Source organism: Pseudomonas sp. TH39(2020) (assembly GCF_016650715.1).
Classification (GTDB): Bacteria; Pseudomonadota; Gammaproteobacteria; order Pseudomonadales; family Pseudomonadaceae; genus Aquipseudomonas; species Aquipseudomonas mandelii_C.
The window spans coordinates 402,254-456,831 of the sequence record NZ_JAEKFF010000005.1 but is presented as its reverse complement, the minus strand read 5'-3'; the positions used below and the strand labels follow the sequence as shown (position 1 = coordinate 456,831).

Below are 54,578 nucleotides of genomic sequence, written 5' to 3'. Positions count from 1 at the left end.
CATCAATTGCTGGATCGAATCCCGTTCGCTGCGTTTTCCGCAGTCCAGGCACAACACCCGGTGCAGGCTGCCGTGAAGTTCGATGACGTCATGGCTGCCGGCCTGGTCGTGCAGGGTGTCGACGTTTTGAGTGATCAGCCCGCTGATCTGCTGCGAACGTTGCAAACTGGCCAAAGCCTCATGGGCCACGTTCGGCTGGGCCTGGCGCACCCGCGGCCAACCGAGCATCGCCCGCGCCCAATAGCGTCGCCGGGATTCGGGAGCGGAGAGGAATTCCTGATACATCATCGGTTGCCGGCCACGCCGCACGCCCTGATTATCGCGGTAGTCCGGAATGCCCGACGGAGTGCTGATGCCGGCACCGGTCAGGACCACAAACGGCTGGTCGGTCATTAACTGCTGAAGGTGGTCGAGTTGTTCGCGGATGAGGCTGCCTGGCATGTTCAACACTCCGGTGGGCCAGTAGGAGCTGCCGCAGGCTGCGATCTTTTGATCTTCAGCGATTTCAGCATCGCCAAGTCAAGATCAAAAGATCGCAGCCTGCGGCAGCTCCTACAGTAGACCGTCAGCCGTCAGCCGTCAGCAGTGTTTACTTACGCGCCTCCAGAATCAGGTTGAACGGCGTTTCCGTGGCCCGCCGGAACGTCTTGAACCCGGCCTCAGTGAAGACCTTGCGCAGCCGCGCCTCGCCAGCCTGGGCGCCGAGCCCGAGGCCGACTTCCTGGGACAGCGAGTTCGGGGTGCAGATGAAGGTCGAGGCGGCGTAGAACAAGCGGCCAACCGGGGTGACGTTGTCGTCGAGCGAGTCGTTGGCGAACGGTTCCACCAGCAGCACCGTGCCGTCTGGTTTCAGTGCGTCATAAGCGTGCCGCGCCGCACCCACCGGGTCGCCCATGTCGTGCAGGCAGTCGAAGTAGCAAACCAGATCATAGTCATCGCCGGGGAAGCTTTTTGCCGTGCCCTGGAAGAACCGCGCACGCCCGGACACACCGCCTTCTTCGGCGCGCTGGGTGGCGACGGTGACGGAGGGCGCGTGGTAGTCGAAACCGACGAACCGCGAATCCGGAAACGACTGGGCCATGATCACGGTGGAGGCGCCGTGGCCGCAGCCGATATCCGCCACCTTGGCGCCAGTCTCCAGTTTGGCGACCACGCCTTCGAGCGCCGGTAGCCATTCGGCGACCAGATGCGCTTTATAACCTGGCCGGAAGAACCGCTCCGTGCCGCTGAACATGCACGGATGGTGATCGCCCCAGGCGAGGGCACCGTCGCCGCGCATGGCGTTGACCAGTTTGTCCTTGTCATGGAAAAACGATGCGACCACCCCGATGCCACCCGCCACATAGACCGGTGAGTCTTCGATTGCCAATGCCAGGGCCTGCTCTTCGGGCAGGCGGAACTGGCCGTCGCGGTGTTCCATGTAACCGGAAGCGGCGTGGGCGCTGAGCCATTCGCGCAGCAGGCGGGGGTTGCAGCCGGTTTTGTCGGCGAGGGCTTCAGGGGTTATTGGCTGGCTGTCGGCCATGGCCCGATACAGCCCGAGCTCTTCGCCGAGGATGACGTTGGCGAGCATCGCCGCGCCGCCCATGTCGTTCACCAGTTTGCCCATGAAATCATTGAGTCTGGCCTCGTCCATCACGTGTGCTCCTTCAGCAGGATCACAGTCCAGAGGCCTTGTTTTTCGAGGTGTTCACCTCTGAACGGTGGTCGTGGGAATGAACAGGACGATAAGCACGTCCTGCGTGCACTAAGTTTAGTCCGGGGGCTGTGCACTGCTGCCTGGAGCGACGAAAGCCTTCCCACATCCCCTGGTTCACACCGTACCTCCTGTGGGAGCGAGCCTGCTCGCGAAAGCGGTCTGATATTCAACATGGGTGTCGACTGGCAGAGCCTCTTCGCGAGCAGGCTCGCTCCCACAAGGGATTTGTGGTGTGTATCCCACTGTATCTAACCGGCTTCTCGATACAGTGCCCGCTAACTCAGGGCTACTGCCGAACACAGGCGAGATACAAACCTGCGATGAACTGCGTAGGCCATTTGGCACCCTATACACCGTGAAGGGGACAACAATGACTACGCTCCTGCCTGAAACCGACCTGAAATCGACACCCGTCAATCGCCTGCGCGTCGACCAATACACCAGCGGCATCATCGGCCCAAGCCAGCCGATGCTCGGGCCGCTGGCCGACGGCGGCACCCTGATCACAGGCACACCGCCGGGCTGTTGGGGGCCGATGATCACGCCGGCCTTCGAGGGTGGCCATGAAGTGACGCAACCGGTGGCCATCGCCGGTGCGGAAATCGGCGACGCGGTGGCGATCAAAATCAAAAGCATGCGTGTCACTTCGCTGGCCACTTCGTCCGGGGTGATGAGCTTCGTTGAAGGTCGCTACCACGGCGATCCGTTCGTCTCCAAATTCTGCGCCAAGTGCGGCACCGAACATCCGGCCAGCCATGTCGAAGGCATCGGTGAGGATTCGATTCGCTGTAACACCTGTGGTGCCGAAGTCAGCGCGTTTCGCTTCAGCCATGGTTACGTGATCGTGTTCGATGCGCAGAATCAGGTCAGCCTGACCGTCAATCAGGACGTCGCCAATCAACTCGCCGGTAACGCATCCGAGATGTCGGCACTGCCGGAATTCGCCGCGCAACATTCGATCCTGTCCCTGGCGCGCGCCGACATTCCCGGTGTGGCGGCGCATATGCGGCCGTTCCTCGGCAACATCGGCACCACGCCGTCCCGTGATTTGCCCGACTCTCATAACTGCGCCGATTTCGGCCAATACCTGATCGGCGCGCCGCACCGTTTCGGCATGACCCGCGAAGAACTGCACGCGGCCAAGACCGACGGTCACATGGACACCAACTCGATCCGCGAGGGCTGCGTGTTGATCTGCCCGGTCAAGGTGCCAGGCGCCGGCGTGTACATGGGCGACATGCACGCCCAACAGGGCAACGGCGAGATCGCCGGGCATGCCACCGACTGCTCCGGGGAAACCGAAGTGGTGGTGGAAGTAGTGAAAAACCTGACGCTGGAAGGGCCGATCCTCCTGCAAAACCTCGACGACTTGCCGCCCATGGCCCGGCCGATGAATGCCCGGCAGCGGCAGAAAGTCCGCGAGCTGGGCGAGCGCTGGGGTCAGCACGACATCGAGCAGAGCGGGCCGATCACCTTTATCGGCAGCGGCGAGAACCTCAACGTCGCGGTAGAGAACGGCTTGAAACGCGCCGCCTCGGTCACCGGTCTGCCGTACGACGAAGTGCTCAACCGCGCGACCATCACCGGTTCGATCGACATCAGCCGCTTGCCGGGCACCGTGCGCGTGACGTTCCTGTGCCCGATGACCGTGCTGGATCGCATCGGCATTGGCCATCTGGTGCGCGAGAAGTACGACCTGGCGTAACGCGCAACGGCGAGTCTGTACCACAGTGTGTACAGACCCGCTGGCGATACAACCGCCGCGATTTTCTGCCGCAGCGAAACACAGACCCGATACACCCTTTCGGTTAACTGTGATTCCGCTCTGACAATCATTGAGATCGACATCATGCAGACCCCCATCACATCAGCGAAGGCGACCGTCGGGCTCGGTTTGCGTCGCGGTTTAATGAAGGACCTTCAGACAGCCCGTGTGGGTGATTTCGATTTTCTGGAAGTCGCACCGGAAAACTGGATCGGTATCGGTGGTGCTCATGGTCATGCGCTGCGTGCCCTGGCTGAGCGCTATCCGTTGTCCTGTCATGGCTTGTCACTGTCATTGGGCGGCCCGGCGCCGTTGGACGTCGGGTTTCTGCAGGAAGTCCGGGTGTTCCTCGATCACTACAACGTGCCGCTGTACAGCGAGCATTTAAGCTACTGCAGCGATGACGGTCACCTTTACGACCTGCTGCCGCTGCCCTTTACCGAAGAAGCGGTGCACCACGTCGCCGCGCGAATTCGCCAGGCCCAGGACATTCTTGGTCGGCGCCTGGCGGTGGAAAACGTCTCCTACTACGCCGCGCCACAGCAAGACATGGACGAGCTGACCTTCACCAATGCGGTGCTGCGCGAAGCCGATTGCGACCTGTTGCTGGACGTCAACAACGTCTACGTCAACTCGATTAATCACGGTTTCGATCCGCAGACCTTCCTGGCCGGCATCGATTCGGGCCGGGTGGTGGCCATGCACGTGGCCGGGCATTTCGACGAGTCCGACACCTTGAAAATCGACACCCATGGCGCCTCGGTGAAACCGGTGGTCTGGTCGTTGCTGGCGGAGGCTTACGCTCGATTCGGCGCGCAGCCGACGCTGCTGGAACGGGATTTCAACTTCCCGGCATTTTCTGAACTGGTGGCGGAGTTACAGACCATTCGCCGCCTGCAAACCGAGGGGGTGAACCGTGGATAAGCCGAGCCTGTTTCAGCAGCAGAACACCCTGGGCCTTTACCTGCGCGATCCCGATCATTGCGCGTCACCGGCCGGGATGGAGGTGACGCGGGCGCAGGTTTACCGTGACCTGATTTTCGCGAACCTGTCGTCGTTGCTCAGCGGGACTTTTCCGGTGCTGATCAAGATTCTCGGTGATGAACACTGGCGTTCACTGGTACGGATTTTCCTGCGGGACTACCGCGCGCGCACGCCGAAATTCGGCGAGATCGCCAAGGAGTTTGTCGAGTTCCTGGCCTCGGAACCGCAAGCGTTAGTCGAAGGGGCGTGGCCGCCGTTCATGGTGGAACTGGCGCATTACGAGTGGATCGAGATGGCGTTGCAACAATCCGAAGCCGAGCCGTTGCCACTGAGCGATGCCGGATTGTTGCTGGACCGACCGTTGCAGGTTTCGCCGCTGGCCTGGCCGTTGGCGTATGCCTGGCCGGTGCAGTTGTTGGGGCCGGATTATCAACCGGAGACAGCGCCGGCTCAGCCAACGTTGCTGCTGGTGCGTCGGGCTGAGGACTGGAGTGTGAAGTTTTCTGCACTGAGCCCGTTGGCCTGGCGATTGTTGCAGCGGATTGAGGAGTTTCCTCAACTGGACGGGCGTGAGCAGCTGAAAGGATTGGCGGTGGAGGCGGGGATGGCTGGGGCGCCGGAGTTTATGGACAGTGGGGCGGTGTTGTTGCGGCAGATGCATGAAGAAGGGGTGGTGGGCTACTGAAAACACCACCAATCCCCTGTGGGAGCGAGCCTGCTCGCGAAGAGGCCGGCACATTCGACATTGATGTCGCATGATACCGAGCATTCGCGAGCAGGCTCACTCCCACAAGGATCTACTTTGTTCTTGAGTTAGCGTCAGGTCTGGGGAATCAAGCTTTGCCGGCAGTCGAGCACCAACCGCGCACCGCCGAGTTCACTAGTACCGACTTCAAGCGTAAACCCATGCAGGCTGACAATCGCCGCAACGATCGACAGCCCCAGCCCGAACCCGCTTTTCTGGTTGCCGCCGTCGGCACGATAGAAACGCTGGAACACCGCCTCTCGTTCAGCCATCGGAATGCCAGGACCCGAATCGAGCACTTCGATCCGCGTGCGCCCACCCTCATTGACCCCCCGCAAAATCACCTCGCCGCCCGGCGGCGTGAACTTGATCGAGTTGCTCAGCAGGTTCGCCACCGCTTCGAATAGCAACGCGCGATCGCCATTCAGTGGCGGCAAGACGTCAGGCAGTTGCAGCTTGAAAACCAGTTCGCCTTCTTCCGCCAACGGCAGATAAAAGTCGTGCAGCTCTTGCAGCAACGGCACCGGATCCAGCTGCACAAACCCCGAACGCCGCTGACGATCTTCCAGCTCGGAAATCCGCAGCAACCCTCGAAAGCGCGCCATCAAGGTGTCCGCTTCACCGAGCACTGAGTCCAGTTGCACCGCCAGCGTCGAGCCCTCATCAGCCTGTTGCTGAATCCGGTACAGCTGCGCCCGCAGGCGCGTCAGCGGTGTGCGCAGGTCGTGGGCAATGTTGTCGCAGACGCCCTTGACCTCGTTCATCAAGCGTTCAATACGTTCGAGCATGGCGTTGACGATGGCCGCGAGCATATCCAGCTCATCGCGGCGATTGGACAATGGCAGACGACGGGTCAGGTCGCCGGCGACGATGGCCTCGGCGCTGGCCTGAATCGCACGAATCCGCCGCAACGGACGCCGCCGCAACAGGTGCCAACCCGCGATACCGGGCAAGATGGTCAGCGTCACACCCCAGAACAATGCGTGAAGAATGATCCGGGTCACTGCAAACAACGAACCGTTATCCCGCACCAGCACGAGCCAGCGACCGTCCTTTGTCTGGGTCGCTACCGCGTCGCAGCTGTCGGCGGGCAGGCTTGGGTCGTCGGAATCTGTGCAGTCGCCGAGCATGTGAATCTTGCCGTCCAGCGGCAGGCCTTCGGGAATGTGCCGCAGGGCGCCGTTGAGGTAGCGATGCTGAGCATCGAACAAGCCATAGGCATCGATGCCGCGAATGTCGAAGGTCATGCTGACGGCGAGGGCGTCCATCAGTTGTTCGCCTTGAAAGCGCGAGAACAAATGCTGGCGCTGCATCAGCGAGTGTTTGGCCAGGTTGTCCAGGTAATCGGACACCTCGTAGTACATCACCCCCATGAGAATCCCGCTCCAGAGCACGAACAGCGAACTGTAGAGCGCCAGCAAACGGCTGCTGGATGAACGCCAGCCGTTAGAGGGGTTCGGCAATGACATAACCCGAGCCTCGCACGGTCCGAATCAGTGGGACATTGCCTGGCGGGTCGATCTTCTTGCGCAGACGGCCGATGTGTACGTCGATCAGGTTGGTGCCGGGGTCGAAGTGGTAACCCCAGACTTCTTCGAAAATCATCATCCGCGACAGAATCTGCCCGGTGTTGCGCATCAGGAATTCCAGCAACTTGTACTCGGTGGGCAACAGCGTCAGCAGCTGACCGTCGCGGCTGGCTTCATGGCTGATCAGGTTCAGCTCCAGATCCGCCACCCGCAACGTGGTGGCCTGGGCGGTCACGGTGTTCTGCCGGCGCAGCAGGACTTCGACCCGGGCGGCCATTTCATCGGTGGCGAACGGTTTGGTCAGGTAATCGTCACCGCCCGCGCGCAAGCCGCGCACACGCTCATCGACGTCGGAAAGGGCGCTGATCATCAGAATCGGCGTGGCCACGCCCATGGTCCGCAGCGTGGTGACAATCGCCAGACCATCGAGCTCGGGCAGCATGCGGTCGAGGGTAATCAAGTCGTAGTTGCCGCTGACTGCGCGTGCCAGACCTTCGCGGCCGTTGTCGACCCAATCCACGTCGAGGCCGTGGCTGCTCAATTCGGCGACGATTTCCCGGGCGGTCACGGCGTCGTCTTCGATGGTCAAGATGCGGGTCATAGGGCGGGCCTGATTAGGAGTACTCAACGTTGAGCGGCATTTTGCCAAGAAATGACCGCAGGCTTTCTAAATAAAACTTCATGCAGGTGCCTATTTGATCAATGCATAAAACCCGCCGCTACAGGCAGGTTCCTTGCAATTTGCAAGGCCATAGGAAGTTCAAACTTTCTAAATCACTGAAATCCCGAAATTTATTCAAAGTGGGCGACTGGCACGGTGACTGCACTTACTTTGTTGAAGAGTTGTAACACCATCTTTCCTGCCAGGAGCGATATAACAATGAATAGATCCTCTGATGGTTTCTATCCTGCCCTCGAAGAAACGAGCACGCTCTCTGGCGTGTCCTGGGGCGCGATCTTCGCGGGGGCCGCTGCGGCGGCGGCGTTGTCGTTGATTCTCGTGCTGCTCGGCTTTGGCCTGGGTTTTTCGGCGGTGTCGCCGTGGGCCAATGAAGGGGTGAGCGCCAAGGGCCTGGGCATTTCAACGATTGTCTGGCTGGCGGCTACGCAAATCGTGGCTTCCGGGCTTGGCGGTTACATCGCCGGTCGGCTGCGGGTGAAGTGGGCGTACATGCACGGTGATGAGGTTTACTTCCGTGACACTGCCCATGGCTTTCTGGCCTGGTGCGTGGCCACGCTGGTGACGGCGACGCTGGTGGTCGGCTCGGTCAGCAGTATTGTCAGCGGTGGCGTGCAGGCCGGGGCGAGCATGGTTGGTGGCGCTGCGAGTGCCGCGACTCAAGCAGCGGGCACGGCTGTCGGCAACACTGACAGTGATAAGTACGGTTACTTCGTCGACAGTCTGTTCCGCGATGATCGTCCGGCGGCGGTCAGTGATGATGCCGTTCGTGGCACCGTGACGCGCATCTTTGTGCGCAGCCTGAGCAACGGCGGTCAACTGGCTGCCGAAGACCGCACCTACCTGGCGCAACTGGTTGCCCAACGGACCAACCTCACTCAAGCGGACGCGGAACGTCGTGTTGATGAAGTCTATGCCCGCACGCAAAAAGCCGTGGCCGACGCCAAACTCGCCGCCCAACAAGCCGCCGACACCGCCGCCAAAGTCGCTGCCTGGACTTCGCTGTGGATGTTCATTGCGCTGCTGATCGGTGCGTTTTTCGCCAGCCTCGCTGCAACCTTTGGCGGCCGTCGTCGGGATGCCGTGGTGTATCTGGAATCCGACGCTTACGTGACCCCCACTTCACTGCCTGTTCGCTAACCCAGGAGAACTACCATGCGCTCATTACTGCTGTTCTTTCTCGGCGTACCGATCCCGATCATCATCCTGATCGCCCTGTTCATGCACTGACTTACGCTGGGGCACATGCCTCTGCCGCTTCTGCCTCTGGTGGAAGCGGCGTTTTTATGTGAGCGCCGAGATTTACATTGATGTTGACTGTCAGTCCGCAATTCGCGAGCAGGCTCGCTCCCACAGTAGATCTTCAGCGAACCCAAAGTGAGCGACACAGATCAAATGTGGGAGCGAGCCTGCTCGCGAAGGGGCAGATCAGCCACAACAAATCCATCTACTCGATCGGCGTACTGACAAAATCCTCAAGCCCTTCGGCATACGCCGTAAACGCACTGATCTGTGGAAACCGATTCACATCCACCTGATCCGGAACCACCAGATGGGTGAAGCTCCACGCCACCGCCAACGTAATCCCGTCTTGAGCAATCGTCCCGTCAGTCTTCAGAGGCTGCATTTCCAGCTCCCGCTCCAGCGCCGAATAGGCGGCCGCCAATTGTCCTTCGACCCGCTCCACCCACGGCTCAAACTGAATATGCGCGGGCCGCAGGTTGCGTTCGTAGTAAAGCTGCACCGACTTTTCGCACGCCGCCAACGCCAGACCGATCAGGCGCAGCGAGCGCAAGCGTTGAGCGAGATCGCTGGGCATCAGGCTTTTGCCAGGACCGGCCAAGGCTTCCAGGTAGTCGATGATCAGCGTCGAGTCGATCAACACCTCGCCGTCGTCGAGCACCAGGGTGGGCGCCTTGACCACCGGGTTGATCTGCTGGAATTGCTCGAAATGCCGAAACACCGAAACCGACTGGTGTTCCAGTGGGATGCCAAGGCGTTTGGCGGAGATGGCGACGCGCCGCACATAGGGCGAATCCAGCATGCCGATCAGCTTCATTGAACCGCTCCTTCAGATATCCGTTTCAGGACGGACTACCTTGGCTGAGGTTCAGCGACCTGCAACTGGCGCCGGGCTAATCCTCGAAGCCGACCTGTTCGTGAATCTCATCGACCTTCAATTCCAGCCGATAGGCCACGGCAATAAACAGCGCCTGGCACAAGCACAGTGTGGCACTCAGCGAACGGAAGGCAAACGAGCTGCCTTCGTTGACCAGCAGCACAGTGTTGGCGCGCTTGGCCAGGGGCGAGAGGTTGCTGTCAGTGATGATCAGGGTTTTCGCTTGATGGTGCTGGGCAATGCGCAGGCAGTGCTGGGTTTCCTTGCCGTAGGGCGTGAAGCTGATGGCGATCACCAGATCATTGGCGCGCACGCTGCGCATCTGCTCGCGGTAGCTGCCACCTAGCCCCGAGACCAGATGGATGCGCTTGTTGGTGTGTTGCAGGTTGTAGACCAGGTAATCAGCCACCGCGAACGAACGGCGCACCCCGACCACGTAGATATTGTCGGCATTCACCACCAGGTCGACGGCCTTGTCGAAGGCTTGATCATCGAGTTCCAGCCCCAGCCGCTCGATGCCTGACAGGGTTGCGTCGATGCACTCGCGGGCCAGATCGCCGCCGCTGGCCTTCTGCGACTTGTTGGCAATCATGCTGCGAATGCGCTGCTGGTAGTTCTGAACCGGCGTGGTCTTGTGGGTATAAGCCTCGCGGAACAGCGCCTGCATTTCGCTGAAGCCGCTGAAGCCGAAGCGCTGGGAAAACCGCACGATCGCCGACGGGTGCACTTCGCACTCGCGGGCGATGTCGCTGATGCGGTCGACCATGATCCGGTCGCTCTGCTGGCTCATGTAACTGGCGATGCGTTTGAGCTGGCGCGGCAGGCTTTCGTATTCGTTGGTGATCAGCTGCAGCAGACGCTCGGCATTGATCGGGGGGCTGGCGAGATCGCTGTCGGGCGTGCTCTCGGTCGTCGCCGGCTGATCGGTGCGGGTCATAAGGAATCCTTCTGGCTTGTTCTTATAGAGACGACAGAGAGCGTCATCCCCTGACAATAGGTTGGCTGTGCGCAGTCTACAGGGTAGGCCGGAATAAAATCTTGAGCTTGCGGTCAGTACGAGGGGTGCTGAAACGATGCACTGCCTCTGAAACGCCTGTGCCAAAGTTTATTGGAAAAAATATTCCATGTAAAAAATATTTGGAATAATTATTGATTGTTCGGTCCCGGACGTTTTAGTCTGCATCCACCAAGAGTGTTCGGCGCGGCCATCGCCCCGAACGCAGGCTGATAAAAATAACAGGAGCCAGCATGGGCCAGACTCGTTTTGCCAGTGGGCGTCAATTGGATCTGATTTGCCTGGGGCGCCTTGGCGTCGACCTCTATGCGCAGCAAGTCGGAGCGCGGTTGGAAGATGTTTCAAGCTTCGCCAAATACCTCGGCGGGTCGTCCGCCAACATCGCTTTCGGCACGGCTCGGCTGGGCCTGAAATCGGCGATGCTGAGCCGGGTAGGGGACGACCACATGGGCCGCTTCCTGGTGGAATCCCTGACCCGCGAAGGGTGCGACGTCAGCGGCATCAAGGTCGATTCGGAACGTCTGACCGCCATGGTCCTGCTGGGCCTCAAGGATCGCGAAACCTTTCCTTTGGTCTTCTACCGCGAAAACTGCGCCGACATGGCACTGCGGGCCGAAGACATCAGCGAAGCCTTCATCGCTTCCAGCAAAGCCTTGCTGATCACCGGCACCCATTTCTCCGCCGACGGCGTCTACAAGGCGAGTATCCAGGCGCTGGATTACGCCGAGAAGCACAACGTCAAACGGGTGCTGGACATCGACTATCGCCCGGTACTCTGGGGCCTGGCCGGCAAGGCCGACGGTGAAACCCGTTTCGTCGCCGACCAGAACGTCAGCCAGCATGTGCAGAAGATCCTCCCGCGTTTCGACCTGATTGTCGGCACGGAAGAAGAATTCCTGATTGCCGGCGGCTCCGAGGATTTGCTCACCGCGCTGCGTAATGTGCGGCGCCTGAGCGCGGCGACCCTGGTGGTCAAGCTCGGCCCGCAGGGCTGCACGGTGATTCACGGGGTGATCCCGGCACGTCTTGAAGACGGCGCCATTTATCCCGGCGTTCGGGTGGAAGTGCTGAATGTACTGGGCGCCGGCGATGCCTTCATGTCGGGCTTCCTCGCCGGTTGGCTGGAGGACGCGAGCGACGAGCGCTGCTGCCAGTTGGCCAATGCCTGTGGCGGTCTGGTGGTGTCGCGCCATGCCTGTGCACCGGCCATGCCGACCCGTGCCGAACTCGACTATCTGTTTAATAGCCCGGTGCCGATTACCCGGCCGGATCAGGACGCGGTGTTGCAGCGTCTGCATCAGGTCAGCGTGCCGCGCAAACAGTGGAAGCAGCTGTTCATTTTTGCCTTCGACCATCGCGGGCAACTGGTGGAACTGGCGCACAAGGGCGGTCGCGACCTGAACGCCATCGGCGAACTCAAGCAACTGTTTATCAAGGCTGTGGAGCGGGTCGAAGCCGATTTGCGCGAGCAGGGCATCGAGGCCGATGTCGGGCTGCTGGCCGATCAACGCTTCGGCCAGGACTCGCTGAACGCCGCCACCGGTCGCGGCTGGTGGGTGGCGCGTCCGGTGGAAGTGCAGGGTTCGCGGCCATTGGCCTTCGAACATGGTCGCTCCATCGGCAGCAACCTGATCGCCTGGCCGCAGGAACAAATCATCAAGTGCCTGGTGCAATTCCACCCCGACGACGAGCCACTGCTGCGACTGGAACAGGAAGCGCAGATCAAGGGTTTGTACCAGGCATCCCAGGTCAGCGGTCATGAGCTGCTGCTGGAAATCATCCCGCCCAAGGATCATCCGTCGACCCATCCGGACGTGTTGTATCGCGCGCTGAAACGCCTCTACAACCTGGGCATTTACCCGGCGTGGTGGAAGATCGAAGCGCAGAGCGCCGAGGAGTGGAAACAACTCGACGAACTGATTCAGGAGCGTGATCCGTACTGCCGAGGCGTGGTGTTGCTGGGGCTGAATGCACCGGCAGCGGCACTGGCCGAAGGGTTTCAACAGGCCAGCCAGAGCCAGACTTGCCGTGGTTTCGCCGTGGGCCGGACGATTTTCCAGGAGCCAAGCCGCGCGTGGATGGCCGGTGAAATCGACGATGAAACGCTGATCCGTCAGGTGCAGGGCACGTTCGTTGAACTGATCGATGCCTGGCGCGCGGCCCGCGCATGACGCAACACCGCTGGACCCTGTGGGAGCGAGCCGGCTCCGGGCGGCGCTCCGACGATAGCGGACTGACAGTCAATATTAAAGTCGTCTGACACACCGCTATCGCGAGCAGGCTCGCTCCCACAGGGGTTCAGCGTCGTTCTTACTGATTTATGTAAAAACAATAAAAGGTGCAGCCATGCCCGCTATTCGAATTGGCATCAACCCGATCTCCTGGAGCAACGACGACCTGCCGTCCCTCGGTGGCGAGACGCCGCTGAGCACCGCCCTGAGCGAAGGCAAGGAGATCGGCTACGAAGGTTTCGAACTCAACGGTAAATTCCCCAAAGACGCCAAAGGTGTCGGCGATGTACTGCGTCCCTATGACCTGGCGCTGGTGTCCGGCTGGTATTCCAGTCGTCTGGCCCGCCGCTCGGTGGCCGAAGAAATCGACGCCATCGGCAGCCATGTCGAGCTGTTGGCCAAAAACGGCGCCAAGGTGCTGGTGTACGGTGAAGTCGCCGACTCCATTCAAGGCCAGCGCATTCCGCTGGTTGAACGCCCACGTTTCCACACCGAACACGCCTGGCAGGAATACGCCGACAAGCTCACCGAACTGGCGCGCTTCACCTTGTCCCAAGGCGTGCGCCTCGCGTATCACCACCACATGGGCGCCTACGTCGAATCCCCGGCGGACATCGACAAGTTGATGGCGCTGACCGGGAGTGAAGTCGGCCTGCTGTTCGATTCGGGCCATTGCTACATGGGTGGCGGCGAGCCGTTGCAGGTGCTGCGCAAACACATCGAACGCATCTGCCACGTGCATTTCAAGGACGTGCGCAAACCGGTGGTGCAACTGGCGCGCAACAATCTGTGGAGTTTCCCGGATTGCATCATTAACGGCACCTTCACCGTGCCCGGCGATGGCGACATCGACTTCGGCGCCTTGCTCGACGTGCTGCTGGCGGCTGATTACCACGGCTGGCTGGTGGTCGAAGCCGAACAGGACCCGGCGGTGGCGCCAAGTTATGTCTACGCCAAAAAAGGCTACGACACCTTGCGTGCGCTGCTCGACGAGAGGATTGCATTATGAGCCTGCTGGTCAAAAGCAACGCCCGTGGCCGGACCATGGTCGAGCTGGGCAAAGGTGAGCTGGAATACGTCGGCTTCGCCGCTTACCGCCTGAGTCTGGGCGAAACCCTGCCGGTGTCGGCCGGTGATAAAGAACTGTGCCTGGTGCTGCTCAGCGGTCGGGTCAGCATCAAGGGTGAAGCGCCGGGGCAGGGCGCGTTCGACTGGGACAACATCGGCGATCGTCAGTCGGTGTTCGAAGACAAATCACCCTTCGCCGCGTACTTGCCACCCGGCAGTCAGGCGCAAGTGGTCGCGCTCAGCGATGTGCAAATCGCCGTGTGCGCGGCCCCCGGTTCAACGAGCAACGGCCTCGGCCCACGGCTGATCAAACCCGACACCATGAAGCGCAGCGTGCGCGGCAAAGGCGCCAACACCCGTTACGTTTGCGACATTTTGCCGGACACCGAACCGGCCCATTCGCTGCTGGTGGTGGAAGTGCGCACGCCGTCGGGTCACTCGTCGAGCTACCCGCCGCACAAGCACGACACCGACGACCTACCGCACCAGAGTTTTCTCGAAGAAACCTATTACCACCAGATCAACCCGCCCCAGGGTTTCGTGTTCCAGCGGGTGTACACCGACGATCGCAGCATCGATCAGGCCATGGCCGTGGAAAACAGCGACCTGGTCGTAGTGCCCAAGGGTTACCACCCGGTCAGTGTGCCGTATGGCTACGAGTCGTATTACCTGAACGTCATGGCCGGGCCGAAACGCGTCTGGCAGTTCCATAACGATCCGCAGCACAGTTGGCTGCTTGATCTCTGAACTAAAAAGCCTGAATTCCAACCTCTGCACGGAGAACACGATCAATGAGCGACGCCCCGATCATCGGCCATTACATCCACGGTCAAGTGCAAGACAGCAGCAGCGAACGCTTCAGCAACGTGTTCAACCCGGCCACCGGCAGCGTCCAGGCGCGCGTCGGGCTGGCCAGCCAGAAGACCGTCGACGAAGCCGTCGCCTCGGCCCTGAAAGCCTTTCCGGCCTGGTCCGAACAATCGTCCTTGCGCCGTTCGCGGGTGATGTTCAAGTTCAAGGAATTACTCGACCAACATCACGATGAACTGGCAGAAATCATCAGCCGCGAACACGGCAAGGTGTTTTCGGACGCCAAGGGCGAAGTCACCCGGGGCATCGAAATCGTCGAGTACGCCTGCGGTGCGCCGAACCTGCTGAAAACCGAGTTCAGCGACAACATCGGCGGCGGCATCGATAACTGGAACCTGCGTCAGCCGCTGGGCGTGTGTGCTGGCGTCACGCCGTTCAACTTCCCGGTGATGGTGCCGCTGTGGATGATCCCGCTGGCGCTGATCACCGGTAACTGCTTCATCCTCAAGCCATCCGAACGCGACCCGTCGGCCAGTTTGCTCATGGCCCGTTTACTGACCGAAGCCGGGTTGCCGGACGGTGTGTTCAACGTGGTCCAGGGCGACAAAGTGGCGGTGGACGCCTTGCTGCAACACCCGGACATCGAGGCGATTTCCTTTGTCGGCTCGACGCCGATTGCCGAATACATCCACCAGCAAGGCACCGCTCGCGGCAAGCGCGTGCAAGCGCTGGGCGGGGCGAAGAACCACATGATCGTCATGCCCGACGCGGACCTGGATCAAGCCGCTGACGCCTTGATCGGCGCCGCTTACGGCTCGGCTGGCGAACGTTGCATGGCGATCTCGATTGCGGTGGCGGTGGGTGATGTCGGCGACCAGTTGATTGCCAAGTTGCTGCCGCGCATCGACCAACTGAAAGTCGGCAACGGCATGCAGGGCGACAGCGACATGGGGCCGCTGGTGACAGCCGAGCACAAGGCCAAAGTCGAAGGTTTCATCGACGAAGGCGTGGCCCAGGGCGCGCAGTTGATCGTCGATGGCCGCAACTTCAATGTGCCGGGGGCCGAGAATGGCTTCTTCGTTGGCGCGACGCTGTTCGACAACGTCACGACCGAAATGAGCATCTACCAGCAAGAAATCTTCGGCCCGGTGCTGGGCATCGTTCGCGTCCCGGATTTCGCCAGCGCCGTGGCGCTGATCAACGCCCATGAATTCGGCAATGGCGTGTCGTGTTTCACCAGTGACGGCGGCATTGCTCGCTCGTTTGCCCGCACCATCAAGGTCGGCATGGTTGGCATCAACGTGCCGATTCCGGTGCCGATGGCCTGGCACTCGTTCGGCGGCTGGAAACGTTCGCTGTTCGGCGACCACCACGCTTATGGCGAAGAAGGCATTCGTTTCTACAGTCGCTACAAAAGCGTGATGCAGCGTTGGCCCGACAGCATCGCCAAGGGTCCTGAATTCAGCATGCCAACCGCCAAATAATTTACCTGCGGAGAACAACAATAATGAGCAAGCCCCTGCGTTTCGCCCTGAACCGTATGGTCGCCCCACGTTTGTCCCTGCCGGCGTTCATCGAGTTGGCGGTGACCCTCAAGGCCGATGCCATCGAGATCCGCAACGACCTTAAAGGCGTCGAGATCGAAGACGGCACTGCACCTGAGCGCGTGCGTGAGTTGTGCGCGGCCAAAGGCATCACCGTGCTGTCGATCAACGCGCTGTACCCGTTTGATGTGTGGAATGACGAACGCCGTGTGCAGGCGCTGAAACTTGCCGCATATGCCCGTGATTGCGGCGCGCAGGGTTTGGTGATGTGCCCGTTGAATGATCGCGCCGATTCGCGCAATGAAGCCGAACGGGCTTCGGGTCTGCGCACGGCGTTGACTGAGCTGGCACCGATCCTGCGGGATCACGGCATTCTCGGTTTCATCGAACCGCTGGGTTTCGAAGAGTGCTCGCTGCGCCGCAAGCGCACGGCAGTGGACGCGATCAAGGCCATCGGCGGGCTGGATGTGTTCCGTCTGGTTCACGACACCTTTCACCATCACCTGGCCAGCGAGCATGAGTTCTTCCCTGAGCTGACCGGGTTGGTGCATATCTCTGGCGTCGAGGATGCCGAAGCACCGCTGAACAGCATCCGCGACGGTCATCGGGTGCTGGTGGGCGAGGACGACATCCTCGGCAACGCGGCGCAAATCGACACCTTGCTCAGCAGCGGTTACAGCGGCTACCTGTCATTCGAACCGTTTGCCGACAGCGTCCATGGCCTGGCGGATATCGAACAGGCGATCGGCGCGAGCATGGATCACCTGCAAAAATCCCTGGCCTGACAACGTTTTCGGGCTGATGGAGATCAACTGTGGGAGCGAGCCTGCTCGCGATGATGGCGGCACATTCAACATTGATATCGCCTGACGCACTGCAATCGCGAGCAGGCTCGCTCCCACAAGGTTTCTTCGTTTATTGAAGGATCGGTTATGACCACAACAAGACTGACCATGGCCCAGGCCCTGGTGAAATTCCTCGATAACCAGTACATCGAGGTCGATGGGGTTCAAAGCAAATTCGTCGCCGGGATTTTTACCATTTTCGGCCACGGCAACGTGCTCGGTCTGGGCCAGGCCCTGGAGCAGGACAGCGGCGACCTGATCGTCCATCAGGGCCGTAACGAGCAAGGCATGGCCCACGCGGCCATCGGTTTCGCCAAGCAACACCTGCGGCGCAAGATCTACGCCTGCTCCTCATCGGTAGGCCCCGGCGCAGCCAACATGCTGACCGCTGCCGCCACGGCCACTGCCAACCGCATTCCATTGCTTTTGCTGCCCGGCGATGTCTACGCCTGCCGCCAACCGGACCCAGTGCTGCAACAGATCGAACAGTTCCACGACCTGAGCATCAGCACCAACGATGCGTTCAAGGCCGTGAGCAAATACTGGGACCGCATCAACCGTCCCGAGCAACTCATGACGGCGGCGATCCACGCCATGCGTGTGCTGACCGACCCCGCCGAAACCGGCGCGGTGACCCTGGCCTTGCCACAAGATGTGCAGGCCGAGGCCTACGACTATCCCGATTACTTCCTGCAAAAACGCGTGCACCGCATCGAGCGTCGTCCGGCGACTGAAGCGATGCTCGGTGATGCGCTGGCGTTGTTCAAAGGCAAGCGCAAGCCACTGATCATTTGCGGCGGCGGGGTTCGTTACTCCGGCGCCAATGCGGCGTTGCAGGCGTTTGCCGAGCGCTTTGACATTCCTTTCGCCGAAACCCAGGCCGGCAAAAGTGCGGTGGTGTCCAGCCACCCGCTGAACGTCGGCGGGATCGGTGAAACCGGCTGTCTGGCGGCGAATCTGTTGGCCAGGGACGCGGATCTGATCATCGGTGTCGGCACCCGCTACAGCGATTTCACCACGGCGTCGAAATCCCTGTTTCAGCACCCGGATGTGCAATTTCTCAACCTCAACATCAGTCCCTGCGATGCCTTGAAGCTCGACGGCGTGCAACTGTTGGCGGATGCCAAAGTCGGCTTGCAAGCGTTGGCTGAAGCCTTGGGTGATTACCGTTCTGCGTGGGGTGATCAACCGCGTCAGGCCAAGGTGCAACTGGATGAGGAAGTCGATCGCATCTATCAGGTCGAATACCAGGCGAAAGATTTCGTCCCGGAAATCAACGACCACATGGACCCGGCGGTGCTGCGCGAATTCATCGAGCTGACCGGTTCCTGCCTGACCCAGAGCCGCGTCCTCGGCGTGCTCAATGAAACCCTCGCCGATGACGCCGTGATCGTCGCCGCGGCCGGCAGCTTGCCCGGTGACTTGCAGCGCAGCTGGCGCAGCAAGGGGGTGAATACCTATCACGTCGAGTACGGCTATTCCTGCATGGGTTACGAGGTCAACGCCGCACTGGGCGTGAAACTCGCCGAGCCGGATCGCGAGGTCTATGCGCTGGTTGGCGATGGCTCTTACATGATGCTGCATTCCGAGCTGGCGACCTCGATTCAGGAGCGACGCAAGATCAACGTGGTGCTGCTGGACAACATGACCTTCGGTTGCATCAACAACCTGCAGATGGAACACGGCATGGACAGCTTCGGCACCGAGTTCCGGTTCCGCAACCCGGAAACCGGCAAGCTCGACGGCGGGTTCGTGCCGGTGGATTTCGCCATGAGCGCGGCGGCCTATGGCTGCAAAACCTACAAAGTGAACACAGTCGAAGAACTGAATGCGGCATTGGCCGATGCGCGATTGCAGACCGTGTCGACGCTGATCGACATCAAGGTTCTGCCCAAAACCATGATTCACAAATACCTGTCGTGGTGGCGGGTCGGCGTGGCGCAAGTCTCCACCAGCGCCCGCACCGATGCGCTGGCCAAGACCCTGAATGAACGACTGGCCAAGGCCCGTCAGTACTGATTGCCCTGAACGAACAACAACAAATCTAGGAGTCATTAAATGTCTTTGAAGCTTGGAGTCATCGGTACCGGGGCCATCGGCCAGGATCACATCCGTCGTTGCAGCCAGACCCTGCTCAACAGCCAGGTGGTCGCGGTCACCGACATCAATTTGCAACAAGCAGCGAACGTGGTTTCCGACCTGAAACTGACCGCCGAGGTTTATCCCGACGGCCACGTGCTGATCAAGGCGCCAGAAGTCGAAGCGATCCTCGTCACCTCCTGGGGGCCGAGCCACGAAGAGTTCGTGCTGGCGGCGATTGCGGCGGGTAAACCGGTGTTCTGCGAGAAGCCGCTGGCGGTCACCGCTGCAGGCTGCCGCAAAATCGTCGAGGCCGAAGTGGCTCACGGCAAACGCTTGGTCCAGGTCGGTTTCATGCGCCCGTATGATGAAGGTTATCGCGCACTGAAAGCAGTGATCGACAGCGGTCAAATCGGCGAACCGTTGATGTTGCACTGCGCGCACCGCAACCCGACCGTGGGGGAAAACTACAAGACCGACATGGCGATCACCGACACGCTGATCCATGAGCTGGATGTGTTGCGCTGGTTGCTCGACGACGATTACGTGTCGGTGCAAGTGGTGTTCCCGCGCAAGAGCAGCAAGGCCCTCGCGCATTTGAAAGACCCGCAAATCGTGCTGCTGGAAACCGCGAAGGGCACGCGCATCGATGTGGAAGTATTCGTTAATTGCCAATACGGCTACGACATCCAGTGCGAAGTGGTGGGGGAGACCGGCATCGCCAAATTGCCGGAGCCGTCGCAGGTTCAGTTGCGCAGCGGGGCGAAGTTGTCCAACGCGATTTTGATGGACTGGAAGGATCGCTTCATCGCGGCATACGACGTCGAGTTGCAGGCGTTCATCGATGGCGTGCGGGCCGGGCAGGTCGGTGGGCCGTCGGCGTGGGATGGCTTCGCCGCTGCCGTCGCAGCAGACGCGTGCATCGAAGCACAGAACAGCGGCCAGATCGTTAAAGTCGGCCTGCCAGAGCGCCCTCGGTTCTATGGTTGAGTCCGAAAGTATTTCAAGTTTGAGATCGCCCCCTCACCCCAACCCTCCCGAAACGTCGGACCGCCCCAGAGGGGAGAGGGGGCTGATCTCCATAGTTCTTGAAGTTTGCATTCGACTCGGACTCTCAGGTCGAAGTACCTCTATAAACACCTCGGTCGGCTCCCTCTCCCCCTGGGGAGAGGGTTGGGGTGAGGGGTGGCCCTTCCGGCCAGAGAGAATCATCAAGGAGAAAGAACATGCGCATCGCACTAGACCCCTACATGTACCGCACCCTGTCCCTGGGCAAGATGGTCGATAAGGTCGCCGAGCTCGGTTACGAACACATCGAACTCTCGCCCCGGGAAGATTTCCTGCCGTTCTACAAAGCTCCGCGGGTCGACAAGGCGCGAATCAAGGAATTTCGCAAAGCCCTGAGCGACACCGGGGTCAAGCTCTCTTCCTTATTACCGATGTACCACTGGGCCGCTGCCGACGAAGGTTTGCGAGTTGCCGCCGTACGCAACTGGAAACGCGCGATCCAGATTGCCGTGGAGATGGACTGCGAGCTGGTCAACACCGAGTTCACCGGCCAGTCAGACAACCCGCTGGTGTGCGAGAACCAGTTCATGCGCTCCATGGACGAGCTGATCCCGGAGTTCGAGCGCGAAGGTATCAAACTTGATATCCAGGCCCACCCGTACGACTTCTGCGAGCGTAACAACGAATCGGTGGACATCATTCGCGGTCTGGATCGCGAGTGGATCAACTACCTCTACGCCGCGCCGCACACCTTCTTCTATGACGACGGCAAAGGCGATATTGCCTCGATGCTCAAGTATGCCGGGGCGAAGCTGAGCCACCTGATCATCGCCGACACCTACAACCACAAGGCTTCTTCCGGGTTGCGCTACATCGTCAATCCACCGGGTGTCGTTGCCACCGTGCACCAGCATCTGGACATCGGTCAGGGTGAAGTCGATTGGGACGCGTTTTTCGGTACCTTGCGCGAGATCCAGTTCGACGGTATCGCCACGGTCTCGGTGTTTGCATGGGAAGACCGGCCGGATGAATCCAACCGGATGATGCTTGAACGCGTGACCCGCGAGCTTTGCCAATAACCTCGAAACCGATCGTTCCCACGCAGAGCGTGGGAACGATCAAGAAGGAGTTGATTCATGCGTATCGGACTTGTCGGTTACGGCCATGGCGGCCGGTTTTTCCATGCTCCGCTGATCAGCAGTTTGCCGGCGGCGACGTTCGTGGGTGTGGTCACCCGTTCACCGGAGCGCCGACAATTGCTGGCGGCCGAGCACCCAGGGGTGCCGGCGTTCGACAGCATCGGCCAACTGGTGGAGGCCGGGATCGATGTGCTGGTGGTGTCCACGCCGCTCAAGGGCCGTCCGGCACTGGTGCTCGATGGCATCGAACACGGTGTGGCGGTGGTCAGCGACAAACCGTTCGCCGCTGATGCGCAGCAAGCTCAAACCCTGATCACCATGGCTGAGCGCCAGGGCGTGCGGCTCAGCGTCTACCAGAACCGTCGCTGGGATTCGGACTTCCTGACCGTGCGCAAACTCATCGAATCCGGTGCGCTGGGCCAGATCACCCGTTTCGAATCGCGGATCGAGCGTTACTCACCGCAGGCGGTGAACAACGGCAGTGGCGGTGGCTTCCTGCGCGATCTCGGTAGCCATCTGGTGGATCAGGCGTTGCTGTTGTTCGGCCCGGTGACACGGGTCTACGCCGAACTGGATTACCTGGAAAAAGGCCAGGTCTTCGATAACGGCTTCTTTATGTCCCTGATCCACGCCAGCGGCGTCACCTCCCACCTGGGTGGCAGTTGTCTGCAAAACACACCCGGCCCACGCTTTCGGGTGACCGGCACCCAAGGTTGTTACAGCGTCGATGGCCTGGACGGGCAAGAAGAATCGGCACTCGCCGGGCTCTCGCCAAAATCCGAAGGTGAGCGCTGGGGTGTTGAAGAGCATCGCCGCTGGGGCTGGTTCGAACAGGGCGAAGTGCGCGAACGGGTTCCCTCCGAGCGCGGTTGCTGGAATCAGTTCTATTTACAGCTGCAAGCCGCGTTGCAGAGCGGTGGCCCGCTGCCTGTGGACGCCCGTGATGCACTGGCGACTACCCGCGTGCTAGACGCTGCGCGACTGAGCGCCGAGCGGCATCAAGTGGTGGAATTGAGCCCGTTCAAGAGCCATGGAATAAAATCAGAATAAAATTCTAAAATGAGTTGATATAGAAATTATATTCTAATAGAGTCATTTCCAGCGACCTGCCTCGCAACCTGTTTCAACCCTTTTCCCGCTTGCCTGCTTACTGAAATCGTCACGCCTCATCCATAAAACCAACAAGAATGTGGAGAAAGACTTTTCATGAAGACCAAGACCCGCTTCGCCTCACTTGCCTTGTCCCTGATGTTCGCCAGTGGCGCGGCGCTCGCCGATATGAAGATCGGCGTCAGCATGTCCCAATTCGATGACACCTGGCTGACCTACCTGCGCGAATCCATGGACAAGAAAGCCAAGTCCTATCCCGATGGCGTGCAGCTGCAATTCGAAGACGCCCGCAGCGACGTGGTCAAGCAGTTGAGTCAGGTCGAAAACTTCATCAGCCAGAAGGTCGATGCCATTGTGGTCAACCCGGTGGATACCGCCGCCACCCGGAAAATCACCGAAGCCGCCGTCAAGGCCGGCATCCCGCTGGTGTATGTCAACCGCCGGCCCGATGACCTGAAACTGCCCAAAGGCGTCGTGACTGTCGCCTCCAACGATCTGGAGGCCGGTGAAATGCAGATGCAGTACCTGGCCGACAAGATGGGCGGCAAGGGCGACATCGTGATTCTGCTGGGCGACCTCGCGAACAACTCCACCACCAACCGTACCAAGGGCGTCAAAGACGTACTGGTCAAATACCCGAACATCAAGATCGAGCAAGAGCAGACCGGCACCTGGCTGCGGGATAAAGGCATGACCCTGGTCAACGACTGGCTGACCCAGGGCCGCAAGTTTGACGCGATTATCGCCAACAACGACGAAATGGCGATCGGTGCTGCGATGGCCCTTCAACAGGCTGGCGTCGAGAAAGGCAGCGTCCTGATCGCAGGTGTCGACGGTACGCCGGACGGCTTGAACGCGATCAAGAAAGGCAACATGACGGTGTCGGTGTTCCAGGACGCCAAGGGTCAGGCCGACGGTTCGATCGACACCGCTGTGAAAATGGCCAAGAACGAGCCGGTTGAACAGGCCGTGTGGGTGCCATACCGCTTGATCACCCCGCAAAACGTCGACACGTTCAAATAGCCCGTCCGTTCAATAACAACAATAAACACGCAAGGTTGCGACCGCGACCTTGCTGATGGAGTACCTGATCATGTTCGCTTCAGCGACTGCTTCGAGCACCCCGTTGGTGGGTAACCAGCCAGCTGCAACACCTGTCGATGAGCCGTACCTGCTGGAGATCATCAACGTCAGCAAGGGATTTCCCGGTGTGGTGGCTTTGTCCGATGTGCAGCTTCGGGTACGCCCCGGTTCCGTGCTGGCCCTGATGGGCGAAAACGGCGCGGGCAAATCCACCCTGATGAAAATCATTGCCGGCATCTATCAGCCGGACGCCGGTGAACTGCGCCTGAGAGGCAAACCGGTGGTTTTCGAAACGCCATTGGCTGCGCTCCAGGCCGGGATCGCGATGATCCACCAGGAACTCAACCTGATGCCGCACATGAGCATCGCCGAGAACATCTGGATCGGCCGTGAGCAGCTCAACGGTTTCCACATGATCGACCACCGGGAAATGCATCGCTGCACCGCGAAACTGCTGGAACGCCTGCGGATCAACCTCGATCCGGAAGAGCAGGTCGGCAACCTGAGCATCGCCGAACGGCAGATGGTCGAGATCGCCAAAGCCGTGTCCTACGATTCCGACATCCTGATCATGGATGAACCGACCTCGGCCATCACCGACAAGGAAGTTGCGCATCTGTTCTCGATCATTGCCGACCTCAAGAGTCAGGGCAAAGGCATCATCTACATCACCCACAAAATGAACGAAGTGTTCAGCATCGCCGATGAAGTGGCGGTGTTCCGTGACGGCGCCTACATCGGCCTGCAACGGGCCGACAGCATGGACGGCGACAGCCTGATTTCGATGATGGTCGGCCGCGAGCTGAGCCAGTTGTTCCCGGTGCGTGAAAAGCCGATCGGCGATCTGCTGCTGTCGGTGCGCGACCTTAAACTGGACGGCATTTTCAAGGATGTTTCCTTCGACCTGCACGCTGGCGAGATCCTCGGCATCGCCGGGTTGATGGGCTCGGGGCGGACCAACGTCGCCGAAGCGATTTTCGGCATCACCCCGAGCGACGGTGGCGAGATTCGCCTCGACGGCGAGGTGGTGCGCATCAGTGATCCGCACATGGCGATCGAGAAGGGCTTCGCGTTACTGACCGAAGATCGCAAGCTCAGCGGCCTGTTTCCGTGCCTGTCGGTGCTGGAGAACATGGAAATGGCGGTGTTGCCGCATTACGCCGGCCACGGTTTCATCCAGCAAAAAGCCCTGCGCGCCTTGTGCGAAGACATGTGCAAGAAGCTGCGGGTCAAGACCCCGTCGCTGGAGCAGTGCATCGACACGCTGTCCGGCGGTAATCAGCAGAAGGCGTTGTTGGCTCGCTGGCTGATGACCAATCCACGGATCCTGATTCTCGACGAGCCGACCCGCGGTATCGACGTCGGCGCCAAGGCCGAGATCTACCGGCTCATCTCATACCTCGCCAGCGAAGGCATGGCGGTGATCATGATTTCCTCGGAGCTGCCGGAAGTGCTCGGCATGAGCGACCGGGTGATGGTCATGCACGAGGGCGACCTGATGGGCACCCTCGACCGCAGCGAAGCGACCCAGGAACGAGTGATGCAATTGGCCTCGGGCATGTCCGCGGTTCACTAATGGATGCCGGCGCTGGTTGTGGCCAGCGTCGGCGACGCGATAGAAGGGTGAGTGTTTATGAACGCGATACTGGAAAACAAGCCAGCAACGGCACCGGTCAAGAGTCGCCGGCGCTTTCCGACCGAATTGAGTATTTTTCTGGTGCTGATTGGCATCGGCCTGGTCTTTGAAGTGTTTGGCTGGATCGTGCGCGACCAGAGTTTCCTGATGAACTCCCAGCGTCTGGTGCTGATGATCCTGCAGGTGTCGATTATCGGTCTGCTGGCGATCGGCGTGACCCAGGTCATCATCACCACCGGCATTGACCTGTCTTCCGGCTCGGTGCTGGCGCTGTCGGCGATGATCGCTGCCAGTCTGGCCCAGACGTCGGACTTTGCCCGGGCGGTGTTCCCGTCGCTGACTGACTTGCCGGTGTGGATCCCGGTGATTGCCGGGCTCGGGGTGGGACTGCTGGCGGGGGCGATCAACGGCAGCATCATTGCCATCACCGGTATCCCGCCGTTCATTGCCACCCTTGGCATGATGGTCTCGGCCCGTGGCCTCGCGCGTTACTACACCGAAGGCCAACCGGTGAGCATGCTCTCGGATTCCTACACGGCGATCGGACACGGCGCGATGCCAGTGATCATTTTCCTGGTGGTGGCGGTGATCTTTCACATCGCCCTGCGTTACACCAAGTACGGCAAGTACACCTACGCCATCGGCGGCAACATGCAGGCGGCGCGTACCTCGGGGATCAACGTCAAGCGGCATCTGGTGATCGTCTACAGCATCGCAGGTTTGCTGGCAGGCCTGGCGGGTGTGGTGGCGTCGGCACGGGCTGCGACCGGGCAGGCCGGGATGGGCATGTCTTATGAGCTGGACGCGATTGCCGCGGCCGTGATCGGCGGCACCAGCCTGGCCGGCGGAGTAGGGCGCATCACCGGCACGGTGATCGGCGCACTGATCCTCGGGGTCATGGCCAGCGGTTTCACCTTTGTCGGCGTCGATGCCTACATTCAGGACATCATCAAAGGCCTGATCATCGTGGTCGCAGTGGTCATCGATCAGTACCGCAACAAGCGCAAACTCAAGCGCTGACCCGCCGATAAAGCAGCCAATGCGCCACGCCTGACCCGCGTGGCGCAACCATTTGTCTTCTATATACAGCCGCTCGATTGAATTTCTTGCTATAAACGCACTCCGATAACCATCGCAAAGACTGCCGTAGAGCACTTTCAGGGCTTAGTCGGACAAATTCGCTGTCTTTTCAGTTGCTGAGGCCTCAAGTCGGCCTTAGACTGCCGCCCCTCGTAAATTGAGTGCCGGGTGGCGCTTGGAATTACACGGCGCCGTTCTGATGGCCAACCCAGGTCCGCCGGAACGCTCCCTAATTCGCCTTAATGCACGTTTTTTTATAGAGATATCAATGACAAAGGACAAGTTGCTGGCCATGCCGGCGGATGACTACATGAATGCCGAGCAACATGCTTTTTTCTCTGAGCTGTTGCAGAACATGAAAGTCGAAACCCATGAGCGCATCGAACAGAACCGCATCGCCATCGAAAGCCTGGACACCCCGGCCGATCCGGCCGACGCTGCTTCTGTTGAAGAAGAGCGCACCTGGCTGGTGAACGCGATCGATCGCGACCAACGCATGCTGCCTCAGTTGGAACAGGCTCTGGAACGCATCAAGGAAGACAGCTTTGGCTGGTGCGACGACAGCGGCGAGGCCATTGGCCTGAAGCGCCTGCTGATCAGCCCGACCACCAAGTACTGCATCGAAGCTCAAGAGCGTCACGAACAGATCGACAAGCACCAGCGTCAGGCCTGATTTCGTAACGCCCCGCATCGCGGGCAAGCCTCACTCCTGTCAGGAGCAAGGCTTGCCCGCGATGCTTTTTTTCGTCTGCGAAAAACCCGCGTACTTCTATTGATCTGCTGCAATGCCCACTACTAATGGATCATAGATAATGGCCTTGTAGTGGCGTTTAATGCCGATACAACAATTAGAATTATTTGTGGGGTGACGAAGATGACGCGTGACGGATCTCTGGTTGCAGCAGCGTCTGCACCCGTGCTTTTGCCGAAAAACCTTTGGCTGACGCCGACCCTGCAAAGCATCGCCCTGATGCTGTTGTTGTGCGGCATGACGCTGGGCGGTTGGTCGCTTTACCTTGGCCTGCCATTGGCGATGCTGGTTATATGGCTACCTCGCTTGCGCTCGCGCGCCACCCCTGAGGCAACCCCCACCGACAGCACCAGCGCAATTGCCGAGTTGACTCGCGATCTTTCCTACACCACCAGTCATAACGCGTTGTCTGCCGCTGGCGTGGCCTTTTCGGTCAAGCAACTGGCCGACAAACTGCAATCGCAGCTCGGTGCCGCGGCGCAGATTGTCAGCAACGCCGAAGTAATGATCGCGACCGAACAAGCCACCTCGACACTCAGCCGGGAAGCGCTCAGCGCGGCCAGCGAGGCTCATCAGAGCAGCGAGGCAGGGCGTACGGAGCTGATCGAGTCCATCGCCCGTATGCATCAACTCAGTCAGCGCGCCAGCAACAGCCGTGAACTGATCGAAGCCCTGAGTCTGCGCAGTGATGATATCCAACGGGTCACCCTGGTGATCCAGTCCATCGCCAGCCAGACCAATCTGCTGGCATTGAACGCGGCTATCGAGGCGGCGCGGGCCGGCGAACATGGTCGCGGATTTGCGGTGGTGGCCGATGAGGTTCGCGGCCTGGCCGCGCGCACCGCGACGGCCACTGGTGAAGTCGGGGAGATGGTCGCTGATATTCAGCAACGCACCGCGCAAGTGGTGGAGCAGATCCGTCAACTGTCCAGCGACCTCGACACCGGTGTCGAACAGGTCGAGCACACCGGTCAGCACCTGGAGAACATTGCGCGTCTGGCTGCCGGCGTCGAAAGCCAGGTCGGGGAAATAGCCAAGGGCGCCGACACCAACCGCGAACAACTCGATAGCCTGTTTCACGCCATCGAACAGATGCGCAGCGATCTGGCGATCAGTGATCAACAGACCCAGCGTCTGGCCCAGGCCGCCGTGCAAATGGAAGGTCAGGCCGAAACCATCAGCGAACGCCTCGCCGAAGTCGGGCTGGATGACTATCACCAGCGGATTTATGACCTGGCCCGTGAAGGCGCGAGTCAGATTGCAGCGCGTTTTGAAGCGGATATCGATGAGGGCCGCGTGAGCCTCGATGACCTGTTTGACCGCAATTACCAAACCATTCCCAACACCAGCCCGGCCAAATACCAGACCCGCTTCGATCGCTACGCCGATCAGGTCTTGCCGGCGATCCAGGAACCCTTGTTGCCGCGCCATGAAGGCCTGGTGTTCGCCATCGCCTGTACGCAGCAGGGCTATGTGCCGACCCACAACAAGGTCTTCAGCCAACCACTGACCGGTGATGCGCAGGTCGATACCTTGCAGAACCGCACCAAACGCAAATTCGCCGACCGCACCGGTATCCGCTGCGGCAGTCACCAGCAGGCCGTACTGCTGCAAACCTACACCCGGGACACCGGTGAACTGATGCACGACCTCTCGGTGCCGATCATGCTCAAGGGCCGGCATTGGGGTGGTTTGCGATTGGGTTACAAGCCAGAAAACCCTCGTTGATTGACCGGCTATTGTTACCGGTTCAACAACGAAGCTGTGCAGTTGCGTTGCTGTTTCCTCGCGGATGAACTCATTACCATGCCTACATAGTTAGGTTGCTAATGAAGTTCGAGAGGTCAGCATGCAAAGCAGAGTCGATGTCGCGGTCATGATAGGCAGCGGTGTGCCTGCCAGTTTGCGTTCGCTGGGGAAGCGTGCTTGTTGGGTGGTGCTGCTGAATGGCGAGCGCCGCGGAACGGCATTCTCAAGTCGCGAAGAGGCGCAGGAGTGCAGGGCTGCCTGGTTGGCGCAACTGAACGCCGAAACACCCGACAGCCTGCACAGAGTCAGAGGCTAGTGAATCTGATGCATGCGCAGGTTCAGGTCGTCGACCACCCGCGCCCAATCCGCGTCTTCACGCAATTGTTCTTTCAGGAAGCCTGCTTGCTGCGGGGTCCAGAACTCGGCATCGATGAGTTTCTTGTCGTCGGCCAGGGGTGAATGACTGGCAATGAAATCGTCGATGGCCTTTTCGCTGGAGTTCAGGCCGAGTTGGTCGAACAAACCTTTCAAGTCATGTGTCGGTGAATCCATGTTCATCTCCTTGCGGGTCGCGTCGAGTGCGAGATCTGAGGGGCGGCTTCAATAGATCTGAGAGAGCCGCGCTTCAGGAGTTCGATGGCGATGTTCAAAAGCAGAAGTGAGCATAGACTGCAAACCGACTATCAGGCTTTCAATGCACCTTCATCGACGGCAACCTTCAGCGCCTTCGCGGCATCCTGGGCGGCAATGGTGGCGACGTCCGAGGTCTTGAACCAGCGATCCTTCTCGACCTGGTGATACGTCACGGTGGTCAGCGGTGGTTTGGCGCGCATGACAATGACTGCCTGGAATTCGCCTTCGACCTCTCTGGCTTCGCCCCGGATAAAAAATTCACCGATATCAAATTCCGTCACGTAGCCGCCTTCCCTTGAAAATATTCTGTTGTTTTGAACGCCGCCCACCCTGGGGACGGATTTCATTGGTCGGGCAGTATGGCAGTAGTTGCATGCCGGCGGCTGAGTTAAGTCGCCGGCGTGACGAAGCGTCTATGGAAATGAACGTGGCGGGACCGTCAACCGCATAACTCGAGCGAGCGGGCAAGGGCGCAGGCTTCGTTATGATTGCCGCGGAAACCTCTGACGCGGCCGGTGGAAATTTCCTTGATATGAAAAAAGGCATTACCGGCCAAAATGACCTGAAAACGTGGCCGGGCAAGCTCTTCAGGGCAGTATTCATGCGGTTGAAACATCCCTGGGGGCAGTGTCCTCGAGCTGTTCGTGTTAGGCGCCTGAGGGTAAGCAAAATGTGTCAGCGTGCACATATGAAGTCCTTTTCGTTGTTTTACCGACGTGCGTACGTGGTTTTGGGTAGTCTCGATGAGCATCGCTGCTCTAGAATCACCGTCAGTGTTTGGCGATCGATGTTCATCTAAAGCAATTTTTTGCTGGCGATATGTCGGAAAAGTGCTTTTTTTAAAGAGTTTTTTCCCTAAAGTTGGTAGTCCCGTTTTTCTGGCCGTCGGAAGGGCTTTTTCCTTCAACCTCTGACGAACGCCAGGCAAGACGACGTGAGTGTTGTTCCAGTAGTCTTCTCAAGCCTCGCGATGGATGAGCCCTCTGCTCGTTCCAGGATTTCAACCCGGGCCTTTTTGCAACACCTTCGGCATTGCCGCTTTTTTCTGCTGTGCGCTGTTTTCCTGCGTGCAGCATCATTTTCAGATGTGGGGATGTTTCCTTGGCAGTAAGTAATCTCGATATGCATGCTTTGTTCGTGCTGGGTGATTTGCGCGCAAAGCTGGTTAAACAGTTCCAGTCACGTTTTGTTTACATCACCGAACAGAACGCTGAAGGCATTTATATTGCCGAGATCGACACCGAAGAGGCGCTGGTGGTTGATGACAAACCTGGGCTTAAGCTCAAGGTCGGCGATCATTTCAGCGCCTCTGTATTGCCCAGTCGCGAAGGCGGCAAGCTGGACATCAAGTTCCGCGAAATCAAACTGACGGTTTACGGCCTGGGTGATTACGCGTTCGTCACCACCGCTGATGGCCACGGGATCGTGTTCAAGGAAGGTCATGGCGTGGTGATGGTGTTCGCCGCTCACCAACAGTTGCAGGAAGGCCTGACCAAAACCCTGAAAGCCGTGACCGCCAAGGCTGCCAAGTGGCGCAAAGGGGAACTGGTCACCTTCAAGGCCAGCGAATAATGACCCTGACCCGCGCCGACTTCCACGAACAGAACCAGGCCAGTGCGCAAGCCGAAGCCCAGCGCCTGTTCGAGCAGAAGGCTGTTTTGCAAGGTGCATGGCTGGGTTGGGTGGCGTCACAGATCTATACGTTGCGTCCGGCGGAATACGCCAGCATGGTACGAAGAGCGTTGGCGCGCTTGCAGGAACCTCCCGAAATCTGATTGACCTCCCTCGAAAGCAGGAACCTCTACTACAGTCAGTTGACTGAGTATTCAGAGGCTTTGCGGTCTTCTGCCAGGCCATCCTGCTATTGCTGTGAACAGCACGAGGTGCAAAAGCATGAACGGATTTCGACGGTTACTGGCCGCTACTCTGGCCACTTTCGGTTTGTTGGCTTCACCCGTTCCAGTGTTCGCTGCCCAGGCGCCGATCCACTTCGCCGACCTGAACTGGGAAAGTGGCAGCCTGATCACCGATATCCTGCGGATCATTGTCGAGAAGGGCTACGGGCTGCCGACCGATACGTTGCCGGGGACGACCATCACCCTGGAGACCGCACTCGCCAACAATGACATTCAGGTGATTGGCGAAGAATGGGCTGGTCGCAGTCCGGTCTGGGTCAAGGCTGAGGCCGAAGGCAAAGTCGCGAGTCTCGGCGATACGGTCAAGGGCGCCACCGAGGGTTGGTGGGTGCCCGAATATGTGATCAAGGGCGACCCGGCGAAAGGCATCAAGCCGCTGGCGCCGGGCCTGCGCAGTGTCAGCGACCTGCCGAAATACAAGGACGTGTTCAGAGATCCGGAAACCCCGGGCAAGGGACGCTTCCTCAACAGCCCAATCGGCTGGACGTCGGAAGTGGTCAACAAACAGAAACTCAAGGCGTATGGGCTGGACGACAGCTATGTGAATTTCCGCAGCGGTTCCGGCGCAGCGCTGGATGCGGAGATCAGTTCTTCGATTCGGCGCGGCAAACCGGTGCTGTTCTATTACTGGTCGCCAACTCCGTTGCTTGGCCGCTTCAAACTGGTTCAGCTCGAAGAGCCGCCGTTCGACGCCGATGCCTGGAAAACCCTGACAGACGCCGACAATCCAAATCCGAAACCGACTCGCTCGCTGCCCTCGAAGCTGTCCATTGGCGTGTCCGCGCCATTCCAGAAACAGTATCCGCAGATTGCCGAGTTCTTCACCAAGGTCGATTTGCCAATCGATCCATTGAACAAGGCGCTGGCCGAGATGAGCGTAAAACACACTCCGCCACGGCAGGCGGCGCAGGCGTTCATGAAGGCGCACCCGGACGTGTGGCAGGCCTGGGTGCCCAAGGAAGTGGCCGACAAGGTGTCTGCAGAATTGAAGTAAAGGGTGGGCCATGGCGGTGCAAAGTCATCGATCAGCACTGATGGCAGTCCGCCATTGCTGACGAATACCCTTACAAAATCGTTCAAGGAAGTTCATTCTGCTGCGACATTTCACGCTGGAAGTCCGAACATGAGCCTATTGATCGCGCAATGGATGGCTGCCATCTTCCTGTTGATCAGCCTGATCCACCTGTACTGGGCGGCAGGTGGCACGTTGGGTAGCGAGGCGGCGGTCCCGCGAATATCCGCAGAGGGCGGCGCGCAATCCAGGCCGGCCTTCAAACCTTCAGGCTTTGCCACGTTGCTGGTGGCGGTCGGGTTACTGCTGATTGCGATGCTGGTGTGCTTGCGAGTCGGCCTGTATCTGCCGACGGTGAATCACTGGTCGCTGCAATGGGTGATCAGCGCGATTGCGATGCTGATGTTCGCCAGGGCGATCGGCGATTCGCATCTGATGGGGTTCTTCAAACAGGTGAAGGATTCGAAGTTTGCCCGGCTCGACACCTGGGCTTATTCGCCGTTGTGCGTGGTGTTGGGGGCTGGGTTGTTGGCAGTCGCCTGGATCTGACTCGACCGGACTATCGCTATCGCGAGCAGGCTCGCTCCCACATTGGATTTTCAGTGAACACAGATTTTGTGTCTGACAGAGATCAACTGTGGGAGCGAGCCGGCTCCGGGCGGCGTTCCGACGAAGAGGCCCCCACAATCAATACAAATCTGCGAACTTAACTCCCGCTCTCCGTGCGCCGACTGCTCACCTCGGCCGGCACATCATCCCCCGCCATACGCTTGCGAAACAGCGCCGCCCGCGCCAGCAGCAACGTGGTCACCGGCACCGTAATCGACAACAGAATCGGAATCAGCCAGGCATGCAACACAGGCCCGGACTTGAGTGCCGAAAAGTAAATGATCGAGGCCAGCGCCACACACCAGGCGCCCAATGTCGACGCCAGCGCCGGCGGGTGCATACGCTGGAAGTAGTCCTTCATCCGCACCAGGCCAATGGCGCCGATCAGCGCAAACAGACTGCTGAGCACCAGCAGGAGCGCCACTGGAATTTCAACCCACAGAGACAGTTCTGCGCTCATTCGATCACCTCGCCACGCAGGAGGAATTTCGCCAGGGCAAACGAGCCGACGAAACCGAACAGCGCAATCAGCAGCGCCGCCTCGAAGTAAGTGTCACTGGCATAACGAATGCCCAGCGCAAGCATCATCAGCATCGCGATGATGTACAGGTAATCCAGCGCCAGAACCCGGTCCTGGGCCGACGGCCCCTTGAACAGCCTGATCAGGGTCAGAATCATCGCCAGCGAAAAGATGAACAGGCTCAGCAGGATTGCGTTCGACAGCAAGGCGCTCATTCGAAGATCTCCATCAAGGGGCGCTCGTAGGTTGCCTTGAAGTGCTGGATGAACAGCGCTTCGTCATCCAGATCGAAGACGTGCAGCAACAGAATGCTGCGGTCCAGCGCCAGTTCCGACCACACCGTGCCGGGAATCACTGTGCAGATCATCGACAACGCGGCCAGGCCATTGGCGTCACGCAAGTCCAGCGGTACCTTGATGAAGTGTGAACGCGGTGGACGGCGACCGACGTTGAGCACGCCCCAGGCCACGGCGAGGTTGGACACCACCACATCGCGACCGACAAGAAAGAACAAACGCACAATCACGCCCGGCCGACGAATACGAATCGGCAGTGGCCGCAGCTTGCGCATCATCAAAGGCGCGCAGAACCCCAGCACCGCGCCCAGCAGCAGATTGCCGGGACTCATCGACAGGTTCAGCACCAGCCACAGCAACCACAGCGCCAGCGACAACCAGGGAGCAGGAAACAGACGCTTCATGGTGTGACCTCCGCTACCGCGGCTTTGGCTTCCGGGCTTGGAATCGCACGGGTGCCGAGCACCGCCATCACGTATTGTTGCGGGTTGTTCAAGGCTTGGGCGGCCGCCTGGGTGTAGCGCAGCAGCGGTTCAGCCTTGAAGGTCAGCGCAATGCTCAAGCCCAGCAGCGCAATGATCGGCACGCATTCGAAACGTCGCAGCAACGGCGACGGCCGCTCCTCAGGCGTCCAGAAACGCTGGATGCCCAAGCGCGAGAACGCGATCAACGATGCCAGCCCGGACAGTATCAACAACGCGAGCAAGCCCCACGCGGCATTGGAAACCGGCTCATCGCTGCCATTGCCCAGGCCCAGCGGATTGAGCAGGGCGCTGAGCAAGCCGAGTTTGCCAATGAATCCCGAGAGCGGCGGCATGCCGATGATCAGCAGCGAGCAGGCAATGAAGCTCAACCCGAGGAACGCCATGGTCCAGGGAATCACCTGGCCGACCACGGCTTTCTGCTCGTCATCGAGGTTGATGCCTTTGGGCGGCTGCAAGGATTCCATCGGTCGCGGCAGATCGCCGTCATCGAACAACGGCATTTCATTGGCCGAACGCGAACGCTCGATCAACTCGGCCAACAGGAACAACGCGCTCAACGCCAGGGTCGAGCTGACCAGGTAGAACAGCGCCGCGCCGATCAGGTTCGGCTGGGCGAAACCGATGGCCGACAGCAGAATCCCGGCAGACACCAGAATACTCAGGCTGGCCAGGCGCTCGAGTCGTTGTGCGGCGAGAATCGCGACGGCGGCGCAGACGATGGTCGCCATGCCGCCGTAGACCAGCCAGTCGCCGCCAAAGTACGCCGACGCGCCGGCCTGGCCGGAAAACAGCAAGGTCCACAGACGCAGCAAGGTGTAGACGCCGACCTTGGTCATGATCGCGAACATCGCCGCCACCGGCGCGCTCGCCGCGGAATAGGCCGGCACCAACCAGAAGTTCAGCGGCCACATCCCGGCCTTGGCCAGGAACGCCACGGCCAGAATCCCTGCTCCGGCATGCAGCAGGCCGCGATCGGCTTCCGGCACCAGCGGAATTTTCAGCGCCAGGTCAGCCATGTTCAGAGTGCCGGTGACGCCGTAGATCAGCGCCGCGCCGATCAGAAACAGCGACGAGGCCAGCAGGTTGATCGAGATGTAATGCAGCCCCGACGACACCCGCGACCGACCCGAACCATGGAGCATCAGGCCATAAGAGGCCGCCAGCAACACTTCAAAAAACACAAACAGGTTGAACAGGTCCGCCGTCAGGAACGCGCCATACAGGCCCATCATCTGAATCTGGAACAGCGCGTGGAAACTCGAACCGGCGCCGTCCCAACGGGCCATGGCGAACAGCAGGGCGCTGACGCCGATGATCCCGGTCAGCACCAGCATCAGCGCCGACAGTCGATCGACCACCAGCACGATACCAAACGGCACCTGCCAGTTGCCCGGCAGGTATACGCCGATGGAGCCGGGGACACCCGTCTCCTGGGTCCATTGCAGCAACAGCACCGCGATGCCCAGTCCCACCAGGCTGGAAAACAGGTTGATCTTGGCCTTCAGCGGACGGTGTTTCTCGCCCAGCATCAGCATCACGGCAGCGGTCAGCAGCGGCAGCAGAATCGGTGCAGCGATCAGGTGCGGCATCAGATTCATTCTTTAGGCTCCCGGCCATCCACATGGTCGGTACCGGTCAGGCCCCGGGAAGCCAGCAGCACCACCAGAAACAGCGCGGTCATGGCGAAGCTGATCACGATCGCGGTCAACACCAGCGCTTGCGGCAGCGGGTCGGTGTAGTGCAACAGATTCTGCGGCACGCCGTCCTTGATGATCGGCTCCTTGCCGATAAACAGGCTGCCCATGCTGAAGATGAACAGATTGACGCCGTAGGACAGCAGGCACAGGCCCATCACCACCTGAAACGTTCGTGGCCGCAGGATCAGCCAGACCCCGGACGCGGCCAGCACGCCGATGGCGATTGCGATGACTTCTTCCATCAGACGGTTCCTTGCGTGGCGACGGATCGAGGCAGGGCAGCGGTCTTGTGACCCCGTACCGATTGGTGAGCGAGGGCGGTGAGGATCAACAGGGTCGAACCGACCACCACGGCGTACACGCCAATGTCGAAGAACAGCGCACTGGCGATGTGAATGTCGCCGAATACCGGCAGTTCGAAATGCCAGGTGTGGGTGGTCAGGAACGGATACCCGACGGCCATCGCCCCGAGCCCGGTGACCGTGGCGAACAGCAGACCAGTGCCCATCCAGCGCAGCGGTCGCAGGCTCATTTGCGCCTCGACCCACTGGGTGCCGGCGACCATGTATTGCAGGATGAACGCTACGGACATCACCAGACCCGCGACAAAACCGCCGCCCGGTTGATTGTGGCCGCGCATGAACAGGTAGACCGACACGACAAAGGCGATCGGCAACAGCAGGCGCACCAGCACCGCCGGTACCATCATGAACCCGAGCGCGGTGTCGCTGGCGTGACGCGGGTTGACCAGGTCGGTGACCACGTCGGGTGCCAGCAGACGTTGCTGGGCCGGCAATTGCAGGCTTTCTTTCGGAGGTCGGAAGCGTCGCAGCAGGGCGAATACGGTCAGGGCCACGGCCACCAGCACGGTAATTTCACCGAGGGTGTCGAAGCCGCGGAAGTCCACCAGCATCACGTTGACCACGTTGCTGCCGCCGCCTTCGGGCAGGGCACGGCTGAGGTAGAACGAGGAAATGTCGTTCGGCGTCTGGCGCGTCAGCATCGCGTAGGCCAGCAACGCCATGCCGCCACCGACCACGGTCGACAGCAGCAAGTCGCGGATACGGCGGATGCGCGCCTTGCGCAGGGTGCTTGGCAGCGGCGAAACGTCTTCGATCCGGCGCGGCAACCAGCGCAAACCGAGGAGGATCAACACCGTGGTCACCACTTCCACGGCCAATTGCGTCAGCGCCAGGTCCGGCGCCGAGAACCAGACGAAGGTGATGCAGGTCATCAGGCCACAGACGCTGACCATGGTCAGGGCCGCGAGCCGGTGATACTTGGCCTGCCACGCCGCGCCGAGGGCGCAGGCAATCGCCAGCAGCCAGAGGGTCACGAACACGATCGAACCCGGAATCTTCGGCCGGTCGCCCCAGCTCAGGCTGCTGTGGAGCATCGGGATCAACCCGGCCAACACGGCCGCGAGCACCACCAGGAACAATTGGGTTTGCAGGCGCTTGGTGCTGATCCGCCGCTCGAGACGACGGGCCAGGCGCATCATGATCACCAGGCTGCGTTCGAACAGGCGCTTGCCGTTGAACCGGCCAATGATCGGCGGGTACTTGAAACGCCCGTGTTTGAGCTGATTGCGCAACAGCAGATAAAGCACGATGCCGCAGGACATGGCGATCAGGCTCATGATCATCGGCGCGTTCCAGCCGTGCCAGATCGCCAGGCTGTATTCAGGCAAGGTGCCGCCCACCACCGGCAGGGCCGCCGCGGCCAGCAACGGGCCGACCACCTGCGCCGGGAAAATCCCCACGACCAGGCAGGCGAACACCAGCAACTCCACCGGCGCGCGCATCCAGCGTGGCGGTTCGTGCGGGGTGTGCGGCAAGTCGGTGGCGGTCGGGCCGAAGAACACATCGACGGTAAAGCGCAGCGAGTAGGCAACGCTGAAAGTGCCGGCGATGGTCGCGACGATGGGCAGCGTCATCTCGATCCAGGCTGTGGCATTGATGAACACGGTTTCGGCGAAGAACATTTCTTTCGACAGGAAGCCGTTGAGCAGCGGCACGCCGGCCATCGAGGCGCTGGCGACCATGGCCAGGGTGGCCGTGAACGGAATCAGCTTGATCAGGCCGCTGAGCTTGCGAATGTCCCGGGTGCCGCTTTCGTGGTCGATGATCCCGGCGGCCATGAACAGCGAAGCCTTGAACGTGGCGTGGTTGAGAATGTGAAACACCGCGGCCACAGCGGCCAGCGGACTGTTCAGGCCCAGCAGCAGGGTGATCAGGCCCAGGTGGCTGATGGTCGAGTAGGCCAGCAGCCCCTTGAGATCGTTCTGGAACATCGCGCAGTACGCGCCGAGCAACAGGGTGCAGGCACCGGCGCCGCTGACGATGTAGAACCATTCTTCACTGCCGGACAGCGACGGCCACAGCCGTGCGAGTAGAAACACCCCGGCCTTGACCATGGTCGCCGAGTGCAGGTAGGCCGAAACCGGTGTCGGCGCCGCCATGGCGTGGGGCAGCCAGAAGTGGAAGGGGAATTGCGCGCTTTTGCTCAGGGCGCCGATCAGGATCAGGGGTAGCAGAATAGGGTAGAGGGCGTGTGCGCGAATCAGATCGCCGGCGGCCAGGACCTTGTCCAGGTCATAGCTGCCGACCACATGGCCGAGCAGCATGACCCCCGCCAGCAAGCACAAACCACCTGCGCCGGTGACCATCAGCGCCATATAGGCACCGCGTCGCGCATCGGCGCGGTGGTGCCAGTAACCGATCAACAGGAATGAAAAGAGGCTGGTCAGCTCCCAGAAAAACACGATCTGGATCAGGTTGCCGGAGATCACCAGCCCGAGCATGGCGCCCATGAACGCCAGGAAAAACGCGAAGAACCGCGGCACCGGATCGTCCGGCGACATGTAGTAGCGGGCGTACAACGAAACCAGCGTGCCGATGCCCAGCACCAGCATCGAGAATAGCCAGGCGAACCCGTCCATGCGCAGGACGAAGTTCAGGCCAAGGCTGGGCAACCAGAAAAATTCTTCGCGGATCACGCCGCCATCGGCGATTTGCGGGTACAGCAGGGCAACCTGAACAGTGCCTATCAAGGCAACCAGACCAGCCAACAAAGATTCGGTGTTACGCGCGTTGTGCGGCAGCAAGGCTGCCAGACAGCTGCCGATAAAAGGCAGAAGCAGTAGAACTATCAGGGACATAGGCTTCTAATCTGCGGAAGTTTGTGAAGCATCATACGTGCCAGCTCTCGGATCACCAAACGCCAAGCTGTCGCAGAATCCTACAAGGTAGACGGAAAAAACCTGATTCACATTGTTTCCAGGGGCCGGTTTCAACCGTTTCGGCCCCTTCGCGAGCAAGCCCGCTTGCTCGCGAAGGGGCCCTGACAGTCAACATCAATCTCGGCGATCAAACGGCTACCGTCAGACCTGCGCCCGAAGCTGCCGACCCAACACATCCATCACATCACACCCATCGCGCAGCAACATTGCCGCCGCATGCGCGAGTTGCTGCACATCGGCCCCCTTTGCTTGAGTGATATCAAGGCTGGTCAGACTTTCCATCATCTGCGTCACGGCCAGAAACCGTGTGGCCGCGTTGCTGTGCAACAAATCCAACGGCGCTTGAGTGGCGACCAGCAACACCGGGATGTCGCAGTCATTGTTGATCATCGGCATATGCGGGTTCATGCGTCACCTCCAGCTTGGGCTGCGTGCATCCCATCAATGGATGCTTGAACCAACGAGCGCGCAGTACCAAGCATTTGCTGGCTGGCCCAGCGTAATGAAACTTTGTGTTCAGGGCGGGTGGCGGTGGGGGCTTGATGGGCGAGGGTTTCGGCGCAGCTGAGGTAGAGCGCGGCGTGTTCGAGGGCATCGAGTAATGGGATATCGGGTTGTACGGCGAAGAGGTGGTGGTCGACGTGGTCGCAGCGGGCGAAGAGGGGTGGATTTTGTGGTGGAGTTATTCATTGATTTAACTCTTGAGAAAGTAAGAGCTGCCACCTGTTTGCCGTCAAACGAATGGGTGGCAACTGTGCGCAGGTTGACGGACCGGTCCCAAGAACCCGGCGCACCCGAAGATGCCCCATGCACAGTTACCATATGGCTTTGCCGCGGACGAATAGGTACGCGCACAAAGTTAAGGAACTCTACGTCTTGAGGATGCAGCCGAGCCGTCAAACCCGATCACGAATGAGTCGTGACAGACGCGCGGATAGGGAGTGAGGGCAGGGCAGTCAACCGGCCAAAGGCCAAAACAGCTGCTTTGCTAGTAGGTATGCTCCGGGGCTCACAACAACGCAAAATCCATTTTGCGGATCATGTACTATTCGCGATTCTTGATGTTCAAAGGAGAGAAATCATGGCAGGAAAGCCAGTTGCGCGACTTGGAGACCCAGGAAGTCACGGCGGAAACATCACGACCGGCTCAAGCCCTATTTTTGTCAACACTCTCCCGATAGCCTTGGTGGGAGATATCTACTCCTGTCCCATTCACGGCAGCAATCCAATAACAACGGGTGCCCCACACGTTTTTGGACTCGGTAAAGATGTGGCACATGTCGGATCGTTAACGGCTTGCGGCGCCACAATCACAGCAGGTTCTCCAGATACATTTGTCGGCGATGCTGGGGCCAGCGGTGCCAGTAATATTTTCCGCAAACTTTTGCAGGAAAAGACTTTCGTCGAATTTCAATTACTCAATAACAGAGAAGAGCCGATTCCCAACGAGTCGTATGAATTGACACTGCCAGATGGGGCGGTGATCGCCGGCGTTCTCGATGAAAATGGATTTGTTCATGTGCCAAATGTCCCGCGGGGAAGCTGCAGCATAAAATTTCCAAAACTTGAAGATACGGAACATCTTTAATGGTTGACTCTACTAAGGCGTCGGGTACGACGCAGGCGGCAAAAACTGTAGGGGCACCAGGCAAAACTACCAAAACTAATCAGTTGGTAGTTTCCGGTGCCTACATGGAGTTACTGGTCGGTGGTCCTTATACTCGTGACAAGGAAGAGCACCTTTTTGGGCACGCGGCGCTTCATGTTGTCGTGGGTAGCAAAGACATTACGTACGATTTCGGACGTTATGGGAAAACCTGGGGAACCTTTGATAGTGAAGGCGAGGGTGTATTAAATGTCTGGACCTCTTTCAAGGCTTACATTTCTGGAGAAAACAGCCTCGGGCGGACAACGACCGGTTTTGTCTACTTTTTGGAAAACACCAAGGCTGAAGCGGTGATTGCTCACTTTGATGGGGTCGTGGCACAGAAAAAAGAGCTAAGAAAAAAGACCGCTACCGCGACACGTTACGTTTTACCAGCGAATTATCATCCAACCACCAACAATTGCACGACGGTGACAATTGATGGAGCCAAGGTTTCAGGCAAGGCGATCGTGCAGAACCCTGCCGAGTATCGGGAGATGAGAGGGCTTTCCTGGACAGAGAGGCAGGCGGCGCGCACGCAGAAATGGACACAGGATGGCATTTTTATGCCAGCAGACTTGCAGGCTATGCTCGAAGGGAATACCGAGGCGCGTTATGACAAAAAGAATGTTTACAAGTAACAAGTTTCCTTTTTGGCTAGCAGGGTTGATTTTGATCAATTCGGTCGTTTTGGCATTTGTTGTGATTAATAACGTTACGAGGTCGCACGATATGAAAATGATTAAGACTAAAGAACCGTTGCTTATTGAGGGGCCGAATGGCGATGAAAACTATTATGTGCTGCCTCTCGGCACCACGCTTTATCATGACAAGAGCTTTCCTGAAGGGCATGACCGTTATGTCGTTTACTTGAATCATAAGGGTGCAATAGCACACGAAGAAGTGCCGATGAAGCCGGAATATGGAGGCTCGTTTATCGATCCGCTTTGGATGTCAAATATTGATGCCGATACGCTGAAGGAAATCTTCAAGCGCTTCCCGCTTTCGAAGGAAGATGTGGCTGCGGCCATAAAGTCTAACGGCTTCACCAGAGATGATCTCGCTGACATTATCCGGTCATTACCAGAGTGAGCGCGGGATCAGACTGATCCTGGAAAGTTGGGAGCTTGAACGTCGGTTGTGATGCTCATTAGTTTGAGTCGACGGACTCGCTTTCCAACGCCTCCTCAATTGTCTCGCGATCTTTACCCCTGGTCTTCAACTCACTGACAATCACCGCCGCCACAATCAACCCCGCACCCACCAGCGCAATCGCCGGCAACCGCTCCCCGGCAATCCTTCCGACAATCCCGGCCCCAACCGGCTCACCCGCATAAATCAACGTCGCCCGGGTCGGCGAAACGCTCTTCTGCGCCCAGTTCATCGCCACTTGAATCGCCGCACTGGCCGCGCCCAGACCCAACGCGCTGCATAACAGCAGCCAGGAGAAGTCCGGAATACTTTCCTGAGTCGGCACCACCATCAAAAACGCCAGCGCCGAGGTGACCGCCAATTGCACCACCGTCACCCGACGCACATCGACCTGGCCGGCATACGTGCTGATCAGAATGATCTCTGCCGCAATCGCCACGGCGCTGATCAACGTGGCGATTTCACCCGGGCTGAAATTGAACGAAGCACCGGCCGGTCCCGACAGCAACATCAACCCGGTAAACGCCAACATGATCCCGATGCTCGGCATCAACCCCGGACGCCGCCCCAGCACCAGCCATTGCAACAACGGCACGAAGGGCACGTACAACGCGGTAATAAACGCCGACTGACTGCTGGGAATGCTCTGTAACCCGACGGTCTGCAAACCATAACCGAGCATGATCGCCACTCCGATAAAGGCCCCAGCCTTCAATTCGAACAGGGTCAGGTCTCGCAGGTGTCGCCAGGAAAACAGCGCAACAATGATCGCCGCCGCGGCAAAACGCAGACCGACGAAGAACATCGGCCCGCTGACGGTCATCGCATGTTGCACCAGCAAGAAGGTGCCGCCCCAGACCATGGTGATCAGCACCAGCACGCACTCGGCCTTGCTGAACCGCGAGAAACGGGAGGAAGTGTGAGGGGTATTCACCGACGTCATGACCTTGCGCGCTACCTGAGGGCGACGCACAATGCGCCGAATGTTGCGCAGTATACTGCCCAACCCCATCAAGTGAGCAATATAGTGCACAAAGATTCCACGCAACGGACTTCGGTCCTTCAGCACGTCAGCCAAAACGTTCGACGCTTGCGCCACGCCGCCGACATGAGCCAGGCGACGCTGGCGGAAAAATCCGGGGTCAGCCGCCGGATGCTGGTGGCCATCGAGGCCGGCGAGAAGAATGTCAGCCTGACTACCCTCGACCGCGTCGCCGAAGCGCTGGACGTGGCGTTCAGCGACCTGATCCAGGCCCCGGATGCACGCGATCCGAGTCGCATCAACGAAGTGGCGTGGGCCGGGACGATTCCTGGCAGCAAAGCCGTTTTATTGTCCAAAGCCACGGCTACCCGTGAGGTGGAACAGTGGGAGTGGTGTCTGCAACCGGGGGAAATTTACCCGTCGCAACCGGACGCCGAGGGCTGGAGTGAACAAATCTACGTGTTCGAAGGCTGCCTGACGCTGATGCTCGGTGACACGCCACAGGAAATCGCTGCCGGCGAGTTCTACATGTTCGCCAGCAACCAGCCCCACGCCTATCGCAACGATGGGCCGGTGGCGGCGCGGTTTGTGCGAAACGTGGTGATTTGATCGGCGCTGATTTTGCCACGTCAAACACATATATACCTGTTACTTCTTACAGTAGACGATTGGTCTTGGATCCAGACAATGATGAGTGCGCCGGCGGATGGCGGTCCACTCCTCAACATTGGGTTCATATATGTCTATTCATCACAAAAAGCCGTCAGAGCTTTTACCTGCACCCGTACTGCCGGTGGCCTGCGGCGACATCGTCTTTCTCGAAGATGTCGTAGCCGGCGCCCGGGTCGATATTGTATTGAGCCGGGGTGTCTATCCGGGCATCCAGGTGACCCTCGAATACAGCAATGACAGCACTTCCAAAACATTAACGACCCCACTTACTGGAGCGGGGGCATCATTTGTGATTCCTGCTTGCGCGTTTATTAACAGTTTTGGGATGCGGATTCGGTATTGGGTCGACGATCCATTCCAACAAAGCGAAGTGATCGATTTAGGCGTGTCGATGTGCTTGTGAAGCAGGCCTGGCTGTTGGCAGGGCAATAGCGATTGAACATTTTGCGTTTTTTTTAGTGAGTGTGTTTTCGTTGAATAAGTCATAAATAGTTGATTAATACCCCTATTAATAACTGGCACGGCTTCTGTAACTGATGGCGAAGCGGGCGGCGAGCTTATGATGCTGGGCGACGCGCCGCATGAGATCGCTGCCGGCGAGTTCTACCTGTTCGCCAGCAACCAGCCGCATTCCTATCGTAACGATGGGCCGGTGGTGGCGCGGTTTGTGCGAAATGTGGTGATCTGATTTCAGGCCTGAGGCGATCTCTGTAAGTGGTATAGGCCTGTTAGTTCTGACAGTAGACAAGTCCTGTGGGCGGGAGCCCAATTGAAGCGCACTGGTGTGCACACGATGGTCATTGCCAATCGCGGTAATGATGCTGTCCAAACTAAGGAGAGTTTAGGTATGACTTATGAACTGAAAGAGATCCGCATTAATTCGGAGTTGTTGGCGCCCACAATCCTTCAGGCAGAAGGGTCGATTATTTACAGAGAAGCGGTAAAAAATGGAGGTACGATCCGGGTGCCAGTCATTTCACAGGCTCGGGTCGGCGACATACTAACTGTTTGGCTGAGGGCTTACGGTACATGGTCTACGGATCTGGAATTTAACGAGATTAACCTGGGCAAACCATTGGATGTTAACGTGCGATACCTTTCTTTTTCCCAAGGGAACTCAGCAGTTGTCAGTTATTCGTTGCAGCAAGGTGAGGACAAGTTACCTTCACCAGAGACGAGTTATGAACTGAAAGACTGATCGTCCACTCAGGCGATTGGCTGCACCCTTCGCCGATCCAGCCCATAACAGTGAGCTTGATGACAGGTTCTGTCCGGCGAATTTCGATTTGCTATTGAGTCATCTGGATCGGCTTTTTCGTTGATTGGATATTGCCAGGCACTACTGTCCGCCGATCAACAGCTAACAAACAGTTTGTTGTTTTTCTGTAGGTGAAACCTCTCAAGATAGTTCGGTAACCTGTTGAAATTGTGTAACTCCTTTTCAGGCATGACTTCTGCAATAGGCTCTGGGTACTCACCCGAAACCCCGGAGTCGGCCCATGACAGCCTCTGCCCAACCCTCTCGCACCGCCCACGTGATCCGCTCGGACGCCGAAGCCATCGCTGTCGCTCACAAGCTCGCCGCCCGCTTCGCCATTGAGGCCAGTGTCCGCGACCGTGAGCGACGCCTGCCAGTTGCCGAACTCGACGAATTCTCCGCCAGCGGCCTCTGGGGCATCACCGTTCCCAAGGAATACGGCGGCGCCGGCGTTTCCTACGTGACCGTCGCGGAGGTGATCAAGATCATTTCCGCTGCCGACTCATCCCTCGGTCAGATCCCGCAAAACCACCTCGGCGTACTCGACATCCTGCTGCAAACCGCCACCGAGGAGCAGAAGCGTTACTACTTCGGCAAAGTCCTGCAGGGCTATCGTTTCGGCAACGCCTTCTCCGAATCCAAAAGCAAAAACGCCGGGGCCTTCGAAACCCGAATTCGCTTTGATAAAGACACCGCGCAAATCGATGGCGAAAAGTTCTACTGCACCGGCGCGTTGTTCGCGCACATCGTGCCAGCAGTGGCGGTCAATGAAGAGAACAAGGCCTTCATCGCCTTCATCGAGCGTGGCATTCCCGGCTTGACCGTCATCGACAGCTGGGACGGTTTCGGCCAGCGCACCACGGCCAGCGGCGGTGTCACCCTGAGCGCGGTGAAAGTCCCGCTCAGTGCGGTGATCCCGGCCCACAAGGCCTTCGACGAACCCACCGCCGACGGCCCGATTTCACAAATCATTCAGGCTGCCGTGGACACCGGCATTGCCGTCGGCGCCCTTGAAGAAACCAAACGCTACGCCCGCGAAGCCCGGCCATGGATCGACAGCGGACAGGATCACGGCTGGCAGGACCCGTTCAGTATCGCTGCGATCGGCGACCTCGAATGGCGGGTCCACGGCACCGAAGCGATCCTCAAAAAGGCCGGTCGCGCCATTGACCATACCTTGCTCAACCCCAACGAAGACACGGTGGCCCGCGCTTCGGTGGTGGTCGCCCAGGCCAAAGTGCTATCGGCCGAGATCGCCTTGCTTGCCAGCAGCAAACTCTTCGAGCTGGCCGGCACTCGCTCGGTGCTCGGCAAGTACAACCTCGACCGCCACTGGCGCAACGCCCGGACGCACACCCTGCACGATCCGGCACGCTGGAAATACCACCTGATCGGCAACTACCTGCTCAACGGCGTGAAGCCTGCGCGCCACGCCTGGAACTGAGGAGCCCTCCATGAACGCTTTGACTCAACCGATTGTTGCCGGGCAGACCCTGGCCAAAAGTCAGCACGACCTGCACAACGCTCGCAGCGTGCTTGATGCGACGTTGCGTTTCGTCCGGCAGCAGGCCCAAGCCACGGATGATCCTTACGTCATCAGCCGCTTCGGCGATTTGCACATCCGCATTGAAGTCGCCGCCGCGCTGCTCGAACGCGCCGAAGACTTTCTGAACAGCGTTGATGACGACACGGAAATCAGCGTCGCTATCGCCGAGTCGCACCTGGCCAGCGCCGACGCGCTAAATGCCGTCAGCAACGCTGAAGTCGAACTCACCGGCCAACGCACCGTGTTGCCCGGATCACTGCATGACCCGCTGCGCTGGAAACTCCACCTCATCGGCAATTTCCGCCTCAACGGCATCCACCCCCCAAGCTTTAGGAGTGCTGTTTGATGGGCCGCGAAATTCGTCTCAACGCGTTTGACATGAACTGCGTCGGTCACCAGTCGCCAGGTTTGTGGGCGCATCCGCGGGATCGCTCCTGGCAGTACAAGGATCTGGAGTACTGGACCCCGACATCCGTCGTCGGGCTGCCGAAGCCGGACGCGATTCGTCGACGATTCTGATCTTCAACCTGCAAACCGTGATCTTTGGCGAGACCGACGCAAGGCCAAAGCCAAGTTCGAGGAATACAAAACCTGGGTCAGTTACGAAGGGTCAATGGTGCTGAGTTGATGATCGTTCCCGCGCAGAGCGTGGGAACGATCAGGTGCGGAGCGTGGGTTCTCTGTCCTACTTTGGTACTGCTTGATGAACCTTCCATGGGTTTGGCGCCTATTATCGTCCAAGAGATTTTTGAGATGAAACACTGAGCAGTGAGAACGCCATGACTGAAACCCAAAGCGGACAGGCCACCGACGCCATCCGCCACGCGGACATCCTGATCGTCGGCGGCGGCCTCAGCGGCGCAATGCTGGCGGCGCAGTTGCTGCGCCTGCCGGGCAAACGCAAGGTGCTGGTGATCGAACCCCGCGCCGAACTGGGACGGGGCGAGGCGTATAGCGCGGTCGAATTGGGCCATACGCTCAACGGCAATGCGGCGCGGATGAGCGTCGACCCGGACAACGCCGACGACCTGACCCAATGGCTGGCCGAGTACATCGCGGCCGGCGGCTGGCCGGAGTCTGACGAGCAACATGTGCCGGTCAGCGAATTGTTCCCGCCGCGGGGGATTTTCGGCCTGTACGTGCAGCAGCGGCTGGCCGAAGCGCAAGCGGTGGGGGCGTTAAACGGGTCAACGGTCGAGCATGTGCGGGCCGAGGTCGTTGACCTGCAAACCCGAGACGATTCTGTGTTGCTGACGTTGAGTGACGGGCAGCACTTGCAGGGCGCTTATGCGGTGTTGGCCACGGGGATGTTTCCCGCCGCGCGTACGCCACAGACCGAGTCCAGCGGCTTGAACGCGGCGGCACTTGATCCGTGGGATGTCACCGCCATGCAACAGCTCGATCCGCAGTCGACCGTGCTCATCATCGGTTCGGGCCTGACCATGGTCGATGCCGTGGTGTCGCTGGAACAGGCCGGGCATCGCGGGCCGATCGAAGTGTTTTCCCGACATGGCTTGCTGCCTCACGTGCGTCGGCAACCTCCGGCCTGGGCAGACTTTCTCGCCGAGGATCAGAGCATTCGCACACCGCGACAGCTGGTGCGCGAACTGCGTCGGCATTGCCGGGACGCCATCGCTCAAGGCATCGACTGGCAGGCGCCGCTCGACACGGTGCGGGCGCATATCGGCCGCTTGTGGAATCAGGCGACGGATGTGCAGCGCCGACAGTTTGTGCGACATGTGCGGCCGTGGTGGGAAAGCCATCACCACCGCTCGCCGCCGTTGAGTGCCGAACTGGTGGAGCGATTGCACAAGGAAGGGCGGTTGCGGATTCAGGCGGCGTCGTTCAAAGGGTTGGAGCCTTCCTCGGGCGGTGAAGTCAGTATCCGCATCCGTCGTCGGGGTGAGGCAGAAACCACCGTTGTCAGCGGCGCGGCATTGATCAATTCCAGCGGCATCGAATACGACTGGCGGCGGGTCGCCCGACCGCTGCCACAGCAACTGTTGGCCCGCGGACTTGTTCGGCCGGGGCCGTTGGCGCTGGGGATTGCGGCGGCAGTCGATGGTGCGGTGCTGGATGCCGATGAACACGCCGCCAGCCGTCTGTTCGCCATGGGGCCACCGTTGCGCGGCATCTGGTGGGAAAGCACCGCAGTGACTGACGTCGCGAGCCAGGCCAAGGCGCTCGCCGCTCGCCTGACAACAACGCCGGCCCTGTAGCAGCTGCTATAGATATCTCGAGTCTGTATTTCAACACTAAAGACAAGAAACCCCGGGGAGATCGGATCTACCCGGGGTTTGTTGTTTCAAGCGGCGCAACGCCGTTGATCAATAACGCTGATACTTCGAACCGAACTCAGGGCGGTTTTCAGCGACGTAGAGTTTGCTCGCCTGGCTGTCTTTGTGATCAACACCGACGGTGTTCACGTTCAGTGTGGCCGGTTGACTGACTTTGGCCGCTGCAACGACCTGCGAGGTGGCGTGAGGGGCGGCGATGGCGGAGGTAGCGCCAAGAACCGAAAGGGCGAAACCAAGACCGATAATGCTTTTCATGATGGTGCTCCAGAGCGTGGGGAGAAGATGGGGCCACTGTAGTGCTGGAGCATCGCGATGAAAAAACACCCTGACGCATAGTTGTTATCGAGCGCGTTAATCCACTGTCAGCGGGGTGTGTTGTCGCTGAGCCAGCGCTGCTTGAGTTGTTCCAGACGCCCATCGCGGTTCATCTCGTCGAGCGCCTGTTGCTGGGTGTTAGCGGAATACAGCGCCGTCTCCACGTCCATGGGCGGACCGACCCACTGATAAAAGCCTTCGCGCTCGGCGGTGCGCAACATCCCTTAAACCCGCGCTACCGGAACCATAGTCCTGCACCGCTGCCAGTTTTACGTGCTCTGTGTACTTACCCATGACACCCCCAAAGGTTGTGTCCAACCTTTGGGGGGCAGTTCAGAGCGTGGGAACGATCATGGGGATCACCAGGGCATTCAATACCGCTGATATTTCGAGCCGAACTCGGCGCGATTTTCCGCGACAACTACTCCACCGCGTACCGCATTGCTCGGGCTGACCGATGCCACACGTTCGCGCAGTTCTTGCAGACGGTCGGCACCGCCTTCGGCCACGCGATTCTCGATCAGACGATCGGAGCCGCCTTCCACCAGCAGTTGTTGAACCTGGACAGGGGACGCAGCATTGCCGGTGTGGGCCGACGCCAGGCTCGACAGGCCGAGACCACTAACCAGTGCCAGACCGAGTGCCAGGGACGAGACTTTCGAGAAGTTGAACATGGGTGATTCTCCGTGCGTTTAGTTTGAGTGGGTCGGTAGCTGCTGCTATCCGGTGATCACAGTTAAACGCTCGGGTGTATCGGTGATGTGTGCTCGAACAAGCCGAAATCGGTATCTGCGTATCTGTCGCGGGTTCTTATACAGACGGATACAAAACCCTATGAAAAAGTCTCCTCAGGTTCTGCTGGGGGAGCGCTTCATGATTCCGCACCGAGCAATTCCACCGGGTAGGAGAACACGTAGCCTTCGCTGCGCACGGTTTTGATGTAGGTCGATTCCCGTGAGTCATCCATCAATCGCTGGCGCAGACGGCTGACCAGCAAATCAATCGAGCGGTCGAACAGGTCGGCGTCGCGGCCCTGGGTCAGGTTGAGCAACTGGTCACGGCTGAGCACCCGTTGCGGGTGATCGAGGAACACCCGCAGCAGACGGTATTCGGCGCCACTGAGGGCCACCATCGTGCCGTCTTCGTCGAGTAAGTGCCGGGCGGTGGTGTCCAGGCGCCAGCGGCCGAAGCCCAGCAGCCGGCCGCTTTCGGTGATCAGCAGGTTGGGCGGCAACATCCGGGTGCGGCGCAACACGGCATTGATCCGCGCCAGCAATTCGCGGGCAGCGAAGGGTTTGGTCAGGTAGTCGTCGGCGCCCATTTCCAGGCCGAGGATGCGATCGGTTTCGTCGTTGCGTGCGGTGAGCATCAGGATCGGTGTGGCTTTGTGTTTGCCCGAGCGCAGTTCACGGCACAGCAGCAGGCCGTCATCGCCGGGCATCATGATGTCCAGCACGATCAGGTCCACCTGATTGGTTTCCAGAAAGCTGCGCATCTGCCGGCCATCGGCGACGACGGTGGTGCGCAGCCCGTTCTTTTTCAGGTAATTGCCGACCAGCTCGCGAATCTCCCGGTCGTCGTCGACGATCAGGATGTGGTTCACATGTTCCATCGCTCAAGCCTCTTGTTGTTCGCTTTGTATCGCACTGTATCTCGCGCCCCCGGAGACACCTTACGCCTTATTAATTCCGGTTCTACGACACATGGCAGATACCTCGGGCCGATTAAATGGGTTCCATCGAGACAACACAGCTTGCCTCGCAACCACCGCCCATTTGCAACCCTGAGGAAATCACCATGAACTGGAACAAACTGATTGCCGCCAGCTTCTTCGCGCTCCTGAACGTTGCAGCGTTTTCGGCCCATGCCGATGTTCAAGCGCCGTCGCAGACAACTTCTCACGGCACCCACCTGGATATCAAGAAAGTGGTTTCCGTCGTCAACAACGACGGCGGCAATTGCGGCATTGTCGAAGCCCGCCTGACCTATCTCGATTCCAGCGGCGCGCAGAAAGTCCTCGATTACAGCAAATTCGCAGAGTGCGGCAATCAGGGCGGCTGATCTTTCCACTACGCTCATCGCTGTCAAAACCGATGAACGCGCAGTCTGCTCATCCCCCCGCGATGGCTGACTCACGTCGTCCAGAACACCAGGTCAATGACTTCCAGGGAAATCACCATGAAGATGAATGTATTGAGCAAAAAAAACGACTCACGTCGTCGTTTCTTTGGCCCATCGGTCCTCGCTTTCGCGCTGATGCAGTTAGGTGCCCTTGGTGCTGCCAATGCGCAAACCGCGACGCCAGAGCCCGTGGTGGCCAGCGCCGCTACTCTGAAGGCGGACTCGTTCGGCCCGCTGAAGCATGTCAACGCCGGGTTGCTGAATGTGGCTTACGCCGAAGTCGGCCCCGCCGATGGTCCGGTGGTGATTCTTCTGCACGGTTGGCCCTACGATATTCACAGCTATAGCGAAGTGGCGCCCTTGTTGGCGGCCAAGGGTTACCGGGTTCTGATCCCGTATGCTCGGGGCTACGGCGACACGCATTTCCTGTCCGACAAGACGGTTCGCAACGGCCAGCCCGCCGCGTTGGCCAGTGACGTCATCGACTTTATGGATGCGCTCAAGATCAAGAAGGCGGTGCTCGGTGGCTACGACTGGGGCGCGCGCTCAGCGGACATCGTTTCGGCGCTCTGGCCGGAGCGGGTGGAGGCGCTGGTCTCGGTGAGCGGCTACCTCATCGGCAATCAGGCCGCCGGCAAGAATCCGTTGCCGCCCAAGGCCGAGCTGCAATGGTGGTACCAGTTCTACTTCGCTACCGAACGCGGCCAGGCCGGTTACGAAAAAAATCGCCACGACTTCGCCAAGTTGATCTGGGAGCTGGCCTCCCCGAAATGGACGTTCGACGACGCGACTTTCGACCGCAGCGCGGCGGCCCTGGACAACCCCGATCATGTGGCTATTACGATCTTCAACTATCGCTGGCGGTTGGGCATGATTCAGGGCGAACCTCAATATGAGGCACTGGAGCAGCGGCTGGCCAAGGCCCCGGTCATTACGGTGCCGACCATCACCATGGAAGGTGATGCCAACGGGGCGCCACATCCGGCTGCCGAGGATTATGCCAAGCGTTTCACCGGCAAATATGAGTACCGACTCATCAACGGCGGCATCGGCCACAACTTGCCGCAGGAAGATCCGCAGGCCTTTGCCAAGGCAGTGATCGACGCGGATCACCTCTGAGCATGAGTGCCGCGAGATCATTCCCACGCGGGAGCGTGGGAATGATCTTCAAAGGTTACAGCTCACATTAGCTTTATTACGCAACCACTTGATAACACGGCACATACGCCGCGCCACCCGGCAGTTTCATCCGGTGCTGGGCGACGAAGGCCTTGAGCAGTTGATCCAGCGGTTGCATCACCGCCGCGTCGCCACGGATCTGGTACGGCCCGTGCTCTTCGATCAGGCGGATGCCTTTGTCCTTGACGTTGCCGGCGACGATGCCGGAGAACGCGCGGCGCAGGTTGGCGGCCAGTTCGTGGGCCGGCAGGTTGCGGCTCAGTTTCAGGTTGGCCATGTTTTCGTGGGTCGGATCGAATGGACGCTGGAAGCCTTCGTCGATCTTCAGCAGCCAGTTGAAATGGAACGCGTCATTGCGCTCGCGGCGGAACTGTTTGACCGCTTTTAGGCCTTGAGTCATTTGACGCGCGACTTCAGCCGGGTCGTCGATGATGATCTCGTAGTGCTGCTTCGCGGCGTCACCCAAGGTGGCGCCGACAAACGCATCCAGTTGCTCCAGATACGGCGCGGCATGTTTCGGTCCGGTGAGAACCACGGGGAAGGGCAGGCCCGCATTGTCCGGGTGCATCAGGATGCCGAGCAGGTACAGGAACTCTTCGGCCGTGCCGGCGCCGCCCGGGAAAATGATGATGCCGTGGCCGACGCGGACGAAGGCTTCCAGACGCTTTTCGATGTCCGGCAGGATCACCAGTTCGTTGACGATCGGGTTAGGCGCTTCGGCGGCGATGATGCCTGGCTCGGTCAGGCCGAGGTAGCGGCCGCCGTGGATACGCTGTTTGGCGTGGGCGATGGTCGCGCCTTTCATCGGGCCTTTCATCACGCCGGGACCGCAACCGGTGCAGATGTCGAGGTTGCGCAGGCCCAGTTCGTGGCCGACTTTCTTGGTGTATTTGTATTCTTCGGTGTTGATCGAGTGGCCGCCCCAGCACACCACGATCTTCGGCTCGACGCCGGGGCGCAGGGTGCGGGCGTTGCGCAGCAGGTGGAACACGTAGTCGCTGATGCCCTGGGAGGTGCTCAGGTCGATGCGCTGGGCGTCGAGTTCGTTTTCTGTGTAGACGATGTCGCGCAGGGCGCTGAAGAGCATTTCCCGGGTGCTGGCGATCATTTCGCCATCAACGAAGGCATCGGCCGGGGCGTTCAGCAGTTCCAGGCGTACGCCGCGGTCCTGCTGGTGAATGCGGATTTCGAAGTCCTTGTAGGCTTCGAGGATGGTTTTTGCGTTATCGACATGGGCGCCGGTATTGAGGATGGCCAGGGCGCACTGGCGGAATAAGGTGTAGGTGCTGCCGGATCCGGCTTCGCTCAGTTGCTGTACTTCACGTTGAGAAAGGGTTTCCAGACTGCCTTTTGGGCTGACCGAGGCGTTGATTACTTGTCGTTGGGTCATTCAATGATCCTTAAAACGATGCCATTCATACAGGCAAAGGGCATCCGAATAGTATGTATCCATGAAAGAAGATGGCACGAACTGCGCTGTATCGCCATTTCCCCGTTTGACGATGAAAAGATGAAAAGGAGCCTCAGCATAGCTAAATCCCCTGCAGAGGCGATAATGCCCCGCAGCCTTTTTACCCATGCCCTCAAGGAACCCCGTCGCGATGTTCGAAATCCAGCCGCAGAACCCCGAACGCTATCGAAGCCAGACGCGACGCAGCACGATAATCATAGCCTTGATTTTCCTGGCCCTGGCGATGGTGTTGTCCACCACGGCGGTGGCGCTGTTCGGCGAACCCGGTGGCGACAATCTGCGATTCAACGTCGGCGGCGTGTTTGTGTCGGTGCTGCTGATGGCCGCGCTGATGCGCGGCACGTTCTGGACCCAGCCATGGATGGCCCCGGCGGTTTACGGTTGGCAGCTCAAGCGCAGCCTGATGAGCATCACCAACGTCATGCATCAGGTGACGGCGGCGGTGGAGAAGGAGGATCCGGCGGCCATGAAGCTGCTGCGTTTCTACCATCTGGGGTTGAGCCAGATGCACGAGCTGGACGGCAACTCCAGTGATCACAGCCAATTGACCCGCGAGATGGATCAGCACAAGGTGCGGATGGAAGCGCTGGGCATCGAGACGGATCAGACGCAATTGAATCCCGCCTGGATCGAGGCCGTGAAGCAGGCGTCACGCTAAAACATTGGATCTAATGCCATTCAGCCAACGCGATCCCTGTAGCAGCTGTCGAAGCCTGCGTCCGGCTCTGTAGCAGCTGTCGAGCTTGCGAGGCTGCGTTCGGCTGCGCAGCAGTCGCAAAACCTGAGTGCGAGGTTTTTCTGAAACACCGCGTCGTCTGATTTCACGACGGCTGCGCCGCCGAACGCAGCCTCGCAAGCTCGAC

59 protein-coding genes and 2 pseudogenes (1 of these 61 cut by a window edge) are annotated in these 54,578 nt (G+C 59.4%); 38 read left to right on the top strand and 23 right to left on the bottom strand.

The window, feature by feature from the left end:
* Positions 1 to 441, bottom strand: the 5' portion of a protein-coding gene (locus JFU47_RS07145; protein ID WP_201182085.1) for an NAD-dependent protein deacetylase. 402 nt of this gene lie to the left of the window's left edge; 441 of the gene's 843 nt are visible here — the first part of the coding sequence; it begins with the start codon at positions 439 to 441; its stop codon lies off the left edge, out of view.
* Positions 442 to 589: 148 nt separating this feature from the next.
* A complete protein-coding gene (locus JFU47_RS07140) occupies positions 590 to 1,636 on the bottom strand; it encodes a class I SAM-dependent methyltransferase (RefSeq protein ID WP_201182083.1) in 1,047 nt (348 codons plus the stop codon).
* A gap of 433 nt (positions 1,637 to 2,069) precedes the next feature.
* Here JFU47_RS07140 and JFU47_RS07135 point away from each other — a divergent pair, with 433 nt between their 5' ends.
* The 3 genes from JFU47_RS07135 (at position 2,070) to JFU47_RS07125 (ending at position 5,133) form a co-directional block, all read left to right on the top strand.
* Positions 2,070 to 3,404: an acetamidase/formamidase family protein gene (locus JFU47_RS07135; protein WP_201182081.1), complete on the top strand. Its 1,335-nt coding sequence runs from the start codon at positions 2,070 to 2,072 to the stop codon at positions 3,402 to 3,404.
* 144 nt (positions 3,405 to 3,548) lie between these two features.
* Complete coding sequence (locus JFU47_RS07130; protein ID WP_201182079.1) at positions 3,549 to 4,388, top strand: HvfB family MNIO-type RiPP peptide maturase; 840 nt, start codon at positions 3,549 to 3,551, stop codon at positions 4,386 to 4,388.
* Positions 4,381 to 5,133, top strand: coding sequence for an HvfC family RiPP maturation protein (locus JFU47_RS07125; RefSeq protein ID WP_201182077.1), 753 nt, complete (start codon positions 4,381 to 4,383; stop codon positions 5,131 to 5,133). Before JFU47_RS07130 ends, JFU47_RS07125 begins: the two co-directional genes overlap by 8 nt.
* A gap of 134 nt (positions 5,134 to 5,267) precedes the next feature.
* On the opposite strand, the gene JFU47_RS07120 is transcribed toward JFU47_RS07125, so the two are convergent.
* Both JFU47_RS07120 and JFU47_RS07115 read right to left on the bottom strand, forming a co-directional pair.
* Complete coding sequence (locus JFU47_RS07120) at positions 5,268 to 6,662, bottom strand: sensor histidine kinase (RefSeq protein ID WP_140894549.1); 1,395 nt, start codon at positions 6,660 to 6,662, stop codon at positions 5,268 to 5,270.
* Complete coding sequence (locus JFU47_RS07115) at positions 6,640 to 7,323, bottom strand: response regulator transcription factor (protein WP_033058247.1); 684 nt, start codon at positions 7,321 to 7,323, stop codon at positions 6,640 to 6,642. Before JFU47_RS07115 ends, JFU47_RS07120 begins: the two co-directional genes overlap by 23 nt.
* Before the next feature lie 279 nt (positions 7,324 to 7,602).
* Here JFU47_RS07115 and JFU47_RS07110 point away from each other — a divergent pair, with 279 nt between their 5' ends.
* Entirely contained in the window at positions 7,603 to 8,541 is a 939-nt protein-coding gene (locus JFU47_RS07110; protein ID WP_140894550.1) for a hypothetical protein, read from the top strand.
* 307 nt (positions 8,542 to 8,848) lie between these two features.
* Here the strand turns inward: JFU47_RS07110 and JFU47_RS07105 are convergent, their stop codons facing one another.
* Positions 8,849 to 9,460: a glutathione S-transferase gene (locus tag JFU47_RS07105; RefSeq protein ID WP_201182075.1), complete on the bottom strand. Its 612-nt coding sequence runs from the start codon at positions 9,458 to 9,460 to the stop codon at positions 8,849 to 8,851.
* 76 nt (positions 9,461 to 9,536) lie between these two features.
* Positions 9,537 to 10,457 carry a MurR/RpiR family transcriptional regulator gene (locus JFU47_RS07100; RefSeq protein ID WP_046049576.1) on the bottom strand — a complete coding sequence of 307 codons (921 nt, stop codon included), beginning with the start codon at positions 10,455 to 10,457 and terminating at the stop codon, positions 9,537 to 9,539.
* A gap of 311 nt (positions 10,458 to 10,768) precedes the next feature.
* On the opposite strand from JFU47_RS07100, the gene JFU47_RS07095 reads away from it, so the two are divergent.
* The 15 genes from JFU47_RS07095 to JFU47_RS33085 all read left to right on the top strand — a co-directional run bounded on the left by JFU47_RS07095 (position 10,769) and on the right by JFU47_RS33085 (position 28,984).
* A complete protein-coding gene (locus tag JFU47_RS07095; protein ID WP_201182074.1) occupies positions 10,769 to 12,706 on the top strand; it encodes a bifunctional 5-dehydro-2-deoxygluconokinase/5-dehydro-2-deoxyphosphogluconate aldolase in 1,938 nt (645 codons plus the stop codon).
* Between the two features lie 175 nt (positions 12,707 to 12,881).
* Positions 12,882 to 13,775: a myo-inosose-2 dehydratase gene (iolE, locus tag JFU47_RS07090; protein WP_201182072.1), complete on the top strand. Its 894-nt coding sequence runs from the start codon at positions 12,882 to 12,884 to the stop codon at positions 13,773 to 13,775.
* Entirely contained in the window at positions 13,772 to 14,581 is an 810-nt protein-coding gene (gene iolB / locus JFU47_RS07085; protein ID WP_076030585.1) for a 5-deoxy-glucuronate isomerase, read from the top strand. The genes iolE and iolB overlap by 4 nt, the downstream gene beginning before the upstream one ends.
* Positions 14,582 to 14,625: 44 nt before the next feature.
* A complete protein-coding gene (locus tag JFU47_RS07080) occupies positions 14,626 to 16,128 on the top strand; it encodes a CoA-acylating methylmalonate-semialdehyde dehydrogenase (RefSeq protein WP_201182070.1) in 1,503 nt (500 codons plus the stop codon).
* 23 nt (positions 16,129 to 16,151) lie between these two features.
* Entirely contained in the window at positions 16,152 to 16,973 is an 822-nt protein-coding gene (locus JFU47_RS07075; protein ID WP_201182068.1) for a TIM barrel protein, read from the top strand.
* A 147-nt stretch (positions 16,974 to 17,120) separates the two neighbouring features.
* Positions 17,121 to 19,052, top strand: coding sequence for a 3D-(3,5/4)-trihydroxycyclohexane-1,2-dione acylhydrolase (decyclizing) (gene iolD / locus JFU47_RS07070; protein ID WP_201182065.1), 1,932 nt, complete (start codon positions 17,121 to 17,123; stop codon positions 19,050 to 19,052).
* Positions 19,053 to 19,091: 39 nt separating this feature from the next.
* Positions 19,092 to 20,102: a Gfo/Idh/MocA family protein gene (locus tag JFU47_RS07065; protein WP_201182062.1), complete on the top strand. Its 1,011-nt coding sequence runs from the start codon at positions 19,092 to 19,094 to the stop codon at positions 20,100 to 20,102.
* 236 nt (positions 20,103 to 20,338) lie between these two features.
* Positions 20,339 to 21,199 carry a sugar phosphate isomerase/epimerase family protein gene (locus JFU47_RS07060; protein WP_201182060.1) on the top strand — a complete coding sequence of 287 codons (861 nt, stop codon included), beginning with the start codon at positions 20,339 to 20,341 and terminating at the stop codon, positions 21,197 to 21,199.
* Between the two features lie 57 nt (positions 21,200 to 21,256).
* Positions 21,257 to 22,309, top strand: a complete 1,053-nt coding sequence (locus JFU47_RS07055; protein WP_201182059.1) for a Gfo/Idh/MocA family protein — start codon at positions 21,257 to 21,259, stop codon at positions 22,307 to 22,309.
* A 156-nt stretch (positions 22,310 to 22,465) separates the two neighbouring features.
* The gene (locus JFU47_RS07050) at positions 22,466 to 23,392 is read left to right on the top strand and encodes a sugar ABC transporter substrate-binding protein (RefSeq protein ID WP_201182058.1); all 927 of its coding nucleotides are present in this window, start codon (positions 22,466 to 22,468) and stop codon (positions 23,390 to 23,392) included.
* A gap of 70 nt (positions 23,393 to 23,462) precedes the next feature.
* Positions 23,463 to 25,028: a sugar ABC transporter ATP-binding protein gene (locus tag JFU47_RS07045; protein ID WP_201182057.1), complete on the top strand. Its 1,566-nt coding sequence runs from the start codon at positions 23,463 to 23,465 to the stop codon at positions 25,026 to 25,028.
* 57 nt (positions 25,029 to 25,085) lie between these two features.
* Positions 25,086 to 26,108, top strand: a complete 1,023-nt coding sequence (locus JFU47_RS07040; RefSeq protein ID WP_008153855.1) for an ABC transporter permease — start codon at positions 25,086 to 25,088, stop codon at positions 26,106 to 26,108.
* 328 nt (positions 26,109 to 26,436) lie between these two features.
* Positions 26,437 to 26,841, top strand: coding sequence for a TraR/DksA family transcriptional regulator (locus JFU47_RS07035; RefSeq protein WP_007907888.1), 405 nt, complete (start codon positions 26,437 to 26,439; stop codon positions 26,839 to 26,841).
* 201 nt (positions 26,842 to 27,042) lie between these two features.
* Complete coding sequence (locus JFU47_RS07030; RefSeq protein WP_201182056.1) at positions 27,043 to 28,647, top strand: methyl-accepting chemotaxis protein; 1,605 nt, start codon at positions 27,043 to 27,045, stop codon at positions 28,645 to 28,647.
* A gap of 121 nt (positions 28,648 to 28,768) precedes the next feature.
* Positions 28,769 to 28,984 (top strand): hypothetical protein, encoded by a 216-nt coding sequence (locus tag JFU47_RS33085; protein WP_242485090.1) that lies wholly within the window; start codon positions 28,769 to 28,771, stop codon positions 28,982 to 28,984.
* On the opposite strand, the gene JFU47_RS07025 is transcribed toward JFU47_RS33085, so the two are convergent.
* The 3 genes from JFU47_RS07025 to JFU47_RS07015 form a co-directional block, all read right to left on the bottom strand.
* Positions 28,981 to 29,220, bottom strand: coding sequence for a DUF2789 domain-containing protein (locus tag JFU47_RS07025; RefSeq protein ID WP_123367236.1), 240 nt, complete (start codon positions 29,218 to 29,220; stop codon positions 28,981 to 28,983). The genes JFU47_RS33085 and JFU47_RS07025 overlap by 4 nt on opposite strands.
* Positions 29,221 to 29,351: 131 nt before the next feature.
* The gene (locus JFU47_RS07020) at positions 29,352 to 29,582 is read right to left on the bottom strand and encodes a hypothetical protein (RefSeq protein WP_201182055.1); all 231 of its coding nucleotides are present in this window, start codon (positions 29,580 to 29,582) and stop codon (positions 29,352 to 29,354) included.
* Positions 29,583 to 29,740: 158 nt separating this feature from the next.
* Positions 29,741 to 29,989, bottom strand: coding sequence for a hypothetical protein (locus JFU47_RS07015; protein ID WP_201182307.1), 249 nt, complete (start codon positions 29,987 to 29,989; stop codon positions 29,741 to 29,743).
* A gap of 413 nt (positions 29,990 to 30,402) precedes the next feature.
* Between JFU47_RS07015 and JFU47_RS07010 the strand changes: the two genes are divergently transcribed.
* The 4 genes from JFU47_RS07010 to JFU47_RS06995 all read left to right on the top strand — a co-directional run bounded on the left by JFU47_RS07010 (position 30,403) and on the right by JFU47_RS06995 (position 32,778).
* Positions 30,403 to 30,873, top strand: coding sequence for a hypothetical protein (locus JFU47_RS07010; protein WP_076031578.1), 471 nt, complete (start codon positions 30,403 to 30,405; stop codon positions 30,871 to 30,873).
* On the top strand, positions 30,873 to 31,076 hold the full coding sequence (locus tag JFU47_RS07005) for a hypothetical protein (protein WP_201182054.1): 204 nt from the start codon (positions 30,873 to 30,875) through the stop codon (positions 31,074 to 31,076). Before JFU47_RS07010 ends, JFU47_RS07005 begins: the two co-directional genes overlap by 1 nt.
* 118 nt (positions 31,077 to 31,194) lie before the next feature.
* Entirely contained in the window at positions 31,195 to 32,211 is a 1,017-nt protein-coding gene (locus tag JFU47_RS07000; RefSeq protein ID WP_140682185.1) for an ABC transporter substrate-binding protein, read from the top strand.
* Between the two features lie 129 nt (positions 32,212 to 32,340).
* On the top strand, positions 32,341 to 32,778 hold the full coding sequence (locus JFU47_RS06995; protein ID WP_123367232.1) for a DUF3995 domain-containing protein: 438 nt from the start codon (positions 32,341 to 32,343) through the stop codon (positions 32,776 to 32,778).
* Positions 32,779 to 32,935: 157 nt separating this feature from the next.
* Here the strand turns inward: JFU47_RS06995 and JFU47_RS06990 are convergent, their stop codons facing one another.
* The 8 genes from JFU47_RS06990 to JFU47_RS06955 all read right to left on the bottom strand — a co-directional run bounded on the left by JFU47_RS06990 (position 32,936) and on the right by JFU47_RS06955 (position 39,763).
* Positions 32,936 to 33,298 carry a Na+/H+ antiporter subunit G gene (locus tag JFU47_RS06990; protein ID WP_201182053.1) on the bottom strand — a complete coding sequence of 121 codons (363 nt, stop codon included), beginning with the start codon at positions 33,296 to 33,298 and terminating at the stop codon, positions 32,936 to 32,938.
* Positions 33,295 to 33,573, bottom strand: coding sequence for a K+/H+ antiporter subunit F (locus JFU47_RS06985; RefSeq protein ID WP_008151692.1), 279 nt, complete (start codon positions 33,571 to 33,573; stop codon positions 33,295 to 33,297). The genes JFU47_RS06990 and JFU47_RS06985 overlap by 4 nt, the downstream gene beginning before the upstream one ends.
* A complete protein-coding gene (locus tag JFU47_RS06980; protein WP_201182051.1) occupies positions 33,570 to 34,058 on the bottom strand; it encodes a Na+/H+ antiporter subunit E in 489 nt (162 codons plus the stop codon). The genes JFU47_RS06985 and JFU47_RS06980 overlap by 4 nt, the downstream gene beginning before the upstream one ends.
* The gene (locus JFU47_RS06975) at positions 34,055 to 35,737 is read right to left on the bottom strand and encodes a monovalent cation/H+ antiporter subunit D (protein ID WP_201182049.1); all 1,683 of its coding nucleotides are present in this window, start codon (positions 35,735 to 35,737) and stop codon (positions 34,055 to 34,057) included. Before JFU47_RS06975 ends, JFU47_RS06980 begins: the two co-directional genes overlap by 4 nt.
* The gene (locus JFU47_RS06970; RefSeq protein WP_123367228.1) at positions 35,734 to 36,078 is read right to left on the bottom strand and encodes a Na+/H+ antiporter subunit C; all 345 of its coding nucleotides are present in this window, start codon (positions 36,076 to 36,078) and stop codon (positions 35,734 to 35,736) included. Before JFU47_RS06970 ends, JFU47_RS06975 begins: the two co-directional genes overlap by 4 nt.
* Positions 36,078 to 38,996, bottom strand: coding sequence for a monovalent cation/H+ antiporter subunit A (locus JFU47_RS06965; RefSeq protein WP_201182046.1), 2,919 nt, complete (start codon positions 38,994 to 38,996; stop codon positions 36,078 to 36,080). Before JFU47_RS06965 ends, JFU47_RS06970 begins: the two co-directional genes overlap by 1 nt.
* 222 nt (positions 38,997 to 39,218) lie before the next feature.
* Entirely contained in the window at positions 39,219 to 39,485 is a 267-nt protein-coding gene (locus JFU47_RS06960; protein WP_201182044.1) for a short-chain dehydrogenase, read from the bottom strand.
* Positions 39,482 to 39,763 (bottom strand): DUF3077 domain-containing protein, encoded by a 282-nt coding sequence (locus JFU47_RS06955; RefSeq protein ID WP_201182305.1) that lies wholly within the window; start codon positions 39,761 to 39,763, stop codon positions 39,482 to 39,484. Before JFU47_RS06955 ends, JFU47_RS06960 begins: the two co-directional genes overlap by 4 nt.
* A gap of 395 nt (positions 39,764 to 40,158) precedes the next feature.
* Between JFU47_RS06955 and JFU47_RS06950 the strand changes: the two genes are divergently transcribed.
* The 3 genes from JFU47_RS06950 to JFU47_RS06940 all read left to right on the top strand — a co-directional run bounded on the left by JFU47_RS06950 (position 40,159) and on the right by JFU47_RS06940 (position 41,814).
* Positions 40,159 to 40,665, top strand: coding sequence for a PAAR domain-containing protein (locus JFU47_RS06950; RefSeq protein ID WP_201182042.1), 507 nt, complete (start codon positions 40,159 to 40,161; stop codon positions 40,663 to 40,665).
* Positions 40,665 to 41,363, top strand: a complete 699-nt coding sequence (locus JFU47_RS06945) for a hypothetical protein (protein WP_201182040.1) — start codon at positions 40,665 to 40,667, stop codon at positions 41,361 to 41,363. The genes JFU47_RS06950 and JFU47_RS06945 overlap by 1 nt, the downstream gene beginning before the upstream one ends.
* A 97-nt stretch (positions 41,364 to 41,460) precedes the next feature.
* Entirely contained in the window at positions 41,461 to 41,814 is a 354-nt protein-coding gene (locus JFU47_RS06940; protein WP_242485089.1) for a hypothetical protein, read from the top strand.
* Between the two features lie 58 nt (positions 41,815 to 41,872).
* Here the strand turns inward: JFU47_RS06940 and JFU47_RS06935 are convergent, their stop codons facing one another.
* Positions 41,873 to 42,907: a DMT family transporter gene (locus JFU47_RS06935; RefSeq protein ID WP_342215363.1), complete on the bottom strand. Its 1,035-nt coding sequence runs from the start codon at positions 42,905 to 42,907 to the stop codon at positions 41,873 to 41,875.
* Here JFU47_RS06935 and JFU47_RS06930 point away from each other — a divergent pair.
* The 9 genes and pseudogenes from JFU47_RS06930 (at position 42,902) to JFU47_RS06895 (ending at position 48,551) form a co-directional block, all read left to right on the top strand.
* Positions 42,902 to 43,465 (top strand): helix-turn-helix domain-containing protein, encoded by a 564-nt coding sequence (locus JFU47_RS06930; RefSeq protein WP_201182036.1) that lies wholly within the window; start codon positions 42,902 to 42,904, stop codon positions 43,463 to 43,465. The two genes, JFU47_RS06935 and JFU47_RS06930, sit on opposite strands and share 6 nt — an antisense overlap.
* A gap of 130 nt (positions 43,466 to 43,595) precedes the next feature.
* Positions 43,596 to 43,931, top strand: a complete 336-nt coding sequence (locus JFU47_RS06925; RefSeq protein ID WP_201182034.1) for a hypothetical protein — start codon at positions 43,596 to 43,598, stop codon at positions 43,929 to 43,931.
* A 96-nt stretch (positions 43,932 to 44,027) separates the two neighbouring features.
* On the top strand, positions 44,028 to 44,216 hold the full coding sequence (locus JFU47_RS06920) for a cupin domain-containing protein (RefSeq protein ID WP_342215368.1): 189 nt from the start codon (positions 44,028 to 44,030) through the stop codon (positions 44,214 to 44,216).
* Between the two features lie 159 nt (positions 44,217 to 44,375).
* Entirely contained in the window at positions 44,376 to 44,726 is a 351-nt protein-coding gene (locus tag JFU47_RS06915) for a hypothetical protein (RefSeq protein ID WP_140682201.1), read from the top strand.
* Between the two features lie 301 nt (positions 44,727 to 45,027).
* A complete protein-coding gene (locus JFU47_RS06910) occupies positions 45,028 to 46,230 on the top strand; it encodes an SfnB family sulfur acquisition oxidoreductase (protein WP_201182031.1) in 1,203 nt (400 codons plus the stop codon).
* A gap of 10 nt (positions 46,231 to 46,240) precedes the next feature.
* A complete protein-coding gene (locus tag JFU47_RS06905) occupies positions 46,241 to 46,678 on the top strand; it encodes an acyl-CoA dehydrogenase (RefSeq protein WP_201182030.1) in 438 nt (145 codons plus the stop codon).
* Positions 46,678 to 46,797: pseudogene (locus tag JFU47_RS06900) on the top strand (hypothetical protein); the annotation flags it as partial. The gene JFU47_RS06905 and the pseudogene JFU47_RS06900, both read left to right, overlap by 1 nt.
* A gap of 2 nt (positions 46,798 to 46,799) precedes the next feature.
* Positions 46,800 to 46,954 (top strand): annotated as a pseudogene (locus JFU47_RS33530) (5,10-methylene tetrahydromethanopterin reductase); the annotation flags it as partial.
* 157 nt (positions 46,955 to 47,111) lie between these two features.
* Positions 47,112 to 48,551, top strand: a complete 1,440-nt coding sequence (locus tag JFU47_RS06895; protein ID WP_201182029.1) for an FAD/NAD(P)-binding protein — start codon at positions 47,112 to 47,114, stop codon at positions 48,549 to 48,551.
* Positions 48,552 to 48,659: 108 nt separating this feature from the next.
* Here the strand turns inward: JFU47_RS06895 and JFU47_RS06890 are convergent, their stop codons facing one another.
* The 4 genes from JFU47_RS06890 to JFU47_RS06870 form a co-directional block, all read right to left on the bottom strand.
* Positions 48,660 to 48,884 carry a hypothetical protein gene (locus JFU47_RS06890; protein WP_010455083.1) on the bottom strand — a complete coding sequence of 75 codons (225 nt, stop codon included), beginning with the start codon at positions 48,882 to 48,884 and terminating at the stop codon, positions 48,660 to 48,662.
* Positions 48,885 to 48,991: 107 nt separating this feature from the next.
* Positions 48,992 to 49,165 carry a hypothetical protein gene (locus JFU47_RS33080; RefSeq protein WP_242485107.1) on the bottom strand — a complete coding sequence of 58 codons (174 nt, stop codon included), beginning with the start codon at positions 49,163 to 49,165 and terminating at the stop codon, positions 48,992 to 48,994.
* 150 nt (positions 49,166 to 49,315) lie between these two features.
* Positions 49,316 to 49,618, bottom strand: a complete 303-nt coding sequence (locus JFU47_RS06875; RefSeq protein ID WP_201182028.1) for a phage infection protein — start codon at positions 49,616 to 49,618, stop codon at positions 49,316 to 49,318.
* Positions 49,619 to 49,815: 197 nt separating this feature from the next.
* Positions 49,816 to 50,556 carry a response regulator gene (locus tag JFU47_RS06870; protein ID WP_017339377.1) on the bottom strand — a complete coding sequence of 247 codons (741 nt, stop codon included), beginning with the start codon at positions 50,554 to 50,556 and terminating at the stop codon, positions 49,816 to 49,818.
* 185 nt (positions 50,557 to 50,741) lie between these two features.
* Here JFU47_RS06870 and JFU47_RS06865 point away from each other — a divergent pair, with 185 nt between their 5' ends.
* Together JFU47_RS06865 and JFU47_RS06860 are read left to right on the top strand one after the other, a co-directional pair.
* Positions 50,742 to 51,005 (top strand): DUF2790 domain-containing protein, encoded by a 264-nt coding sequence (locus JFU47_RS06865; RefSeq protein ID WP_201182027.1) that lies wholly within the window; start codon positions 50,742 to 50,744, stop codon positions 51,003 to 51,005.
* 117 nt (positions 51,006 to 51,122) lie between these two features.
* Positions 51,123 to 52,184 carry an alpha/beta fold hydrolase gene (locus JFU47_RS06860; protein WP_201182026.1) on the top strand — a complete coding sequence of 354 codons (1,062 nt, stop codon included), beginning with the start codon at positions 51,123 to 51,125 and terminating at the stop codon, positions 52,182 to 52,184.
* Positions 52,185 to 52,260: 76 nt separating this feature from the next.
* Here JFU47_RS06860 and ppnN read toward each other — a convergent pair whose 3' ends face one another.
* Positions 52,261 to 53,634, bottom strand: coding sequence for a nucleotide 5'-monophosphate nucleosidase PpnN (gene ppnN, locus JFU47_RS06855; protein WP_201182025.1), 1,374 nt, complete (start codon positions 53,632 to 53,634; stop codon positions 52,261 to 52,263).
* Between the two features lie 211 nt (positions 53,635 to 53,845).
* Here ppnN and JFU47_RS06850 point away from each other — a divergent pair, with 211 nt between their 5' ends.
* Positions 53,846 to 54,373: a DUF3087 domain-containing protein gene (locus JFU47_RS06850; RefSeq protein ID WP_201182024.1), complete on the top strand. Its 528-nt coding sequence runs from the start codon at positions 53,846 to 53,848 to the stop codon at positions 54,371 to 54,373.
* Positions 54,374 to 54,578 lie beyond the last annotated feature (205 nt).

What these genes read in the sequence shown, in the direction of transcription:
- JFU47_RS07040 (WP_008153855.1), top strand. Translation starts at nt 25,086, where the DNA reads ATGAACGCGATACTGGAAAACAAGCCAGCAACGGCACCGGTCAAGAGT.
- JFU47_RS06870 (WP_017339377.1), bottom strand. Translation starts at nt 50,556, where the DNA reads ATGGAACATGTGAACCACATCCTGATCGTCGACGACGACCGGGAGATT.
- JFU47_RS07015 (WP_201182307.1), bottom strand. Translation starts at nt 29,989, where the DNA reads ATGTGCACGCTGACACATTTTGCTTACCCTCAGGCGCCTAACACGAAC.
- JFU47_RS07115 (WP_033058247.1), bottom strand. Translation starts at nt 7,323, where the DNA reads ATGACCCGCATCTTGACCATCGAAGACGACGCCGTGACCGCCCGGGAA.
- JFU47_RS07135 (WP_201182081.1), top strand. Translation starts at nt 2,070, where the DNA reads ATGACTACGCTCCTGCCTGAAACCGACCTGAAATCGACACCCGTCAAT.
- JFU47_RS07105 (WP_201182075.1), bottom strand. Translation starts at nt 9,460, where the DNA reads ATGAAGCTGATCGGCATGCTGGATTCGCCCTATGTGCGGCGCGTCGCC.
- JFU47_RS33080 (WP_242485107.1), bottom strand. Translation starts at nt 49,165, where the DNA reads ATGTTGCGCACCGCCGAGCGCGAAGGCTTTTATCAGTGGGTCGGTCCG.
- JFU47_RS06940 (WP_242485089.1), top strand. Translation starts at nt 41,461, where the DNA reads ATGATTAAGACTAAAGAACCGTTGCTTATTGAGGGGCCGAATGGCGAT.
- JFU47_RS06905 (WP_201182030.1), top strand. Translation starts at nt 46,241, where the DNA reads ATGAACGCTTTGACTCAACCGATTGTTGCCGGGCAGACCCTGGCCAAA.
- JFU47_RS06960 (WP_201182044.1), bottom strand. Translation starts at nt 39,485, where the DNA reads ATGAACCCGCATATGCCGATGATCAACAATGACTGCGACATCCCGGTG.
- JFU47_RS06995 (WP_123367232.1), top strand. Translation starts at nt 32,341, where the DNA reads ATGAGCCTATTGATCGCGCAATGGATGGCTGCCATCTTCCTGTTGATC.
- JFU47_RS06910 (WP_201182031.1), top strand. Translation starts at nt 45,028, where the DNA reads ATGACAGCCTCTGCCCAACCCTCTCGCACCGCCCACGTGATCCGCTCG.
- JFU47_RS06975 (WP_201182049.1), bottom strand. Translation starts at nt 35,737, where the DNA reads ATGAATCTGATGCCGCACCTGATCGCTGCACCGATTCTGCTGCCGCTG.
- JFU47_RS06970 (WP_123367228.1), bottom strand. Translation starts at nt 36,078, where the DNA reads ATGGAAGAAGTCATCGCAATCGCCATCGGCGTGCTGGCCGCGTCCGGG.
- JFU47_RS07080 (WP_201182070.1), top strand. Translation starts at nt 14,626, where the DNA reads ATGAGCGACGCCCCGATCATCGGCCATTACATCCACGGTCAAGTGCAA.
- JFU47_RS07110 (WP_140894550.1), top strand. Translation starts at nt 7,603, where the DNA reads ATGAATAGATCCTCTGATGGTTTCTATCCTGCCCTCGAAGAAACGAGC.
- JFU47_RS06985 (WP_008151692.1), bottom strand. Translation starts at nt 33,573, where the DNA reads ATGAGCGCCTTGCTGTCGAACGCAATCCTGCTGAGCCTGTTCATCTTT.
- JFU47_RS06980 (WP_201182051.1), bottom strand. Translation starts at nt 34,058, where the DNA reads ATGAAGCGTCTGTTTCCTGCTCCCTGGTTGTCGCTGGCGCTGTGGTTG.
- JFU47_RS06965 (WP_201182046.1), bottom strand. Translation starts at nt 38,996, where the DNA reads ATGTCCCTGATAGTTCTACTGCTTCTGCCTTTTATCGGCAGCTGTCTG.
- JFU47_RS06895 (WP_201182029.1), top strand. Translation starts at nt 47,112, where the DNA reads ATGACTGAAACCCAAAGCGGACAGGCCACCGACGCCATCCGCCACGCG.
- JFU47_RS07000 (WP_140682185.1), top strand. Translation starts at nt 31,195, where the DNA reads ATGAACGGATTTCGACGGTTACTGGCCGCTACTCTGGCCACTTTCGGT.
- JFU47_RS06890 (WP_010455083.1), bottom strand. Translation starts at nt 48,884, where the DNA reads ATGAAAAGCATTATCGGTCTTGGTTTCGCCCTTTCGGTTCTTGGCGCT.
- JFU47_RS07050 (WP_201182058.1), top strand. Translation starts at nt 22,466, where the DNA reads ATGAAGACCAAGACCCGCTTCGCCTCACTTGCCTTGTCCCTGATGTTC.
- JFU47_RS07060 (WP_201182060.1), top strand. Translation starts at nt 20,339, where the DNA reads ATGCGCATCGCACTAGACCCCTACATGTACCGCACCCTGTCCCTGGGC.
- JFU47_RS07065 (WP_201182062.1), top strand. Translation starts at nt 19,092, where the DNA reads ATGTCTTTGAAGCTTGGAGTCATCGGTACCGGGGCCATCGGCCAGGAT.
- JFU47_RS06945 (WP_201182040.1), top strand. Translation starts at nt 40,665, where the DNA reads ATGGTTGACTCTACTAAGGCGTCGGGTACGACGCAGGCGGCAAAAACT.
- JFU47_RS07075 (WP_201182068.1), top strand. Translation starts at nt 16,152, where the DNA reads ATGAGCAAGCCCCTGCGTTTCGCCCTGAACCGTATGGTCGCCCCACGT.
- JFU47_RS07140 (WP_201182083.1), bottom strand. Translation starts at nt 1,636, where the DNA reads ATGGACGAGGCCAGACTCAATGATTTCATGGGCAAACTGGTGAACGAC.
- JFU47_RS07025 (WP_123367236.1), bottom strand. Translation starts at nt 29,220, where the DNA reads ATGGATTCACCGACACATGACTTGAAAGGTTTGTTCGACCAACTCGGC.
- ppnN (WP_201182025.1), bottom strand. Translation starts at nt 53,634, where the DNA reads ATGACCCAACGACAAGTAATCAACGCCTCGGTCAGCCCAAAAGGCAGT.
- JFU47_RS07120 (WP_140894549.1), bottom strand. Translation starts at nt 6,662, where the DNA reads ATGTCATTGCCGAACCCCTCTAACGGCTGGCGTTCATCCAGCAGCCGT.
- JFU47_RS06990 (WP_201182053.1), bottom strand. Translation starts at nt 33,298, where the DNA reads ATGAGCGCAGAACTGTCTCTGTGGGTTGAAATTCCAGTGGCGCTCCTG.
- JFU47_RS06915 (WP_140682201.1), top strand. Translation starts at nt 44,376, where the DNA reads ATGACTTATGAACTGAAAGAGATCCGCATTAATTCGGAGTTGTTGGCG.
- JFU47_RS06860 (WP_201182026.1), top strand. Translation starts at nt 51,123, where the DNA reads ATGAAGATGAATGTATTGAGCAAAAAAAACGACTCACGTCGTCGTTTC.
- JFU47_RS06950 (WP_201182042.1), top strand. Translation starts at nt 40,159, where the DNA reads ATGGCAGGAAAGCCAGTTGCGCGACTTGGAGACCCAGGAAGTCACGGC.
- iolE (WP_201182072.1), top strand. Translation starts at nt 12,882, where the DNA reads ATGCCCGCTATTCGAATTGGCATCAACCCGATCTCCTGGAGCAACGAC.
- JFU47_RS06875 (WP_201182028.1), bottom strand. Translation starts at nt 49,618, where the DNA reads ATGTTCAACTTCTCGAAAGTCTCGTCCCTGGCACTCGGTCTGGCACTG.
- JFU47_RS07030 (WP_201182056.1), top strand. Translation starts at nt 27,043, where the DNA reads ATGACGCGTGACGGATCTCTGGTTGCAGCAGCGTCTGCACCCGTGCTT.
- JFU47_RS06925 (WP_201182034.1), top strand. Translation starts at nt 43,596, where the DNA reads ATGTCTATTCATCACAAAAAGCCGTCAGAGCTTTTACCTGCACCCGTA.
- JFU47_RS06865 (WP_201182027.1), top strand. Translation starts at nt 50,742, where the DNA reads ATGAACTGGAACAAACTGATTGCCGCCAGCTTCTTCGCGCTCCTGAAC.
- JFU47_RS07095 (WP_201182074.1), top strand. Translation starts at nt 10,769, where the DNA reads ATGGGCCAGACTCGTTTTGCCAGTGGGCGTCAATTGGATCTGATTTGC.
- JFU47_RS07035 (WP_007907888.1), top strand. Translation starts at nt 26,437, where the DNA reads ATGACAAAGGACAAGTTGCTGGCCATGCCGGCGGATGACTACATGAAT.
- iolB (WP_076030585.1), top strand. Translation starts at nt 13,772, where the DNA reads ATGAGCCTGCTGGTCAAAAGCAACGCCCGTGGCCGGACCATGGTCGAG.
- JFU47_RS07045 (WP_201182057.1), top strand. Translation starts at nt 23,463, where the DNA reads ATGTTCGCTTCAGCGACTGCTTCGAGCACCCCGTTGGTGGGTAACCAG.
- JFU47_RS06850 (WP_201182024.1), top strand. Translation starts at nt 53,846, where the DNA reads ATGTTCGAAATCCAGCCGCAGAACCCCGAACGCTATCGAAGCCAGACG.
- JFU47_RS07055 (WP_201182059.1), top strand. Translation starts at nt 21,257, where the DNA reads ATGCGTATCGGACTTGTCGGTTACGGCCATGGCGGCCGGTTTTTCCAT.
- JFU47_RS07100 (WP_046049576.1), bottom strand. Translation starts at nt 10,457, where the DNA reads ATGACCCGCACCGATCAGCCGGCGACGACCGAGAGCACGCCCGACAGC.
- JFU47_RS07005 (WP_201182054.1), top strand. Translation starts at nt 30,873, where the DNA reads ATGACCCTGACCCGCGCCGACTTCCACGAACAGAACCAGGCCAGTGCG.
- JFU47_RS33085 (WP_242485090.1), top strand. Translation starts at nt 28,769, where the DNA reads ATGCAAAGCAGAGTCGATGTCGCGGTCATGATAGGCAGCGGTGTGCCT.
- JFU47_RS07130 (WP_201182079.1), top strand. Translation starts at nt 3,549, where the DNA reads ATGCAGACCCCCATCACATCAGCGAAGGCGACCGTCGGGCTCGGTTTG.
- iolD (WP_201182065.1), top strand. Translation starts at nt 17,121, where the DNA reads ATGACCACAACAAGACTGACCATGGCCCAGGCCCTGGTGAAATTCCTC.